This is a genomic window from Paenibacillus rhizophilus (assembly GCF_003854965.1).
Lineage (GTDB): Bacteria > Bacillota > Bacilli > Paenibacillales > Paenibacillaceae > Paenibacillus_AQ > Paenibacillus_AQ rhizophilus.
On the sequence record NZ_RQPI01000002.1, the window covers coordinates 288115 to 345785 of the forward strand.

The 57671-nt window shown below is 53.2% G+C and carries 36 protein-coding genes and 1 tRNA gene (2 of these 37 only partly in view); 11 read left to right on the plus strand and 26 right to left on the minus strand.

Features of this window, described 5'->3' with window-relative positions; all coding sequences use genetic code 11:
• On the plus strand, nt 1-1168 hold the 3' portion of the coding sequence (locus EH198_RS06705; RefSeq protein ID WP_124694772.1) for an AI-2E family transporter. The gene continues 26 nt to the left of window position 1, outside the view; the window shows 1168 of its 1194 coding nt (coding positions 27-1194); its start codon lies off the left edge, out of view; it ends in the stop codon at nt 1166-1168.
• On the opposite strand, the gene EH198_RS06710 is transcribed toward EH198_RS06705, so the two are convergent.
• The 11 genes from EH198_RS06710 to EH198_RS06760 all read right to left on the minus strand — a co-directional run bounded on the left by EH198_RS06710 (nt 1134) and on the right by EH198_RS06760 (nt 14848).
• Nucleotides 1134-2981, minus strand: coding sequence for a peptidoglycan D,D-transpeptidase FtsI family protein (locus EH198_RS06710; protein WP_124694773.1), 1848 nt, complete (start codon nt 2979-2981; stop codon nt 1134-1136). The two genes, EH198_RS06705 and EH198_RS06710, sit on opposite strands and share 35 nt — an antisense overlap.
• A 193-nt stretch (nt 2982-3174) precedes the next feature.
• Nucleotides 3175-5418 (minus strand): methyl-accepting chemotaxis protein, encoded by a 2244-nt coding sequence (locus EH198_RS06715; protein WP_124694774.1) that lies wholly within the window; start codon nt 5416-5418, stop codon nt 3175-3177.
• A 198-nt stretch (nt 5419-5616) separates the two neighbouring features.
• On the minus strand, nt 5617-6942 hold the full coding sequence (locus tag EH198_RS06720) for a peptidase U32 family protein (RefSeq protein WP_124694775.1): 1326 nt from the start codon (nt 6940-6942) through the stop codon (nt 5617-5619).
• Between the two features lie 38 nt (nt 6943-6980).
• Nucleotides 6981-7913, minus strand: coding sequence for a peptidase U32 family protein (locus EH198_RS06725; protein ID WP_124694776.1), 933 nt, complete (start codon nt 7911-7913; stop codon nt 6981-6983).
• Between the two features lie 112 nt (nt 7914-8025).
• Nucleotides 8026-9087 (minus strand): endolytic transglycosylase MltG, encoded by a 1062-nt coding sequence (gene mltG, locus EH198_RS06730; protein ID WP_246014125.1) that lies wholly within the window; start codon nt 9085-9087, stop codon nt 8026-8028.
• Nucleotides 9088-9250: 163 nt separating this feature from the next.
• Complete coding sequence (locus EH198_RS06735; RefSeq protein WP_124694778.1) at nt 9251-9556, minus strand: DUF1292 domain-containing protein; 306 nt, start codon at nt 9554-9556, stop codon at nt 9251-9253.
• Nucleotides 9549-9857 carry a DUF1292 domain-containing protein gene (locus EH198_RS06740; RefSeq protein WP_124694779.1) on the minus strand — a complete coding sequence of 103 codons (309 nt, stop codon included), beginning with the start codon at nt 9855-9857 and terminating at the stop codon, nt 9549-9551. The genes EH198_RS06735 and EH198_RS06740 overlap by 8 nt, the downstream gene beginning before the upstream one ends.
• Before the next feature lie 13 nt (nt 9858-9870).
• Complete coding sequence (gene ruvX, locus EH198_RS06745; protein WP_124694780.1) at nt 9871-10287, minus strand: Holliday junction resolvase RuvX; 417 nt, start codon at nt 10285-10287, stop codon at nt 9871-9873.
• Nucleotides 10284-10559 carry an IreB family regulatory phosphoprotein gene (locus tag EH198_RS06750; RefSeq protein ID WP_124694781.1) on the minus strand — a complete coding sequence of 92 codons (276 nt, stop codon included), beginning with the start codon at nt 10557-10559 and terminating at the stop codon, nt 10284-10286. Before EH198_RS06750 ends, ruvX begins: the two co-directional genes overlap by 4 nt.
• A gap of 400 nt (nt 10560-10959) precedes the next feature.
• A complete protein-coding gene (gene alaS, locus EH198_RS06755) occupies nt 10960-13590 on the minus strand; it encodes an alanine--tRNA ligase (RefSeq protein ID WP_124694782.1) in 2631 nt (876 codons plus the stop codon).
• A gap of 475 nt (nt 13591-14065) precedes the next feature.
• On the minus strand, nt 14066-14848 hold the full coding sequence (locus EH198_RS06760; RefSeq protein WP_124694783.1) for an SDR family NAD(P)-dependent oxidoreductase: 783 nt from the start codon (nt 14846-14848) through the stop codon (nt 14066-14068).
• Nucleotides 14849-15052: 204 nt separating this feature from the next.
• Here EH198_RS06760 and EH198_RS06765 point away from each other — a divergent pair.
• A tRNA-Pro gene (locus tag EH198_RS06765) sits at nt 15053-15129 on the plus strand.
• A gap of 380 nt (nt 15130-15509) precedes the next feature.
• On the opposite strand, the gene EH198_RS06770 is transcribed toward EH198_RS06765, so the two are convergent.
• Nucleotides 15510-16337 (minus strand): AraC family transcriptional regulator, encoded by an 828-nt coding sequence (locus tag EH198_RS06770; RefSeq protein WP_148091487.1) that lies wholly within the window; start codon nt 16335-16337, stop codon nt 15510-15512.
• Nucleotides 16338-16550: 213 nt separating this feature from the next.
• On the opposite strand from EH198_RS06770, the gene EH198_RS06775 reads away from it, so the two are divergent.
• On the plus strand, nt 16551-18746 hold the full coding sequence (locus EH198_RS06775; RefSeq protein WP_124694785.1) for an alpha-galactosidase: 2196 nt from the start codon (nt 16551-16553) through the stop codon (nt 18744-18746).
• A 178-nt stretch (nt 18747-18924) separates the two neighbouring features.
• Here the strand turns inward: EH198_RS06775 and EH198_RS06780 are convergent, their stop codons facing one another.
• The 5 genes from EH198_RS06780 to EH198_RS06800 all read right to left on the minus strand — a co-directional run bounded on the left by EH198_RS06780 (nt 18925) and on the right by EH198_RS06800 (nt 25399).
• The gene (locus EH198_RS06780) at nt 18925-19425 is read right to left on the minus strand and encodes a PTS sugar transporter subunit IIA (protein ID WP_124694786.1); all 501 of its coding nucleotides are present in this window, start codon (nt 19423-19425) and stop codon (nt 18925-18927) included.
• 31 nt (nt 19426-19456) lie between these two features.
• Nucleotides 19457-21169, minus strand: coding sequence for a glycoside hydrolase family 13 protein (locus EH198_RS06785; RefSeq protein WP_124694787.1), 1713 nt, complete (start codon nt 21167-21169; stop codon nt 19457-19459).
• A gap of 54 nt (nt 21170-21223) precedes the next feature.
• Complete coding sequence (locus EH198_RS06790; protein WP_124694788.1) at nt 21224-22726, minus strand: glycoside hydrolase family 32 protein; 1503 nt, start codon at nt 22724-22726, stop codon at nt 21224-21226.
• Nucleotides 22727-22785: 59 nt separating this feature from the next.
• On the minus strand, nt 22786-24234 hold the full coding sequence (locus EH198_RS06795) for a sucrose-specific PTS transporter subunit IIBC (RefSeq protein ID WP_124694789.1): 1449 nt from the start codon (nt 24232-24234) through the stop codon (nt 22786-22788).
• A gap of 175 nt (nt 24235-24409) precedes the next feature.
• On the minus strand, nt 24410-25399 hold the full coding sequence (locus tag EH198_RS06800; RefSeq protein WP_124694790.1) for a LacI family DNA-binding transcriptional regulator: 990 nt from the start codon (nt 25397-25399) through the stop codon (nt 24410-24412).
• A gap of 262 nt (nt 25400-25661) precedes the next feature.
• On the opposite strand from EH198_RS06800, the gene dpsA reads away from it, so the two are divergent.
• Entirely contained in the window at nt 25662-26561 is a 900-nt protein-coding gene (gene dpsA / locus EH198_RS06805; RefSeq protein WP_246014126.1) for a dipicolinate synthase subunit DpsA, read from the plus strand.
• Nucleotides 26562-26589: 28 nt separating this feature from the next.
• Here dpsA and EH198_RS06810 read toward each other — a convergent pair whose 3' ends face one another.
• The 8 genes from EH198_RS06810 to EH198_RS06845 all read right to left on the minus strand — a co-directional run bounded on the left by EH198_RS06810 (nt 26590) and on the right by EH198_RS06845 (nt 46499).
• Complete coding sequence (locus EH198_RS06810; RefSeq protein WP_124694792.1) at nt 26590-27315, minus strand: 4'-phosphopantetheinyl transferase family protein; 726 nt, start codon at nt 27313-27315, stop codon at nt 26590-26592.
• A 108-nt stretch (nt 27316-27423) separates the two neighbouring features.
• A complete protein-coding gene (locus tag EH198_RS06815) occupies nt 27424-28614 on the minus strand; it encodes an Acg family FMN-binding oxidoreductase (RefSeq protein ID WP_124694793.1) in 1191 nt (396 codons plus the stop codon).
• A 12-nt stretch (nt 28615-28626) separates the two neighbouring features.
• Nucleotides 28627-37740, minus strand: a complete 9114-nt coding sequence (locus EH198_RS06820; protein ID WP_124694794.1) for a type I polyketide synthase — start codon at nt 37738-37740, stop codon at nt 28627-28629.
• Nucleotides 37737-38915 (minus strand): MFS transporter, encoded by a 1179-nt coding sequence (locus tag EH198_RS06825; RefSeq protein WP_124694795.1) that lies wholly within the window; start codon nt 38913-38915, stop codon nt 37737-37739. Before EH198_RS06825 ends, EH198_RS06820 begins: the two co-directional genes overlap by 4 nt.
• Before the next feature lie 23 nt (nt 38916-38938).
• Complete coding sequence (locus EH198_RS06830) at nt 38939-45022, minus strand: non-ribosomal peptide synthetase (RefSeq protein ID WP_246014127.1); 6084 nt, start codon at nt 45020-45022, stop codon at nt 38939-38941.
• A 374-nt stretch (nt 45023-45396) separates the two neighbouring features.
• A complete protein-coding gene (gene ytfJ / locus EH198_RS06835) occupies nt 45397-45759 on the minus strand; it encodes a GerW family sporulation protein (protein WP_185702781.1) in 363 nt (120 codons plus the stop codon).
• A 103-nt stretch (nt 45760-45862) separates the two neighbouring features.
• A complete protein-coding gene (locus EH198_RS06840) occupies nt 45863-46204 on the minus strand; it encodes a hypothetical protein (protein WP_124694797.1) in 342 nt (113 codons plus the stop codon).
• Nucleotides 46205-46271: 67 nt separating this feature from the next.
• Nucleotides 46272-46499, minus strand: a complete 228-nt coding sequence (locus tag EH198_RS06845; RefSeq protein WP_124694798.1) for a hypothetical protein — start codon at nt 46497-46499, stop codon at nt 46272-46274.
• 168 nt (nt 46500-46667) lie between these two features.
• Here EH198_RS06845 and EH198_RS06850 point away from each other — a divergent pair, with 168 nt between their 5' ends.
• From EH198_RS06850 to EH198_RS06860, 3 genes are read left to right on the plus strand one after another with little or no spacing between them, the layout of a single operon-like run.
• Nucleotides 46668-51404 (plus strand): cation-translocating P-type ATPase, encoded by a 4737-nt coding sequence (locus tag EH198_RS06850; protein ID WP_124694799.1) that lies wholly within the window; start codon nt 46668-46670, stop codon nt 51402-51404.
• Between the two features lie 44 nt (nt 51405-51448).
• On the plus strand, nt 51449-51748 hold the full coding sequence (locus EH198_RS06855; RefSeq protein ID WP_124694800.1) for a DUF5132 domain-containing protein: 300 nt from the start codon (nt 51449-51451) through the stop codon (nt 51746-51748).
• On the plus strand, nt 51729-51953 hold the full coding sequence (locus tag EH198_RS06860) for a hypothetical protein (RefSeq protein WP_124694801.1): 225 nt from the start codon (nt 51729-51731) through the stop codon (nt 51951-51953). The genes EH198_RS06855 and EH198_RS06860 overlap by 20 nt, the downstream gene beginning before the upstream one ends.
• Before the next feature lie 146 nt (nt 51954-52099).
• Here the strand turns inward: EH198_RS06860 and EH198_RS06865 are convergent, their stop codons facing one another.
• Nucleotides 52100-52903 (minus strand): AraC family transcriptional regulator, encoded by an 804-nt coding sequence (locus EH198_RS06865; protein WP_124694802.1) that lies wholly within the window; start codon nt 52901-52903, stop codon nt 52100-52102.
• Nucleotides 52904-53122: 219 nt separating this feature from the next.
• Between EH198_RS06865 and EH198_RS06870 the strand changes: the two genes are divergently transcribed.
• The 4 genes in view from EH198_RS06870 to EH198_RS06885 are tightly spaced (at most 41 nt apart) and all read left to right on the plus strand, a layout consistent with a single transcriptional unit that may run on beyond the window.
• Entirely contained in the window at nt 53123-54643 is a 1521-nt protein-coding gene (locus tag EH198_RS06870; protein WP_124694803.1) for an ABC transporter substrate-binding protein, read from the plus strand.
• A gap of 40 nt (nt 54644-54683) precedes the next feature.
• Nucleotides 54684-55646 (plus strand): carbohydrate ABC transporter permease, encoded by a 963-nt coding sequence (locus EH198_RS06875; protein WP_221621491.1) that lies wholly within the window; start codon nt 54684-54686, stop codon nt 55644-55646.
• Nucleotides 55646-56470, plus strand: coding sequence for a carbohydrate ABC transporter permease (locus EH198_RS06880; protein WP_124694804.1), 825 nt, complete (start codon nt 55646-55648; stop codon nt 56468-56470). The genes EH198_RS06875 and EH198_RS06880 overlap by 1 nt, the downstream gene beginning before the upstream one ends.
• 41 nt (nt 56471-56511) lie before the next feature.
• Nucleotides 56512-57671, plus strand: the 5' portion of a protein-coding gene (locus tag EH198_RS06885) for a sulfatase family protein (protein WP_124694805.1). 301 nt of this gene lie beyond the right edge of the window; 1160 of the gene's 1461 nt are visible here — the first part of the coding sequence; it begins with the start codon at nt 56512-56514; the stop codon falls past the right edge of the window.

Sequence of the window (57671 nt, forward strand, 5' to 3'; positions counted from 1 at the left end):
GCGTACCTTTTTCGATATCGGACTGCTCGTGCTTACCGTCTATCTAGTCATGTTCGCCTTCAGCAAGCTGTACCAAATGGCCGCTCCCGTGTTCCTCTCTTTCTTCGTGTTTATGCTGATCGAGCCGCTGGCGCGCTTCTTGAACCGCAAGGGGCTGCCAAAGTCATTTGCCTCGGCTATCTCCGTGCTGCTGTTCCTAATCTTGATTCTGGGGACGCTGTTCGGCGCGGGACTGCTGATCGCATCGCAGGCAATGCAATTTCAAGGAAACCTACAACATTATACATATGTAGTTCAGCAGCATTTTATGGAGCTGACGACCTGGCTTCAGCAGAAAATAGCGAATCTTCCACCCAATATGACCGAAAAGCTGAACGGCTATTTCAAAACCGCCACCGATCTGCTGTCGGATTGGCTCCTTGTCTTCATTAATTATTTGATCCGTCTTCTAGGCTCGTTCTCTTCGTTTATGGCTAATTTCGGGGTCGCCATCATCCTCGCATTCTTTCTCAGTATGGAGATCAAGGATTGGCGGCAGATTGCGCATGACAAAATGCCGAAGACGTTCAAGACAGCTTACCATTTCCTGCAGGGCAACGTCTTTAAAGCCATCGGCTCCTATTTAAAAGCTCAGCTGATCCTGATTTCAATTACGTTCGTTATTGTACTGGTCGGCCTGTTCATCCTGCAGACCGGAAATGAAATCACGATGGCGCTTGTCTGCGCGGTGTTCGACGTACTGCCGCTGCTGGGGGTATCGACGATTCTTATCCCCTGGATTGTCTATTTGTTCATCGTAGGCAGCACGCCGCTCGCAATCGGCCTTCTCGTCCTCCTGGCTGTCGTGCTGCTCGTCCGCCAGCTGCTGGAGCCGAAAATCACCGGCAATTCCATCGGCGTCTCTTCGGCGTTTCTGATGCTGTCCTTTGTTATCCTGTCGACTTCCGCCTTTGGCGTTGCAGGGCTGATTCTCTCGCCCATTCTGCTGATTCTGCTAAAGGAGCTGCTGCAGCAAGGCTATCTCCAGAAGTGGATCTCGTTGCCGCAGGAGGAATTTATCGTTTCTCCGTTCGCATATGACGACGGAAATGAGAATGCGGAAGACGAGCCTGCCGCGAATAGCGATGCGGAGATCAGACACCGGAAGGCTCCGCCAGAAGGTCCATGACCTCGCCGAACAGCCGGGTGGCGGTGTGAGGACTCCCCGGAGCCGCGTTCTTCACCAGCACCGCCACCGCATACTCAGGCTGCTCCGCCGGACCGAAGCCAATGAACCATTGATTGTTGCGCGGGGCTCCCTTGACCAGAGTCTGCGCCGTGCCGGACTTGCCGGCAAGCGCCCAGCGCGCGCCGCGCAGCGACCGTCCGGTGCCTTCCGTCACCACCCGGCGCATCCAGGACCGCAGGTGCTTAGCGGTTAGTGCCGAGATGCGTCCTTCCGCGGCGGGAGCCAAATGCGGGGGCAGATCCATCAGCTTCTGCCCATTGGCGAAATCGACCTCGCGCAGGATTCGCGGGGCGCGAACCTCGCCGCCATGCAGCAGCGTGACGACAAGGTTTGCCGCCTGCAGCGGGGTCACCGTGGAGTCGCGCTGGCCGATGGCCGTCTGCACCCTTGCTCCCCCGTCATCGGGGAGCAAAGTTCGAAAGACGGCCCCCCGTTGTTCGCCTGAGAGCGGCTGGAGCAGCGGCAGGCCGAGAACCTGCTCCTGCCGCCAGCCGATGTCCCGGCCAAGGCCGAGCGCCAGCGCAGCCGACTGGAGCTGGCCTGCGGTCAGCCGCTCTGCGAGCGAAGCGAACACGTTGTTGCAGGACTGGGCGAAGCCCTGCTCCAGGGTCAGCGCTCCATGTCCGGCTTCCTTATGGCAGGACAATCCGTATCTGCCGTAGGCTCCATGGCAGTGGAACGTCTCGTCGGGCGAAGTCAGCCCGGCTTCCAGCGCCGCGGCGGCGGTAACGATTTTGAAGATCGAGCCGGGCGCCGCCGCCTGAAGCGCGCGGTTATTCCATTCTCCTCCCTGCGGCGATACGTTTCCGGGATCGTAGAACGGCAGCGATACCATCGCCGTTACATCGCCCGTCCCGGCTTCCAGCACGACGACCGCTCCTTCCTTCACGCCGTTTCCGGCGGCCAGCCTTTCAATCTTGTCCTGAAGCTTCAGATCGACGGTTGTGTGCAGCGACAGCGGATAATAGGGATTGGACGGCGTCCGCACCGTCAATTCGCTGCCCGGCAGACGTTTCCCTTCCGCGTCGACTCTGGCATAGACTTCGGTATGTCCGACACCCCGCAGCAGCGGCTCCAACGTCTTCTCCAGTCCTGTTGTCCCTTCCATCGTTACGCGCAGACCGGAATCGTCATTTCCGGGGGATGCCGTTCTGCCGCCCTGCCCGCGGCTCTCCTTCTTCGGCCGGGCTTCGGACAAATGGCCGAGCCACTGCCGCCCGGTAAGGCTTCCGCCCGGTCTGCTCGCGAACGGCAGAACCCGGACGCCGTCAATCTGAAGACCGCTGATTTCAGCAGCCTGATCCGGCGTAAGCGCAAGCGGGCCGCCGCCGGATTTCGCGGGCCACAGGAAAGGCTGGACAAGCTTCTCTCTTTTTTCCTGAAGCTGTTTAAAGGGCACGCCGAGAATCGCAGCCAGACGGCGGAGAGAACGAAGAGAATCCGCATTCCTGAAGCCATCCGCTCCGCGCTGTTCTTCCTCCTGCGGATAAAAAGCCGCCGTCCAGACCGTTACTCCGGCCAGCGGCAGGCCATGTCGGTCGTACAGCCGTCCCCGCCCGGTATCAAGCACAACCTCCCGTTCGCTCTGAATCTTGGACATTTTGGCGAGAGGATAGTGCCCTCCCGGAACCCGGCGCCCGCTGATCACGAACTGAATCCAGGCAAGCCGCAGCGCAAGCAGAGCGAAGACCGAGGCAAGAAGAAACAGGGCAATATAGATTCGCTTGTTTTTTTGATGGCGTTTACTAAGCATCGGACTGCCTCCGGAGCGTAATTTTTCCCTATTATGTCCAGCGTCCGACATAACAATGCCCCCTACCTGCTTGTTTTCGCTTTAACATACGAAAGAGACCTCCGCATCGATTGATGCGAAGGTCCGTTATTCTTCATGTCACTTGCGGCAAACACTCCGGGCAGCTGCCTTATTAGGCTTGCCTGCTCTGCAGTTATACCTTGAACAGCGACAGCTTTTCCTTCAAATGACCGGAAACGCTTTCCAGGTTGGCCGACAGCATGACCAGCTGGTCGCTCACATTCTGCTGCTCGCTGCTGAGCGACGCCACCTCCTCCGAGGTTGCCGACGACTGCTCTGCAACAGCGCTTACATTTCCCATCGCTTCCGACAATACCGTCTGCGAAGCTTTAAGACTGTCGATTGAAGCCGTTACCGATTGCAGGCTGGCAATGAAGCCATCCATCTGTTCACGGACCGATACAAAAATTTCACTGGTGTTCTTGACCGAATTCATCTGCTCCGCAAACAGAGGCGTCACCTCTGACAGCACATCCACCGTTTCATTCATTTCTGTCATGATCTTGTCGGTTATGTCCGCAACCAGCGCGATCGAGTTCTTCGATTGATCGGCAAGCGCCCGTATTTCGCCCGCCACCACCATAAAGCCGCGGCCGGCCGCGCCTGCGCGCGCCGCTTCGATCGTCGCATTCAGCGAGAGAATGTTCGTCTGCTGGGTAATATTTTTCATCACGTCAAGCACTTTCAGGACGGAGAGGGCCGTTTTCTTCAGATTGTCCACTTTATTCACGAGCGCCTTGGTCATTTCACCCGTACGGCCTGTCTGCTTCAGCAGCTCCTCAAGCTGCTTCACCCCTTTACCGCTGGATTCACCGACAATATGCGCCCTGTCATCCATTTCACGGTTGGAGAGAATGACCGCCTCCATTTGGACCGACAAGGCTTCGGTCAATGCATTGCCTTTCTCCGCTTCAAGCGCAAGACTGCCCGCTCCCTCGGCAATCTCTTCGGTTGCGGTCGCAATGTCCTTGGCGGAAACCGCCGTCTTGCGGGAAGCTTCCCCGAGCTCGCCCGCCGTCTCCAGCACATCGCGGGCCGTTTCCGTCGTCTGGGAGACCAGCTGTGTAATTCGTTCCATCATCAGATTAAAGGAAGCCGACAGCTGGCCGATCTCATCCGAGGACGTATACGGCGTGCGAACCGTCAAATCTCCCTTGGCGCCTTCGCCCATCAGATCCTTAAGCCGCGCGAGCGGACGGGCAATCATCCGCACCATCCATATGCCAAGCAGCAGCGCCAGCAGGGCGGCTGCCCCGGCGGCGATATATGTGGTGAAGAGAATCGGCTTCGCGTCCTTTACGAGCGCATCGGTCGGAACGATGCCCGTAAGCTTCCAGTCGGCTTTTGCGAGCGGGCTGAACACGGCCAGCAGGTCTCGGCCCTTCGCGTCCCGGGTTTCGATGCTGCTATTATTGGCTTTGCTGTCTTTGATAAAAGCATAAGCCGACACTTTACCGTCCTCTTCTTTTACCGAAGAAGCGATAACAGTGCCTGCGGGTGAAACCAGCTGGATTTGTGATCCGTTCCCCAGATTTACGCTGCGGAAGGCGCTTTCAAGTGCATCTTGTTTAATTTCAATCACAACGATGTAACCCGACGTGTCCCCCATATTCTGGAGCTTTCGCACGACGGCGATATTGGTGCTGTTCTTGACAACTTCATTCACCGGAAACCAGTAAAACTTCGAACTGAAGGAGTCGCCCGCATACGTTGGTTTATAGGCTTCGGTATTGGCGACAATCTGCTTGTACCAGTCCTTGTCACGCATATCCTCCGCAATCAGCTTGGAGTTACCGCTTGTCATGACTTGCTCTTTAGTATTATCCGGGATCAGCGAAAAGCTGATGATATTCGAATCCGCGGTCGTCTGATTGGTCAGCTTATCGCCGATGTTATCCATCGCCACAAATTGATCATAGAATGATTTGGCGTTCTTCAGAATGGAGATCTGCGCCTGAACCTCCGGATCAAAGAACAGCTGCAAAGCGAGGGTCTCGTACTGGTTCAAAATAATATCAAGCTTCTCAGCATTTTGAATAATCGTCTGGCGGTTCGCTTCGGACACATTATCCTTGATGGTGTTCTTGGCCTTCGTATAAGACATTAATCCCAGGAACATAACCACAACGATAATGGACGATAAAAAAATCAGAAACAGCTTGACCCCGACCGACTTGGCGGGATTGACCATTCTGAATTGCCCTGCAGATTGGGTAAGCAACCGCTTCCATATCTGGTGTGCCGCTGTGCCTGTAAAGCTGCCGCCCGTCTCCTCCCTTGTCGTCAGGTTCTTGCCTGACCGGCCTTCATCCCGCTGACCTTTCGCTAACCTTTCTTTACGTTGACCTTTTTTTCTCTCTCTTTCAGCCTCTCCCATTCCTAATCACCTGCCTGATGAATTTGCATTACATTATGTAAGCGTTATCTTCTATATCGGCAAACTGGTAGATATTTCTTATACCTTTCCACATTTTTTTATGTCTATAGACCTACTCAACTTTCAAATTGTAATATTCTCAAAAAAAGAGCGAGTTCCCGCAGTCCGGAAACCCGCCCGTTCTAAGCCTAAGCTTTGTTATTTCTTCTTCCGCATCATATCAAAATAAGCCACCGGCTGCTCGACCTTCATCCGGATGCGCTGCAGCGGATGGCGCGCAGCGTCCAGAATAACGCCTTCCTCATCCCGCAATTCGCCCACAATCTGCTTGAAAGGGCTGCGGTCCGGTCCGAAGAATTCGACTTCCTGGCCCGGTTTGAAATGATTGCGCTGCTGAATCAGCGCCGTCTTCGTCTCCGCGTCATAGTCCAGCACAAGGCCGGCAAAATCAAACGGAGCGGCCTTTTCTTCCGGCTCGTATATATGATCCTCATGATCCGGCGTGTCATAGAAAAATCCCGTGTTCAGCGGACGGTTGGCGGCTTTGTTCAGTTCATCCATCCATTCCGGCTTCAGCTCGTAATGCTCGGGATCGGCCATATACGCGTCGATTGCCTTTCGGTAAGCATTGACCACGGTGGCTACATAGTGGATCGACTTCATCCGCCCTTCGATTTTGAAGCTGTCGATCCCCGCCTCGATCAGATCGGGAATGCTCCCCAGCATACACAGATCCTTAGCGCCCATCGAAAACGGATTGTCCTCCGGCTGATGCAGCGGAAGCTGCGTTACGTCCGGAACAAGGCGCTGCGGCGGCTGTCCGGCGCTTTGTTCTTCGGAGACCCAGACCTCGCCTTCGCGCGCATCCTCGAACAAATCGTACTTCCATCGGCACGACTGGCAGCAGCCCCCCCGGTTCGAGTCGCGGTCCGTAAAGTGGTTGGACAGCACACAGCGGCCGGAATACGAGGAACACATCGCTCCATGAATAAAAGCCTCAATTTCGATGTCGACATGTCGCTTGATCTCCGCTATCTCCTGAAGGCTTGTTTCGCGGCCCAATACGACGCGCGGCAGCCCCTCTTCCTTCCAGAAGGATACGGCCTGCCAGTTCAGCGTCGACTGCTGGGTGCTGAGGTGCACCTCAAGACCCGGGACAGTCCGCAGGGCAATGTCCACAATCGCAGGGTCCGCCACAATAATTGCGGCGATGCCGACCTCATGCAAATTGCGCAGGTACTCCTCGATCCCGGCGATATCCTCATTATGAGCGTAAATATTCGTCGCCACAAATACTTTAGCGCCGTATTTCTTGGCGAATTCCACACCCTCGCGCATTTCCTCGAAGCTGAAGTTATCCGCATTCGAGCGCAGGCCGTATTTCTGTCCGCCAATATATACCGCATCCGCGCCGTAATGCACGGCGAATTTCAATTTTTCCAAATTGCCCGCCGGAGCCAGGAGCTCCGGTTTGTCCAAGCGGTAACGCTTGCCTTTGTATTGCGGCTTGGCCACAGTGTTCATACCTTTTCTCCTCTCCTTTTTTCCAAAAAATTAGATGTTTAATAAACCTGCTCCTTGTAAAAGAAGCCGAAGGTCAGCTCCCGCTCCGGGTCCTGAAGCGCCCGGACTTCATCCAGCCACTCCTCCCTGAAGGCATAACCCGCAGGGTCAACCGCATAGGCGTCGATCGCCCGGCGGTAAGCCTTGACTGCCGCAACGTTGTAAGCCGTCGGCTTCAGCAGCCCTTCTATTTTGAAGCTGTGTACTCCGGCCTCCATCAACACATGCAAATCTTCCATAATGCAAATATCGTCCGAGCTCATAATATGGGTGCCGTTTCTGTCCTCGTAAATCGGAAATTTCTCGTCAGGCCGTTCCGCCTCGATCAGGAACAGGCCGCGTTCCTTCCCAAGGCTCCCGCCAGTGATCGGACGTCCCTGATGAGCCATATAGCTCTCCACAAGCTTCCGCTTGGAGTGATAAATATTGGTCATGCCGTGCACCTGGACCTGAGCCTCCACTTCAAGCTTCGGCGCCATTTCCGTGATCTCGTCCATATTCAGCTCCCGGGCCAGAACAACGCGGGAAGCGCCTTTGCTCCCCCAGTAATTGGCCGTCGCGAAATTCGTCGACGTCATCTCCGCGTTCCAATGAAGCTTAAGGCCGGGCGCCTCGCGCCGGGCCGCGGCCAGCACGGCTGGATCGCCGAACTCGGCCGCATCCACGCCGATCTCCGCGATGGCCTTGATATAAGCCGGAAGCTCGTCCAGCAGCCGGTTCGGCATCAGTCCCCCGAGCCCGGCATATACTTTGCGGCCTCGTGCACGGGCCATCTCCACGGCTGCCGCCGTGTCTTCCAGGCTGAAATGTCCCGCCAGCCGCATACCGAACCGATCGTCGCCGATGAGCAGCGCGTCGGCTCCGGCATCCAGCAGCGCGGCCGCTTCCGTAAGGGAAGCGGCCGTCGCCAGCAGCTCCGGTTTGCTCTTCATCATGTACCCCCCTGTCATGCCGTCCTGGCAGTAATGCCCCCGGACAGCACCCTTATTGTAGCCTTATTATTTGCTCATAATTGCCATATATCGGCGGGAAACGATATCCTCCTTATGAGGACGTCTCCTTCGCTCCTTCTTGGCTTTTTTTAACATTAACCAAATGTTCCTTGTACGTCTTAGCGAATAAATGGGTGTGCGTCCCATCCTTTTTCGTTACATAGAAATAATAATCCGAAGCCTCCGGCTCAAGGGCCGCTTTAATGGAGGCCAGTCCGGGGTTGCAGATCGGTCCCGGCGGCAGGCCCGTATTACGATACGTATTGTATGGACTCTTGACTTCAAGGTCTTTGTACAGCAATCTTTCTTTCTGCCGGTCGAGTAAATACTGGACTGTGGCGTCAATCTCCAGTTTTTGTCCCTTCTTCAGCCTGTTGTATATGACGCCGGCCACAATTGGGCGCTCGCTGTCCACAACGACTTCACGCTCCACCAGCGAAGCGACGGTCATCAATTCATGCAGAGTCATTCCTCGGTCTTTAAGCTTGGTCTGCCAATCAGGAATGCCGTCCAGCTTCTTTTGCAGCTCCTCCATCAATTTCTCGACAATTTGCTGGGGCGTGCTCTCCTTCACCAGCTCATACGTTTCCGGAAACAGATAGCCCTCCAGCCGGTGACGCAAATCCTGGTCCTGCGGGACGCCTAGAATCTCCGTCTCCTTAAGGCCCTCCCCCTTGTCCATCAGCGACAAAAAGACGGAAGCTTCCTTGCCCCACGCCTGAGCCAGCCTGTCCGCAATCTGCTCCGCCGTGTACCCTTCCGGGATGGTAAAGACGACCGTTTCCTTCTTCACTACGTCTCCCGCGTTGAGCCGGGCAATCAGATTGTCATACGTTGCGCCGGGCGCGGCGCTGTAGGTTCCCGCCTTGAACTTCGAGCCTTCGTTCGTCCACTTCAAATAGCCTTTAAATAAAAGAGCGCTGCGGATAATGCCGTTCTTCTCCAACAGGTCGGCGATTTCCAAGCTTCCCATTCCTTTTTGTACAGTAAAGTTTACGGCAGGGCCTGACGGCTCCACCGGCTTCATGCCGTTCCATACGTACCAGACTCCTCCTCCCGCCGCAATGATCAACAGCAGCAGGACAATCAACAGATTGCGGATGGCGGATTTCAATCGTTCTCCTCGCTTTCCGACTATAAATATAAAATTGTATTCATTTAAATTCAATAGATATTTTGAAAAATAATCATGCAAAAGGAGCGCGGAATGCTCCGCCCTCCCCTGCATGTGGCTCCGGCAGCCGGCCCAAGGGCCGAAAGCGGCAAGCCGTATATGCTTACACTTCGTCGTCCTGAAAAGTCAGCTCGTCGTAAAGCTCCGAGACATCTTCCCATTCGTCGTCGTCTTCAATACTTTCAAGCTCCGGCAGGCCATCCGGGGAAACGAGCACCCGCAGGATTTCCTGTTCCTCATCCTTGTCCGACTCTTTCAGCACCGCATATCCGCGGCCCTGCACTTCAAATTCGGCGATAATCTCGTATACGGAAGCTTTGCCGTTCTCGTCTTCCAGTTCTACGGTCACTCCATAGGCGTCCTTCAGCCTGGAGGTCCATATGACCTGGCCGGCAGAAAACTCAGTCATTCTCCGCTCCCCCGTCCAGCTCGTCGACCAGAGTGTTGAAGGTCTCTTCGACAATCGCCCACTCCTCGTCATCCTCGATCATGAACAGCTGCAGATCGTCTCCGTCTTCTTCATAGCGGAATGCGTATACCTCGTCGGCTTCTTCGTCCTCGGAATCGAGCGGAACCACCATCATATATTTGGAATCGGAGCCGTCAACCTCGAACTTCATGATAACCTCGAATTCCTCTTCGTTGCCTTCGTCATCGGGAATATAAATAATTTCCGGTTCCTCATCCATGCCGATCTGCTCGTTTGCCATGTGTGCGCACCCCTCACCTTTTACTGTTAGCATCCAAATAATTTTGCAAAATCAGAACCGCGGCCATTTTATCCACAATTCCTTTGCGCTTCTTACGGCTGACATCGCCTTCAATCAGCACCCGCTCCGCGGATACCGTCGTCAGGCGCTCATCCCAAAGGTGTACGGGCAAATCCAGCGTCTCCCGCAGCACATTTGCAAATTCAATGCAAATCTCGCCGCGAGGACCCACTGTGCCGTTCATATTCTTGGGCAGGCCGACCACAACCTCGGATACTTCGTACTCCTCGATCAGGTGACGAATTCGCTCCAGCTCGCTTCCGTCCCGGCGGCGTTCGATGGTTTCCAGTCCCTGAGCGGTCCATCCAAAAGCATCGCTTACGGCTGCGCCGATCCGGCGATCCCCGTAATCCAGACCGAGCTTCCTCATTTGACCTTATCCGCCGGCTGATTGGCAAGGTAGAACCGGACCAGCTCTTCAATCAGCTCGTCACGTTCTTTCCTCCGGACCAAACTTCTCGCATTGTTGTGGCGCGGGATATAAGCCGGATCACCGGAAAGAAGGTAACCTACAATCTGGTTGATCGGATTATAATCCTTCTCCAACAGGGCGTTGTGAACGGTAAGCAGGATCTCGCGGGGAGATGCCTCTTTTTCGTCGCCCTTCACATTGAATTTGACCGTTTTGTCCATGGAGTCCATCTGTGACACCTTCCTCCTGCGCAGCCGATTTTAAAGCGGCACTCGCAAAGTTGCTGTATTACTGATTTATATCTGTCCCCATAATAACATATTCACGGCCAAACAAGAAAATCCTGCCGTAATATAGCGTTTTTTTGGGATTTTGCCTTTAAACCCGCAATAATAACAAAGGGCTGTGAGCAGAAGACATGAAAAAGCGCAAAACTTGTCCCGCAGGGCCGTGAGCCCCGTCATCCCGCAGGCCCGACGCCTCCGGTGAAAGGGCGAACCATTCGCCTGCAAGTCTCCAGGCCGCTTGTTCCGGGAACCCCGCGTGCAGCTTCGACACAGGTTAGGCACGCTCAAGCTTGTCCTTTCGCCGCTCCCTGCAGGATGCGGCGAAGGACGGTGCAGCCGCTCTCTAGCCCTGAGCGGCTACCAGTTCTTCCGCCTTTGCCAGCGCGGCGGCCAGCTTGGAGGCGTCCTTGCCGCCGGCCTGCGCCATATCCGGACGGCCGCCTCCGCCTCCGCCGCATACCGCGGCGACTTCCTTCACCAGCTTGCCGGCATGGTAGCCCTGCTTCACCAGCGACTGCGGTACCGCGACGACAAAGTTCACCTTGTCGTCCATGGCGGCGCCCAGCGCGATGACCGCTGTCGGCAGCTTTGCCTTCAGCTCGTCGGCCATCGACCGCAGCGCGTCCATGCTGCCCGCCTGCACGGCAGCCGTCAGCACCTGAACGCCGCTGCCGACTGTCTTCACGCTGCCCGTCAGTTCGGCTGCAGCCGCGGCGCTGAGCTTGGATTGCAGCGACTCATTCTCGCGCGTAAGCTCGCGAACTTGGCCGCTTAAGCCCTCGATACGCTTCGGCACATCCGGAAGCGAGGATTTCAGCAGCGCGGCGGCCTGCTTCAGCACGTCGAGCTGGCTCTCCGTGTGCTGGTAAGCGTAACGGCCGGTCACCGCTTCGATCCGGCGCACGCCGGAGCCGATACCGCTCTCGCTGACCAGCTTGAAAATGCCGATCTGCGACGTGTTGCCCACATGGCAGCCGCCGCACAGCTCAAGGCTGTAGTCGCCGACCTGCACCACACGGACGATATCGCCGTATTTCTCGCCGAATAACGCCATCGCTCCCATCGCTTTGGCTTCGTCGATCGGTTTGTTCTCGATTACGACGTCCAGTCCGCGCCAGATCTGCTCATTGACCTTATGCTCGATTTCGGTCAGCTCTTCCGGTGTAATCGCGCCGAAATGCGAGAAGTCGAAGCGCAGGCGCTGCCCTTCCACAAGCGATCCCGCCTGATTGACGTGTCCGCCAAGCACCTCCTTCAGCGCTTTGTGCAGCAGATGGGTTGCCGTGTGGTTCTTCACGACATCCTCGCGTTCCGAACGGTTCACTTCAGCGCGGACCGTATCGCCAACTTTCAACTCACCGGATTCCACCGTCACCAGATGAACATGCTGGCCGCGCGGCGCTTTGAAGAGCCCATTCACCTTGGCTGTAACCGCACCGCCCGTCAGCACGCCATGGTCGCTTACTTGACCGCCGCTTTCGGCGTAGAACGGAGTCGACTCCAGAATAACCTGCGCTTCCGCGCCCTTGCCGGCGGTGTCCACCAGCTCGTCGCCGACCAGAATTGCTGCGATTTTCGATTCGGTTACGAGGTCATTATATCCAACAAATTCACTTTTAATCGTCAGCTCGGACAGCGCACCTCCCTGTACCTTCATGCTGCCGCTGTCGTGGCGGGCCGCTCTCGCCCGGTCGCGCTGCTCCTGCATCGCCGCGTCGAACCCTTCGCGGTCGACCTTCAGCCCTTGCTCGGCGGCGTAGTCTTCCGTCAGGTCGAACGGGAAGCCGTACGTGTCATACAGCTTGAACGCGTCCGCTCCGCTGATCACATCCAGGCCGTTCGCTTTCGCCTGGTCGCTGATTTCGCCCAGAATCGCCAGTCCGTCGGACAGCGTTTCATGGAAGCGTTCTTCTTCCGTACGGATGATTTTGGCGATATATTCACGGTTCTCAACCACAGTCGGATAATAAACGCCCATAATCTCGCCCACAACGCTTGTCAGCTCGTACATGAACGGCCGATCGAGGCCCAGCGTCTTCCCGTAGCGCACCGCGCGGCGAAGCAGGCGGCGGATAATATACCCGCGTCCTTCATTGGAAGGAAGCACACCGTCGCCGACCGCGAAAGTCACGGTACGGATATGGTCGGCAATAACTTTCAGCGCGATATCCTGCTCCAGGTTGTCCTTGTAATTCACGCCGGCAAGCTTGGCCGTTGACTGAATAATCGGCTGGAACAGATCGGTGTCGAAGTTCGAATCCACGTCTTGAAGGATCGAGGCGAAACGCTCCAGACCCGCGCCGGTATCGATGTTCTTGTTCGGAAGCGGCGTGTAGCTGCCGTCCTTGTTATGATTGAACTGCGAGAACACCAGATTCCATACTTCCAGGTAGCGTTCATTCTCGCCGCCCGGGTACATTTCCGGGTCCGACATGTCGTTGCCGTAGGCTTCGCCGCGGTCGTAGAAGATTTCCGTGCAAGGCCCGCACGGCCCTTCGCCGATATCCCAGAAGTTGTCCTCCAGCTTAATGATGCGCTCTGCGGGCAGTCCGATTTTTTCATTCCAGAACTTGAACGCTTCTTCATCCTCGGGATAGACGGTAACCGCCAAACGGTCCGGATCGAAGCCGATCCACTCCTTGCCCGTCAGGAACTCCCAGGCCCAGGTAATCGCTTCTTCCTTAAAGTAGTCGCCGATGGAGAAGTTGCCCAGCATTTCAAAAAACGTATGGTGCCGGCGCGTCTTGCCGACGTTCTCGATGTCGTTCGTGCGGATACACTTCTGCGAGTTGGTGAGGCGCGGATTCTCCGGCTTCACACGGCCGTCAAAATAAGCTTTAAGCGGCGCCATCCCTGCGTTAATCCACAGAAGAGATGGGTCGTTGTGGGGAACAAGAGACGCACTGGGCTCGATTTTATGGCCTTTTCCCGCAAAAAATTCCAGCCATTTGGAACGGATTTCACTAGCTTTCATCTAAATACAGCTCCCGTCGATTGAAGTTTAAGAGGAAACATAAATATCAGGTCAAGGATAAGCATTCCGCTTGTCCTTACCGAGATTTTGAAAAGGAAAATAAAAACGCCCCTGAATAAATTCAGGGACGATTAATATCGCGGTACCACCCTGGTTATCGCCCATTAGCGTCCCGGCATCTTGTAAGATGCTTCAGACACGCTGCAGTCGAGCGATCGCCTTGTTACGGCCGTTAACGGGACCATCCGGCGGGTTTGTACCCGCACTCCGAAATCAGCTTTCCGCCGGCCCGTCTTCCGGATTCTCGCAGCCGCTTGCGTTACCCGCAAGGGAATCCGTTCTCTGGTGAAGCCTTGTTTCCGGCGTACTTCATTTCATCTGCGTATTCATAGCTATGAGGTTAATCGCATTTTAACATTTCAAGTATATCCATGGCCCTCGTTCCTGTCAATCTGCATGCTTTATCCGGTCCCGGTTACAGCACCGCTGAAGAGCCCCCGTCGATATTGACGGACGTTCCGGTTACGTAGGACGCCGCATCGGATACCAGGAACGCGATCACATTGGCCGCTTCTTGGGCATCGCCGATTCTTCCCAGCGGAATGCCGTGGCTGGGAGCGGCCGAGAACTCCTCCCAGCTCAAATCCGGCGCGGCCTGTTTCCACTTCCGCTCGATTTGGTCGCTTCGGATAAGGCCGATGCATACCGCGTTGACGCGAATGCCCGCTCCGGCCAAATCCTTGCTCATCGCTTTGGTCAGCGCGAGCCCTGCGGCGCGGCTAACCGACGTTGGCAGGGAAGCAGCGGACGGAGCCTTGCCTTTTACCGCCGTGACATTAACGATCGCGCCGCCGCCCGCCCCGCGCATATACGGGATCGCCGCCCGCGCGCAGTGGACAGCGCCCAGCAGCTTCAGGTCAAGGTCGACGTCCCAGCCTTTAGCGTCCACTTCCTCGAACGGCTTGGCGGCAGAGGTTCCGGCATTGTTGATCAGAATATCGACGCCTCCAAAATGCGCTCCAGCCGTCTCGACCGCCCGCCGGGCGCCCTCCTCCGACGAGATATCGGCCTGAATGACCAGCGGCTCCATTCCCGTCTCTTCATATATACGACGCGCGGCTGCCTGAAGCGGCTCCGGCGTACGGGCGATGATCGCCACCTCCGCGCCTTCGCTCGCCAGAACGATGGCCGTGGCCAGTCCGATTCCTTTGCTTCCGCCGGTCACAATTGCCTTTTTCCCTTTCAACCCCAGTTCCATGTTAACTCCCCCTTAAACGGCGGACGATACCGCCCTGTTAAAAATTCTCATATGGACATTATACATACTGACAGCCAGTAAACCTACTGCGGAAGATGTTCATATTTTCAACTCTTTTTTTCCAAAAACACTCCTTTACAAGAATTGCAATCAGGCGTATAATCTCTAATTGTTCGGGCGCAACATCACCGATAAATCCGTTAACGAGACGTGGCTCAGCTTGGTAGAGCGCTTGCTTCGGGAGCAAGAGGTCGCAGGTTCAAATCCTGTCGTCTCGACCATACGTAAATGCTAAAACCCTTGATAGATAAGGGTTTTTTTTGTTTGGATTTTATAGGTTATCTATTAACTAATTAGATGCATATGAAGTATGGTGTCAACCTGGTGTCCTTTAGTACGATAAAGCATTTTAACCAATGTATGTTTATGCATCTGCTCACTACGGGTTTTAGCCCTTTCGCTTCCCAATAGGAAGTTGGAAGGGCGTTATTCGTGTTCCGGGACATTTCCCAATGGAATCAGCATGAAAGAATTGTAATTGAAGCAATCGAGTCATGCGGACTCTTGATCATTAACGTAGTGATCCGTGATCTTGCTTTTTATCTTTGAAGCTACTACAAAACAGGCTGCCGAATATTCAATCGGCTGCCTGTTACTATTTTCATTGGCCACTCCGGATCAACCGCCGAATTTGATACAGATCGCCTTCCTTTCGGAATTCGCCTGGGGCTATTCCCGTATACTTGCGGAACACTTTTCCGAAATAGTTGGCATTCGAGAAACCGGATAACTCCGCCACCTGCCCCAATGTAATACCAGCATGCTCCAGGAGCAAAACCGCCGCTCTTTCCAGCCGGATACGGGTTAAATATCGCCCGGGAGAGAGGCCAAGCTTACGTTCAAACTCGCGGGTGAGATGAAATTTCGAACAGCCGGATGCCTCTGCCATCTCCGGAAGGCCAATGCTACGATGCAGATTACTGTCGATGAAGGTCTTGCAGCGTTCCACTACCGGCGGCAGCGGAAAGCTGCTGGCTAAGCTTACAAGATGACTGGCCAGCGACATCGCCAGTGAATATGCCGCTCGTGAGCATTGATACATGTCGCGATAGCTGTCCTCAATCGCCTCCCGGTAAGTGGCCCACAGCAGATGCTCCACTTCCGACTGCGGCTCAATCCGAAAAATACAGCCGTGTATGTCCAGCCATTCTTGAAGGAGGTGTAGCGTTAAATGTGACAGTTCGAAATACAGTACTTCCCATCTGGGAGAATCGGCTGGCAGGCGATAGATATGGTCGCCGGGTATATTCGCCAGGAAAGCGTCTCCCGGCTCCAGAGAATGCTTTCGTCCCCCCGTTTCAATCTCTCCACGCCCATCCAGTGTATATTGGAGCACACAATGATCTCCAGTTCGGTTCCGCCCATCCCATATATAATCATGTGAAGTAATCAGTTCATGCCCGGTACCCTTCAGCATGATGTAAGGCATTGGAGTTATAAAGTGAAAAGATACCGAAGTCTGCTTTCCGTTTATGTCTTTGCCACCGTCATTCACCGCAATATTTCACCCTTCTCTGCTTCTGAAGTTACTCTTGTTTCGGCTTCTTCATACCTTTACGCTAGTAACAAATGGTTTATTCTTATGAATCAATCATTTCAGCCTCCCACTAAATTATAATAGTAAAGGAGCACTATTTCACTTATGGGTATTCACTACGACGAAAAAAACCAGGTGTTTCACCTGCAGACACCTGGTTCAAGCTACTGCATGCAGATTGTTCGGGACGGCTACCTGGGGCATTTGTATTGGGGACGGCGAATCGCCATCTATCGGGATTCTGTGCCCTTCGACCATATCGATCGGGGTTTCTCTCCAAATCCTGATCCTTCCGACCGAAAGTTCTCCTTGGACAACCTTCCGCAGGAGTACCCGGGCTACGGCAACGGCGATTTTGGCATCCCAGCCTATCAGATCAGCCAGCCGAACGGATCTGAAATCAGCGACCTCCGTTACCGGACGCATCGGATATATGCCGGCAAGCCAAAGCTTCCAGGACTTCCTGCCATTTATATCGAGCGGGAGAGCGAAGCGGATACACTGGAGCTTGTGCTTGAGGATGCGCTAACCGGCCTGCGGACTACCTTAATCTATACGGTCTTTAACGAATATGATGCCATTGCCCGATCCGTTCGTTTTGACCATACCGGCTCCGAAAATCTTGTCCTTCTGCGCGCGCTCAGCGCCAGTATCGATTTCAGGGACGACGTGTACGATATGCTAACCTTTTACGGGGCGCACACCAATGAACGAAATATCGCCCGAAGACCCCTCGTTCCGGGCATCCAGGCGGCTGAAAGCCGGCGCGGCGCCAGCAGTCCACAGCAAAATCCATTCCTGGCCCTGCTCCGTCCCGGCACCGATGAAGACAATGGCGAGGTGTACGCACTCAATCTCGTTTATAGCGGAAACTTCATTGCCCAGGCCGAGGTCCAGCAGTACCGGACGACGCGGGTGTCAATTGGCATCAATCCGTTCGGCTTCTCTTGGCAATTGGCTCCCGGAGAAAGCTTTCAGACACCCGAGGCAATCATGGTATACTCTGCACAGGGCCTGGGCGGGATGTCCCGCGTTTTTAACCGGCTATATCGTACCCGGCTCAGCCGCGGCAAATTCCGTGACGCAGAACGGCCGATTCTGATCAACAACTGGGAGGCGACCTACTTCGACTTCAACGCCGACAAGATTGAAGAGATCGCCCGCGAAGGGAAGGACCTCGGCATGGAGCTCTTCGTGCTGGACGACGGATGGTTCGGCAAGCGCGACAATGATCTGAGTTCTCTTGGCGACTGGACCGTTGACCGCAGCAAGCTCCCGGAAGGGATGGACCACCTCGCACGGCGGATCACCGGGATGGGAATGCAGTTCGGTCTCTGGTTTGAGCCGGAGATGGTCTCCCAGGATAGCGAGTTGTACCGCCGTCATCCCGACTGGTGCCTGCACGTGAAGGACCGTCCCCGCACGGTGGGGCGCAACCAGCTCGTTCTCGATCTGTCGCGGCGGGATGTGTGCGACTATATTGTTAGCGCGCTGTCCGACATTCTGTCGTCCGCGCCGATTACGTACGTCAAATGGGATATGAACCGTCATCTAACCGAGATCGGCTCGGCCCTGCTTCCGGCGGAGCGCCAGCGCGAGACGGGGCACCGGTATATCCTCGGCCTGTACCGGGTGCTGGAGGAGCTCACTTCCGCCTTTCCGGATGTGCTGTTCGAGAGCTGTTCCAGCGGAGGAGGGCGCTATGATCCCGGCATGCTCTATTACATGCCACAAACATGGGCGAGCGACAATACGGACGCGATCAGCCGGCTAAAAATCCAATACGGCAACAGCATGGTCTTTCCGACCGTGTCTATGGGCGCTCATGTTTCGGGCGTGCCGAATCATCAGGTCAACCGGATTACTCCTCTTGACACCCGGGGACATGTTGCAATGTCGGGCAACTTTGGCTATGAGCTTGACCTCACCAAGATGTCGCCTGAGGAAAAGGAGATTGTCAAGTCCCAGGTTGCGCTGTATAAAGAAATCCGCCCGCTGATTCAGTTCGGAGAATTTTACCGGATCTTAAGTCCGTTTGAGGGCAATGAGGCGGCCTGGGCTTTTGTCTCCGACGATCAGAGCGAAGCGGTGCTTGCTTTCTTCCGAGTGCTGAGCCAGCCGGGAGAAAGGGTGCCAAATCTTAAATGCAAGGGCTTGAATCCGAAGTACCTGTACCGCCATCACGAAACCGGGAAGGTATACGGCGGTGACGAGCTGATGTACGCCGGATTGACGCTTCCAAGGGTAAAAGGCGATTTTATCAGCCTGTTCTGGCGGTTCAGCAAGGCCGACGAGCTATGAGGACTGCAGTGCAGCCTGAATAAAAGAAAAGGCGGCAGCGAAGCGGGGCCTGAAATCGTGATTTCAGGCCCCGCTGGCAGCGCCCCAACGCGCTTTCACTCCGTTTTATTGCTGAGCGGAATTAATCAGCAAATAAGCGGCAACGGCATGTCGGTTCGCCGAAATTCAGCTCACGCCGTCATTTCAGGTGAACGCGCAGCAACGGGGCACCGCCAGGCTCCGCTGCGTCTGCCAGCGTCTCCACCGATTTCACCATTTCCTGATCGTCCGGAACCAGCACTGGCGTGATCACCGGAAAGCCGGCCTGCTCGATTTCGGTAATATCAAACTCCATGAGCAACTGCCCTGTCTTGATTTTGTCCCCGGTCTTGACACGGGGCATAAACCCTCTTCCCTTCAACGACACCGTGTTAATGCCAACGTGAATCAGCAGCTGCACGCCGCTGGCATGCTCCAGCAGCAAAGCGTGATTGCTGCGATCGAACACATGAGCTACCGTTCCGTCGAACGGCGCGAATACTTTACCTTCCCTAGGCTTAATGGCCATGCCTTTGCCCATAAAGCCGCCAGCAAATGCCGGATCGGGTACCTCCGTAAGCTCAACGATGCTGCCGACAAGCGGAACCCCCACTTCAATCAGAGCCAGCTTTTCCATTTCCTTTTTCTTAAACCATGCCATTTTTCTCTCATCCTCCTGCTGCTAAGAATATTCAGTATGCTGCCGAGTAACCAATCGCCAGGGATTCATACGGAGACAGTATAAGCTTGAATGCTCCTGTCAACCTTTCCCCATCCAACTCCCGTCTGTAATTGCCGATCAGCACTTCTCCTGCACCATTCGCTATACCTTCCGGACAAACCATTTCCGTTTCTTTTTCATAAAAATTGTTGATTACGAGCACCGTCTCTTTGCCCAAACGGCGAACATAGGCGAAAATTGAAGGATGCTCCTCCAAAATCAGCTCATATGCGCCCTCCGTCAGGATGGGCAAGGACTTGCGCAGTTCGATCAGTTTCCGGTAGTAGTGAAACAATGAAGCTGCGTCCTCTACCGCTGCTTCGGCGTTGATTTCCGGATAATTGGGATTCAGTTTCATCCATGGCTGTCCTGAGGTAAATCCCGCAGAAGGTCCGCCAGTCCATTGCATCGGCGTGCGTCCATTATCGCGGCTGCGTTCATAAATGGCCTTCAAGGTTTCCACGGGCTCCCCGCGGTGAACCTCTGTCTGCTCCTGATAAAAATTGAGGGATTCAATGTCCCTATAATCGGCGATGCTCTCGAACCGGACATTGGTCATGCCAAGCTCCTCCCCCTGGTAAATATAGGGTGTGCCTCGCATCATATGCAGCAGGGTGGCCAGCATCTTGGCCGACTGGACGCGGTAAGGTCCGTCATTGCCGAAACGGGAAACGATGCGGGGCTGATCATGGTTATTCCAGTACAGGCTGTTCCAGCCCACGTCGGCCAGCTCATTTTGCCATCTGCTCAAATTGCGCTTCAGTTCAGGCAGATCCAGTGCCTTGCGCTCCCACTTGGGCCGCCCCTTCGGCTTATCCAAGCCCATATGCTCGAACTGGAACACCATGTTCAGTTCTCCCCTTGACTGGTCCGTGTACAGCCGGGCCTGCTCCGGAGAAACCTTCGGACATTCGCCCACGGTGAGAACATCGTAATGGGAAAGCACCTCCCTGTTCATCTCCTGCAAATAGTCATGTACGCTATCCGCGTTGTAGATAAAGACTCTGCTGAGCTCGGCTCCTTCGCCGCGAACGAAGGCCTCATATGGAGCGAGACATTCTTTCTTGGAAATCATGTTGATCACATCCATACGAAATCCGTCCACACCTTTGTCCAGCCAAAAACGCATCATCTCGTAAATTCCTTGGCGAAGCGCCGGATTCTCCCAATTCAGATCTGGCTGCTTCGGCGAGAACATGTGAAGATAATATTCGCCTGTCGTCTCATCGTACGTCCAGGCCGGTCCTCCGAAGGAAGCCTTCCAATCCGTCGGCGGCTTTCCCGGTTCTCCGGGCCGCCATATATAATAATCGCGGTAAGGATTGTTTAGGGACTTTCGCGATTCTACGAACCAGGGATGTTCGTCCGAGGTATGATTGACCACCAAATCCATCAGCAGGCGAATGCCCCGCTTGTGCATTTCGTCAAGCATCTGCTCCCAATCGCCCATTGTGCCGAATTCAGGCATAATGGCGCGGTAGTCACTAATATCATAGCCATTGTCTGCGTTCGGAGATGCGTATACCGGAGAAAGCCATACTACATCAATACCTAGCTCCGCCAAATAATCAAGCTTCGACGTTATTCCGGGAATGTCTCCGATTCCGTCTCCATTTCCGTCCATAAAGCTTCGCGGGTAAATTTGATAAACTACGCTTTTCTTCCACCACTCTTTGTCGGACATGACATAACTCTCCCTTGGATTTGCTTAAAATCGGTTTTCTTCCTCCCAGTTCTTTTACGAACCCGACTGCTCTCTATCACGTATTGCCCCCGATGTAATATCCCACTTACTGGCACGATACGAGACCTCACCGCCTTTAGCGAAGATGGATAATCCCATGCTGTCCGCATCGGGGAATATTCGGGCGGTAAAGACTTCGCGGCCGTCGTCCACAAACACTTCTACAGACGACGTATCCACGAACAACTGCAGCTTGACGGCTGAAGGATTCACCGCACAGCTTCGAACCATACCATATTCCGCCGCGATCGGCCGGCCAGACAGCGTTCGATCCAGCATAAGCCTGGAATCCCGGCTGTCACATACCAATACCGTCCTTTCTCCTTCTCCCGTCCTCAGCCCGACACCAAATTCGAAGGCGTCTACATTATTGAATTCGATCAGCAGCTCATACCGGGAGCCTGAAAAACCGGGCGGACTATACGTCCCATCTGAAATCTTCCCAATCGAGAAGCTTTCCTTTCCTCTGAGTGCCTGAAGCTCACGAGCGGGAAGCTGGTACAATCGGCCGCCCTCCACCCGAAGTTCACGCGGCAGCGTCAGGCAGTGGGCCCAACCGTGATCGTCCGTGGGGTAGGGAACATCCGGCAGACCCATCCAGCCTACCAGAATGCGCCGGCCATCCGGCGTTAGTGTAGTCTGAGGGGCGTAGAAATCAAAACCGCGATCCAGCAAACGAAAGTCTCCATGCCGAAAATCCCTCGTCTCCACATCCAGTGGTTCTCCGATCAAATAGCCCGCCGGATAAATATTACCGGGCTCGTCGAGCCTCGCTCCCTGCGGGCAAAAGCAGAGAATTCCCTGGCCGGCCAATTCAAAATAATCTGGACATTCCCACATATAGCCGAAATCGGGCAAGCCGGTGCGTAACTCGCCAAGCAGTTCCCACTTATGAAGATCGATCGAGCGGTACAGCACGGCACAGCCGGTAAGGTTGGAGCGCTGCGCGCCGATCACGGCATAGAAGAAACCGTCCTGATGCCACACCTTGGGATCACGATAATGGTCGGTATAACCGGACGGCGGTCCGCCAATAACCGGGGATTGAAACTTGTGTATACTGCCGTCTTTCTCCATTTGAGCCATACACTGATAAGGCAGACGCTCCCAATTATCATCACGTGTATTGCCGGTGTACATGAGGTACAATCGCCCATCGTGCTCAATTGCGCTGCCCGAGTACACCCCGTGGCTGTCAAAATTGCGGTCTGGTCTTAGCGCCACCCCCCGGTTCGTCCAATGGACGAGATCTGGAGAGCTGGTATGATACCAATATTTGAGTCCATGTACAGGACCGAGAGGAAACCATTGATAGAACAAATGATACTCTCCCTGAAAAAAAGCAAATCCATTCGGATCGTTCAGCAGCCCTGTCTTAGGCTGAATATGATAGCCCTGACGCCAGGGGCACCGGGCGACTCTGGCGGCCAAACCGGAGATTTCTTCCGGATCGGTTTCTTCCAATCTTCTGTATCTCTCTTCTTTTATCCACTCCACTCCAGAGCAACCTCCTTACTGCAAAAATGTCCAAGCCCTTGGTATGTTTAGGTTGATGTTCAAGCCGCAGCTTCGTTTGATGTCTCTCCTGCGGCTGACGCATTTTGCCGCTTGCCCCAGAACAGGGTAATGACAAACGTTACCAGAAAGCTGATCCCCATCCCGATGCAGAAGCCGACGATCGACTGCGGACGGATAGCAATAATCCCGGGTACTGCCGCCGGTCCCATTGAAATGGACAGCACATGCGCATAGGCGACATAGGCGGAGGCCAGACCGGAGCCAATCATCGCCGCAATAAACGGATAGCGAAGCTTGAGGTTGATCCCGAACATTGCAGGTTCGGTAATACCGAGCAGCGCGGAGATGCCGGCAGCCGAAGCGATGCTCTTTGTCTTGCTGTTGCGGGTAATGAGAAGGACGGCCAGCGTAGCCGCACCCTGCGCGATGTTCGCCATAGAGGCAATCGGGAGCAAGAAGGATCCGCCCGTCTTCGCCACATCCGCCAGCAGTTGAGTGTCCACAGCGAGGAAGCTGTGATGCATTCCCGTAATGGCAATCGTTGAATAGAAGAAACCGAAGATGCCACCTCCGATGAAACCGGTCGTATTGTACAGCCAAAAGAGTCCATCCGTCACCCCGTTGCCCGCAGCGCGGAGGACCGGGCCAACGAAAGCAAAGGTCAAGAGGCCGGTAATTAGGACGGACAGCAGGGGAGTTAGCAGATTATCAAGATAAGATGGAATAACCTTGCGCAAATTTTTCTCGATTACGGATAAAATGTAGGACACGGCTAGCACCGGCAACACTGTTCCCTGATAGGCGACCTTTTCGATAGAAAAACCGAACAGATGCCAGGTGGGCACAGTCCCGTCCACAAGCGCCTGGCCGTAGCCGTAACCATTGAGCAGGTCGGGATGGACCATAATCATGGCGAGCGCCGCACCCAGATAAGGATTCCCCCCGAACTTGCGGGTGGCCGAGAACCCGATCAGGATCGGAAGGAAGACAAAAGGAGCATTCGCGAATAAGTTAATAATGCTCGCCCAATCGGCAATGCCTGGGTACATCTCAACCAATGACTTGGGACCGAACAGATTACTGGCAGTAAGCACATTATTAATCCCCATTAATAGACCCCCGGCCACAATCGCCGGAATAATTGGAACGAAAATATCAGAAAGTGCTTTCACAAACCGTTGAAGCGGATTCATTTTTGCTGCGCCTGCCGTCTTAACATCACCGGTGGACATGTCTCCAAGACCCGTGAGTTTGGCAAATTCGCCGTAGACGGTATTTACAATCCCGGCTCCAAGTATAATTTGATATTGCCCTCCTGTGGAAAAAGTCCCCTTGACAACATCCATCTGATCAAGCGCTTTTTGATCGAGCTGTGACTCGTCTTCAAGAACGAGCCGCAAACGCGTGGCGCAATGCGCAGCTGCCGTTACGTTTTCCTTGCCTCCGATAGCATCCAGGATGTCAGCCGCAACTTGTTTGTAATCCATATTTTCTCCTCCATATCTTTCGGAACCGGTTCCACTCCAGTCAAAAAAATTTTTCACCTGGATACCGAGACCAGCAGCCGGAAAATAAGGTATCAGCATATTTTTCGGAACCGGTTCCAATTATATTGTTTTAAAAACCGGCCGTTTGGAACCGGTTTCTTTGAATTGATTATAATCAGAGTACAAACGGAATGTCAAGGCTTTCACGCTCAATAATTTTATACTGGGAATGCATGACTCTTTCCACCGGCTGACCGTTCACCAGCTTCATCATGCAGGAAGCCGCCATTCGGCCTGTTTCCTGATAAAAGAATTTAACGGTCGTCAGCCCGGGATGCATGATCCCGGCAATTTCATAATCTCCAAACCCCGCAACGGAAAAATCGTCAGGAACCCGAAATCCCAGATTATGCGCTGCTTTCATAACCCCTAGCGCGATATTATCCGTGGCACACACCCAAGCAGTCGGGCGGTTCTGCCTTATGATTTCTTCAGCCTTTATCTGCGCTTCCTCAATGCCGAATCCGGTTTCATAACAGATTGCATTAGCGTCCTTGTATTCACTTACCGCTTTTATAAATCCTATCTTCCGTCCTACACCGACTGCCTGGTCCCTTTCCGATACGCCCAAAAAGGCGATGCGACGATGCCCCTTATTTAGTACAAGTCGGCAAAGATCATATGCGGAACGCTCATCGTCGTGAATAAGGCTGTAAATCCCGGAATACTGTTGACCCACGAGCAAAATCGGCACTTGTAATTCTCGGAACGCAGCCGTATGCTCAGGGCCGATCTCAGTAGCGAGCAGAATGATCCCCGCTACCTTCTGTCTGGCAAGACTGTACAAATTCTCAACCTCGCGCCGGGGGTCACGGTTGCTGTTCAAAATCAGCATTTCGTAGTCCTGAGTACGGAGTTGTTCGTCGATGCCCATGAGTGTTCGGGAAGAAGCGTACGAATCCAGTCTTGGAACTACAGTTCCGATGATATTCGGACGTTTGGTCTTTAAACTTTGAGCAAAGGAATTGGGTATATAGCTTGTTTCACGTATAATTTTCTCAATTTTTATTCGGGTATCGCTGCCTACCGAGCCCCCGTTCAAATAACGAGAAACCGTACTCTTTGCCACTCCCGATAACCGGGCGATGTCAGAAATTGTAACCATCCGAATTCACCTCCATTATCCGAGAAACGTCGCTAATTTCATTTTTACTATAAACCAAACTGTTTGCGACGGCAAGACAGTCCTAATACTTCCAATTATTTACATCTATACTGCCATAAGGACAGAGAAACCGGCAAGCATAATTTACATAAAGTGTAATCGTTTAACTAGTTCGGCAAATGGGGATAACAACGGATAGGTAAAGGAAAACAAAATTCTGATGTCGAATCTCTTAGTAAAAGTAGCTGAGAGGACTGAGCATGTGGAGCCGTTAATCGGTAAAAAGGTTGTTCTGATTGGCGGAGATAAACGCCAACTCGAAGTTATTCGAGTGCTTCTTGAGCTGAGAGCAGACGTTCGAATCATTGGCTTTGATAATCTGTTGCCGCTGGACGGAACAGTTATAACTAGTCTAAGCGTCGAATCTTTAAGCCAGGCGGACGCAGTGATTCTCCCCATATCCGGAACCGATGAATATGGAAAAGCAGAGTCTGTTTTCTCGTCAGAGGAGCTGTTTCTAACCGAAGATCTGTTGGCCTCGATTCCCAAACATGCCAAAGTATTTACTGGCATAGCCAATCGTTATCTTAGAGACTTATGCAAGATCCATGGTTTAGAATTAATAGAGCTATTTGAACGCGATGACGTAGCCATCTACAATTCTATTCCTACGGCCGAAGGTGCTGTGATGTTGGCAATCCAGCATACGGATATTACGATTCATGGCTCCACCTGCATGGTATTGGGCCTGGGTAGAATCGGGATGACACTTGCAAGAACGCTCAAGGTGCTGGGAGCCGGCGTAAAAGCAGGAGTCAACAAGCCTGAAGTTTATGCAAGAGCCTGGGAAATGGGCTTCAACGCTTTCTATACAACGGATTTAAAATGTCAGGTGAATGACGTCCATATTATTTTTAACACAATTCCTTCATTGGTTATCACTCAGGACATCATTGCCTGTATTTCAAAAGAAACTCTTATTATCGATCTGGCTTCCCGTCCGGGTGGAACAGACTTTCGCTTTGCCGAGGAGCATGGAATTAAGGCGTTATTGGCACTAGGTCTGCCAGGAATTGTGGCTCCTAAAACAGCAGGACACATCCTCGGCAAAACGATCACGAAACTGCTTTTGCAGGAAAAACAGCGGTTGGAATATGAGTAATCGATCTTCGCGGGATATTGGACAAATCTTACAAATTAGTGCTTTTCACAGGAATTCCGCTTATCCGCTCATAAACCTCGCTACAATCAACCCTTTTAACAGCAGCGGCAAAGCCTTCCTCCGTGGAACACACGGACAGCTTGTAGGAAGGATCAACATCATATTGCCGAAAAAAGAACGCATGCGCGGAATGCGTCTGGGAAATGGAAATGGTGCCGGATTCCCTGTCCTTATGGATCGCAAATGAATCAAGAGGAAGCGTGAGTCCTGCACCGGTAGCTTTGAGATAGCTTTCTTTCAGTGTCCATAAATCATAGAAATACCCCAGTTGACGGGACTTGCTCTCCGTAATCAAATGGCGGTACTCCGCCGGCGCGAAAAAACGTTCGGCAATGTCGAGCTCGATCGGCCGAATTTCCTCAATATCAACCCCGATCCATTGTCCTTGTTCGGCAACGGCCGCAACGATCCAGTTCCCGGAGTGGGATAGATTAAATGCAAAGCTTGGATCTCCCTCAAAAACAGGCTTGCCATAGGGGTTGGTAATGAACGAAATCTCCTCGTTTTTCAGCTTGTATTTGTCCATAATCAGAACGCGGATGAGCAAATCAGCCCAAAGAATCCTCAATGCATCTTTTTTGCTTGCCATGCGCTGGATACGTGTATTTTTCTCTGACGACACATATCCGCACAATTCCATATTTTTCTGAAAACCGTCTTCATGTGGTAGCGGCAGCGCATAGACTTCAACCATTGATTACAATCCACTCCTTCAATAAACATAAAAAAATGAACAGTGAACAGAGGAGTGTCTACCCCTGCTCACTGCCGCGTTTACCTGTACGTTATACTGCAATCTTTCTTATTCCGATATCAAATCCACAGCGTTCCGCCTCATGCTGAGCGGAGTCTCCTGGGTCGACCTCCCCAAGCGGATCAGAAACTGGATCGTTTCTCCCCCCGCCGCATATTCCCTGTGGATTCTGCTGTAAGGCTCCCTCATTTCCGGATATTCCTCCAATACTTGGCTAAGCGGCTGCATCACGAGTCCTTCCTCATGCGCGGTAAGTATGAGCCTGCTGTACAACATTCCCGCCTTAACCTGGCTGGTCCTGCTGTTATCCTTGCTAAGGATCAAGGCATACGCCGGAGTATGGTCTGCTGCGGTTTGCGCCGCTTGGACTGCAAGCTTGGTAGATGCTTCCTCATTGTTAAGGAATGGAATGATCGTGATTAATCCTTGCAGCAGATGCTTTTTTAATCCCGTGGTCCCTTGTCCTTCGAACGAAAATCCAAAACGGTATTTATTTTTCTGATACTCATTGGAACGGAAGATCCGGGCCGACTCGTCATTCATCCGCCGCAGCCCGGTTTCGATGTCCGTACCCTCCACACCGTAGGCTCCAAACTTCTCGATATCCGCTTTATCGTTCAGGATAGATAAGATCAATTCTTGGTCCGTGTTGGTTTTGTTCAGCTTCCGGATTTGAGCTGGCGTGATTTCATCCGGCTGATAGGCCATTCTGTTCGTATCCGGCAAGAACATGAATTCATAGAGCGGATTAGATTGCAGGTTTGCCTTGGACAGCGTAATCTTCGCCACCGGCTTCCGTTCCATACTCTCGCTTAAATGTTGTTCATCGTACTCCCCATCCGGAAACAGGACGATCTCGGGGGGATACCCCAGCTGCTCGCCGGCTACCCGCATATATTCCAAAAAGGTGCCTTGTGAAACCAACGTTTGCCTGGCTAAAGGGTCCGATTCCAGCGCGAGCCGTTCGTTGTCCGTGTAAAGGTAGAACGCCAGCGGGTTCTGTCGATCTAACTGAATCTTCCATGGCTGCAGGTTGTGGCTGTTCGCGGCCAATAATCCATGAGCTATGAGCTGCAATCGCGGGTCCTCGAACTGTTCGGCATAATCCCGTTTCCAAGGATCGAGATACTTGGCTTTCTTCTGCGCACCGCTGGCTGTGAACAAGGTCACGGCCAGCACGGCGAGCAGAACAACGATAGATAGGATAACGATCTTCGTTATTTTGTAACCCTTGCTCATGCCCCTCTCCCTTTATACCTCTATTTTTCTGAGCCCTGTCTTATTGGCCGGTTCTTCCTCTTGTTCATATGAAACCTTATAGGTTTCATTAGCGAACGGATAGGTCGGCAAGAGAACCTTTTTCTCATGGGGATCAAAAAGTCCGGACGGATCAAATGGAACTCCAAGAACATACAGCTTGCCCATCCCCTGCAAAAGATTCTCCACGGCGTCGAATTCCAGCGAGAGGTTTAGGGTATGGATTGTATCGCGATGACTGACCGGCAGATTAACAGAGCGAAGATCGCTTCCGTAATAAATCAAAGCTTCGCCCGCACCCAAGGCTTCCATAAAATCTTGTTCCTCCAATTTATCCCGGGTAGCGTTCCTGACGAAAGGCCAGAGCTCGCGGTTGTGGCTGCGATAGATTACGCCTGAAGGAGTTACCACCGGGCATTTTAAAAATTCCTGGGCATCGGTTGTTGTATCAATGGGCTCCCCATTTCCGTCCTGAATGAATAATGCGGCTTGCCGCAGCGAAACTTGGCCCGTGAGAACGAGCGCCGCGAGTATGCCTGTTCCCTCGGCAAAGATTCCGGCAGGACGAATCCCTAAATCGAGCAGCAGCTTTGATGCAGCATATTGAAGAGCAAAGGACTCAAGCTTCTCCCCGCCATCCTTTATTTCTTGTTTCGCCTTCCGGTAGGCAGAGCCAAAGCCAGGGAACCGGGAGCAGAGCACATCCAGTTCGCTGCCGCTCACGGTTATTTTACCGTCCAGCATGAGATGGACCGCTGCAGTTCGGCTTGGATTCGAACGCCCTCTGCTAATTTCCGCAAAAGACTCGCCATTTTCAACCGCAGAAAGAACGCTGGTCAAATGCTCTTTCGATTTAATGACGGCCGCAGCTTTGACGGACATTTCTTTCTGTGAAAGATTCATTGTGCAGCATACTGAAGCTACGCTAACCTCCGCTTGCTTCTCCAGATGCGCTCTGAGGTTTCCGGCGACTGCTCTGATGCCTTGTTCATTTCTGCCCGTAAGCAGCAGCAGATGCGGCCCGTTGTCGGCCGGGGAAGGCGTATCCGAAATTTGCGGCGCTTGTTCCAAAATAACATGGGCGTTGGTTCCTCCAAATCCGAAGGCATTGACGCTTGCTCTGAGCGGAGCGCTTCCTTCCGCCTTCCAGGGTCTTGGATGTTTATCGACCACATAGAACGGGGAATGCTCAAAATCAATATTCGGATTCGGCTGGTCATAATTCAGCGTATGCGGCAGGGTTTGATGCTTGAGCGCAAGGGCCACCTTAATCAGACTGGTTACCCCGGCGGCCGAAAGCATGTGCCCAACGGAGGATTTGACCGAACCGATTCCGCAAAACTGCGTCTTGTCCGTAAAGGAGCTGAACGCCTGGGTCATCCCCTCAACTTCAATGGGGTCCCCCAGCGGCGTGGCTGTGCCGTGCGTTTCGACATAAGAAATGGTTTCGGGATGAATTCCCGACCGCCGGAACGCTTCTCTGATAACTTCGGCTTGGCCTTGCGGTCTTGGTGCCGTAATTCCCTGGGAGCGGCCGTCGTTGTTAATGGCCGAGCCTTTGATCACCGCGTGGATGCAATCGCCGTCTCTCAGCGCGGCTTCAAGCGGCTTCAGCAGTATGGCTCCCGCCCCTTCACCCAGCACCATTCCGTTAGCTCTTTGGTCAAACGGATAGCAGACCCCTGTCGGCGACAGCGCGGTTACCCGGCTTAGGGAGACAAACGGCGTTGGGCTTAGGTTCAGGTTCACCCCGCCCGCAATGGCCATTTCCGATTCCCCGGTGCGCAGACTTTCGCAGGCCATGTGAATCGCTACCAGGGAAGAGGAGCAGGCGGAATTTACGATCAGACTGGGTCCCGTCAAATTCAAGCAGTGGCTTACCCGCGCCGCCACCTCATTCAGGCCATTTCCGGCGACCGTATCCGGAACGAGCCGGGCCGGCTCCAGCACGCCGGAAATGCCAGCGAGAATTTCTTGCCGTTCTTCAGGGTTCATCCGGTTGAAGGCGGGGCTGTCCGCCAGACGGTTTTTAATCAGCATATAGGAACGGTAATTGGCGAAATGCTCCATGTAGGTGTTCTGCTCGCAGCCTGCGAACACGCCGATTTTGCGGGTGCGGTATTTCCCCCCGTATCCTGCTTGCTGCAAGGCCTCCCAGGCAATCTGCAGGAAGATCCTCTGCTGTGGATCGGTGGCCTCCGCTTCTTTAGGCGACATCCCAAAGAACAAAGGATCAAAGTCATACGGAGCATCAATAAAGCCTCCACGGCTCATGTAGGTCGTATGAAGCACATTTGCATCGGTGTTCACATGCTCATGATTAGACCATCTTCCGGGAGCAACGGGGCGGATGGCGCTTCTGCCGTTATGCAGCAGCTCCCAATATTCCTCCTGATTGTTTGCTCCGGGTATGCGCAGACCGATCCCGATAATGGCGATATCCTGAAGTTTTTCATCCTTCCTGCTCTCTTCTGGTTTCTTATTCTCTTCGTGAGCAGTCATTTTCACAGGGTCCGCTGTTAGCAGTTCTTCGATATGTGCGGATAATTCTTCCGGTGTCTGGTATTCAAAAATAAGCGTCGGGTACAGTTCGGTATTAAATATGCCGCCGAGCTTGGAAACAACCTGGACCGCCCCAAGCGAATCGAGTCCAAGTTCCATGAAGTTCTTGCCCGCATCCAGATGGCTGACAGGAACTTGAAGCTGCTCGGCAATCGTCCGGTACACAATATCCCGAACTTCTTTCGCAGTACGATAAACCGGCGAACGGGCGCCGGAATTGGCGGCTGCGGGCTGCCGCTCTGCTTTAAGCGCGGTCGAGCGTTCCTTTTTCTCCTCGCTTTTTACCAGGTCCAGGATATGAATAACATCCAATCGGTCGGTTCCCAAGGCTCTCAGGAATGCATCGGCGGCTTTCGAATGAACAAGCGGCTTCAGCCCTTGTGCTCTAAGCGTCAGCTCAAGAAGATCTCCAAACTCCGTTTCCGCCCCCGTATCCGACCAGAGCGAGAAGTTGATCGACAAGGAACGCCCCGGAGCCAGCTCTTTGGTCCGATAGGAACTGTAGCCATTCAAGAAAGCGTTGGCCGCGGCATAATCGCCAAGACCCGAGGCCCATGCTTTGCGGGTGGCCGAAACGGAAGATAGGGCCGCGAAGAATCGCAGGGGCTCCGTACGGGTTACGAGATCCGTAATAATGGTCCCCTTCCATTTGGGAGCCAGGACGTTGTCAATATCGCTTACACTTCGGCTTAACAGCTTATGAGGCGTGTACTCCAGTTGCCCTGCGGCATGAATTACTCCATGCAGAGGGCCGTAGGCGGCGTTAATCTTGCGCAGCAGATCCTCCATTTGGACCTGATCCGTAACATCGACGGCCGCATACATAACCTGAGCTCCCAGCTCTTCCAGTTTCGGCAGGAGAAGATGATCGGGCGGAAGCTGTTTTCTGCCCGTAAGAACCACATTTATCCTTGCTTGCCGAGCAAGCGCCAGAGCAATTTGGCTTCCCACCAGCCCTGTGCCTCCGGTGATCAGGTAGGTTTCCCCATCGTGAAGTTCAATGCTTTTTCCGACTGCCGGCACGGGCATTTTCTCCAAGGTGCGGACATAACGGACTCCGCCGCGTATAGCTGAAATCGACTCCTCATCCGCCTCCTGTTGCATTGCGGTCGTCAATGTTTTGGCAAAATCCCCGCCTGCCGGGTATTCCTCCTTGTTCAAATCGATCACCGACACCCGGATTCCGTCATTTTCGGAATCAATGACCTGACCCAGTGTGGCGGCCGCCGCCTGATTCGGATTGCCCCCGCCTGCATCGTCAGGGAGTGAATAAGCTTTATTCGTAACTATTACAAGATGCACGTTGCTCAGCCCGTGACGGACCAAACCTTGCCCCAAGTGAAGCAGACTGTAGAAATTTTCATTCATGCTATTGTCATTTAGCAGATTTTCAGTCTGAAGCTCTTCCTGCAGATAATTGGATAAATGAATAACAGCCGATAGCTTGCCTGGGATCTGTTCCAGTAAATCCGTATAATCCTCCGCATGGTCCGGCCGTATAGTAAAGCTGCGCTTGCCATCGTAGTGGAACTTATCGCCGGAGGCTACAAAGAAGACCGGATTTCGTTCAGCGTCCATTGAGCGCTCCAGTTCCCCGCCGATCTCCTGGTTGCCGCCCCATACGAGCACAGCCCCTTCATTTATAAGGGTGTTGTCGGCGAGGGCTTCAGGCTTCCACTGCCATTCATGGAACAAACCGCTGCCATTCGCCCCAGCTTCCGAGCCTGCTCCAAAATCCGGCTTGAACGTCATGTGCTCAAAAGGATAAGCCGGCAGCGCCGCTTTCCGGTAGATATGATCGGGCTCCATCGCCGTCCAATTGATGCTGGCTCCCAGCGAAAATAATTGCCCAAGCGTACCGAGCCAGGTCTCCCAGTTATCTTTCTTGCGGCTAAGGGTATGGAGCACCTGCGGTTTACTTGGGTGCTGCAAGCCTCCGGCCATTCCGGCGAGGATCGCGTCCGGTCCGCATTCGACCAGAACCGAAACCTCCTGGGCTATCGCGTACGTTATGCTTTGCTCAAACATTACAGCATCCAGAATATGCTGCATCCAATACTGCGCCGTCAAAGGCTCCTTAATGATTTCGCCACTCACATTGGAGATGACCGGAATTTGCGGAGCGTGGAACTCCGTAGCTTCCAGTTCTTTCTTGAACGCATCCAGCATCGGCTGCATCAGCGGCGTGTGAAAGGCTTGGGAAACGTTTAGTCTCTTAGCTCCGATTCCCTGTGTCTGCAGCGCGGTCACAAATGCTTCCACCGCCTCCACCGTTCCGGACACAACCTGATGCGTGACGTTGTATCCGGCGACCCACAAGGAATCTTCAAAGGACTGCATCAAGGCATCAAGCTTGCTGCTTGATGTAAATACGGCGGCCATGGCCCCCGCAGCCGGCAGCTCACTCATTAATTTGCCTCTTGCGGCTACCAATCTTGCCGCATCCGCAAGGCTGACGACTCCAGCGAGACAAGCGGCAGCCCATTCCCCGATGCTGTGACCGAGCAGGTAAGCGGGCCGGATGCCCAAATCCAGCAGCAGCCTGCCAAAGGCATAGTCCATCGTGAAGACGGCCGGTTGGGTGATGTTCGTCTGTGCAAGAACTTGGTTATCGGCCTCTGCGCCGTAGAGCAAATCGGTCAGCTTCAGCTGCAGATACGGATAAAAGGCTTCGGAGCAATCGTCCACAACTTTACGGAAAGCGGGAAGTTGATCGTATAAAACTCTGCCCATCCCCGCGTATTGCGAACCTTGTCCGGTAAACATCAACGCAATCTTCGGCGGGATTAAGGCTGGGGCCGATTCCGGTGAACTGAGTTTTAATTTGCCGATAAGGTCCTGGGCCGATTCCGCTACAGCATGGAAACGGTGCGGCAGCGCCGTACGCGCAACATTTTCCGTATAGCAAATATCCCCGAGCGAATACTCTCCGGATTGTTCGAGAAAGGCCGCCAGATCCGCCTTCTTTTGCTCCAGTGCGGAATGGGTATGAGCCGACAGCCCGATAACATGCTTCGGCCGCTCCGGATACGCTTCCCTGCTAATCGTGTGTCCTTGCGGCGCCTCTTCAACAACCATATGGCTGTTGGTACCGCCAAAGCCGAAAGAGTTAATGGCCGCACGTCTGGCCGCTCCATCTGCTACTTTCCATTCGCTGGCTTCCGAGAGCAGATAGAAAGGGGTCTGCTCAAATTTCAGCATCGGATTCGGCTGAACGACATTCACCTGCGGCGGCATAGTTTTGTTTCTAAGGGCCATGACGATTTTAATAAAGCTGGCGATTCCCGCCGCCCCTAAAAGGTGCCCGATATTGGATTTTACCGAACCAATGGCAATCGACTGCCTTGCAAGCCCCCAGCGCTTGAATGCTTTATCCAGCGCCCGTACTTCACTGGGGTCGCCGATTTTCGTGCCCGTTCCATGAGCTTCCACATACTGAATGTCCGCCGGATTCAGCCCGCTGCGCACATAGAGGGACTCGATCAACGCTCTCTGCCCGTCAGGATTGGGAGCCATTACACCAATGGAATGGCCGTCATTGTTGATTTCACTGGCCCTCAGAACCGCCAGGACGGAATCTCCGTCTCTTTGCGCTTGTTCAAGGGACTTCAGCATCACCAGCCCGCCCCCTTCTCCGGGTACGAAACCATCCGCATCGGCATCAAAGACGCTGCTGCGCCCGCTGGCGGATAAAGCGCCGGCATTGCTGAAATATTGATAGGAGGTAGGCGTCAGCAGGAGGGAAACTCCTCCGGCTATAGCGGACTCGCATTCTCCTCTGCGAATGGAATCGGCTGCCAGGTGCAGCGTAACCAGCGACGATGAGCAGGCCGTATCCACTGCCATGCTCGGACCTTTGAAATTGAATTCCTGGGAGGTCCGAGCCGGAATCATATTGACGATATTATCGACCAGCAGATTGGAGTGATCGCCTGTGTGACCCAGCTTCCACCTCCACTCTTCCAGTATGTGATCCTGCTGTTCTCGGCTGAGCACGGCGAAGCTGTCGAAGCTCTGCAGCTTCATCCGGTTCAAGGTATTCAGATGGTATTCGAAATAGGAATTTCCTCCCGCGCCGACAAATAATCCAACCTTTTTGCCGCTCATTTGCTGCCGGGAATACCCCGCCCGTTCGATCAGTTCGTAAGTCAGTTCCAGGACCATCCGCTGCTGCGGGTCCATTACGGCCGCTTCTTCATCGGAGATTCCAAACAGGCTGGCGTCAAAGCCGTAAGGATTGTCAAGAAAGCCCCCTGTACGGCAGTAGGTCTTGCCGAATTCCGGGCTAGGACTGTAATAGTCATCAATATTCCAATGGTTGCCAGGCACTTCGCCGATAGACTGCTCTCCTTGCACAAGCTTGTGCCAAAACTCCTCCGGACTTGAAGCTCCCGGAAAGCGGCAGGCCATCGCGATCACGGCAATATCCCCGCTGCCGGACTTCCCGCCATTTGAAGCGGGCTGCCCCTTCCGGCCTTCGGACGGGCTGCCGTTGGAGTTAACCCAGGCGGCAAGGTACTCATCCATTTCACGCACAGTGCGGCATTTGATTAACAGATCATGCGTTAACTCAATATGCAGTTCATCTTCAAGCGCCCCCAGAACTTGCATCGCTTTTAGCGAGGTGCCTCCCAAAGACAAGAAGGGCTCATCGTACGTTATGGTTTCGACCGGTCTATTAAGAACAGTCGCCCATATCTTCCGAATGTTCTCCGCAAATGCTCCGGAAACGGCTTCGCCGCCCGGCTTATTCTCTGGTACGAGCGGTTTGGCTTCAGCGGTAAAATAAGAGGCCGGATACGTCTTATCCTGAAATTCGCCCTTCTTGAATGATCCGACGAGATTGAAACGCTGCACTTTGCCGCTTGTCGTCTTGGGAATGGAGCGGATGAAGGAGACATAGTCGACAGGAATACCCATCGTCTCGTTGATATGGCGGAGGATTCGGGAATAGACCGGCTTCACATCCTTCTCTTGCAGCCGCTGGGTAGAGAACAGCCCTACCTTTTCTTTTCCCTCTTCCTCATCATGCCAACCGCAAACGGCAATTTTTCCGGGTTCAACCTCGTCCAGTTCTTCGATGACCGCTTCAATATCATGGGCGAAAAAGTTCTGTCCATTGACGAAGACAATGTCCTTGATCCGTCCGCTGACCGTTAAACGCCCGTTCAAAATAAAGCCGGTATCGCCGGTCTTTAACCAGCCATCCTTAAAGGATTTGGCCGTCGCCTCAGGGTTGTTGATGTAGCCGGAAGTAACATTCCGGCCGCGAATCTGAATTTCACCCACCGTTCCCTCGGGAACGACAACTCCCGTTTCATCCTCAACAATCCGAATTTCCATGCCGTTGACAGGATAGCCTTCATCGGCCATTAAAGTGGCCCGTTTGTCGTCCTCGTCAATGACCTCGGCGCGTGATTCACCCGCCAGCAATTCGCGATTCAGCGTGTGAACCAGAGGCTCTTCCCCGGTGACGGGAAAGCTAACGGCCAGGCAGGCCTCAGCCATCCCGTAGACCGGATACATGGCATTTTTTTTGAATCCGCTTTTTGCAAACTTATCCGTGAATTTCCGCATTGTCTTGACCGAAATGGGCTCCGCGCCGTTAAAGAGCAATCTTAGCGAGCTTAAATCCCAGGAGCCCAGCTGCTCCTCCTTCACTCTGCTGTGAACGAGACGAAGTCCGAAATTGGGGCAGCCGGAGAAGGTGATCTTGTGCTTGTCGATCATATCGAGCCACAAAGTCGGCCGCTTGACGAATTTCATGGGCGTCATATTGAATTGATTGATGCCGCAGACCAAGGTGGAGAGGTGAAAGCCGATCAGCCCCATATCGTGGTGATACGGCATCCAGCCGAGGGAACGGTCTTCATCCGACATCCCCATGCTGAATATTATGGCTTCTAAATTGGTTAACAGGTTGTCGTGGGTCAGAATGGTTCCCTTTGGTATATTGGTGCTTCCGGAGCTGAATTGGATCAGCGCGGGCGAATGGGCGTCAGCCAACATAAGAATTCCGTCCTGCTGCGCCTGATCCAGGCTTGAGGATTCGAGAATCTGCAATCCACTGATGCCGAGTGTGGTTTCCATTTCTTCACGGGCCTCCAGCAGACTGCGGTCGGACAGAATCCGGGGACGCTCCAGAACCTCCCATATCGCCAGCAGCTTGCTAAGCGAGGTGTTGATTACCTTGGAGGAAGCCGGGTAGGATGCCGGAACAGGGATAACGCCTCCAAGGATGCAGGCCCAGAAGGTAAGAATGAAATCCTTGCTGTCTTCCAGCAAAATCAGCGCATACTGGCCCGGCTTAAACCCTTGTTCCTGCAGGCCCCCCAGGCGGCGGGTAGCTCCGTCCAGCAGCGCCTGATACGAAAGGAAGAACTCCGAGTTATCATTTTGGATAAAAGTGATGCCTCTTTCCGGATTCCCTGTCACTTGAACAAGGGCATTCGCCAGATTGCCGAGTTTGGTATATTTGCCGGTTATGCTCTTTCCTTTAAGAATAGAAAGGTCCTTTTCTTTGTTCTTCCTTTTAAGTCTGCTCACAACATTTCCTCCTTGGCTAATCGTACTTTTGAACCTTTTCTTGTCACAAACATGTGGGTCAGAAACAAGCCAAACAGCAGCAGACTTGCCGTAAAAATATGCTGGTGCCCCCAAACGTCCATCACGACAGAGGAGAAGAACGGCCCCGCCGCCGAACCAAAGCCGTAAAAGGTGGTAAACCACGCATTTCCCGAAGACCGCTCGCTTTCAGACAAATCTTGAACCGCAAGAGCCATCGAGAGAGGATACAGCGGCCCGATCATAAACCCGGCGGCGAAGGAAAACAGCATTTTCAGAGATAAATCCGAAACGGACACGATGCCGATCACAGCCAAAGTGGAAAAAAGCACACATAAAGCCAGGCACTTCCTCCGCCCCATCCGGTCAGCCAGATAGGTTAATGGAAGCAGGCCGATGATGCTGCCGACCACAAAGATACTTAAGGCATACCCTGTCCGGGAAACCGCGACATGCTCCCTTATTAAATAGAGGGGATACAAAGAAACGACAATCGTTTCACTGAACCCGTACACGAAGGCGCCGAAGAGCGCCGGCGTAATTTTGGAAATGACCTTGTCCCTAGCGCGCCCGGGAATGACCAATACACCGGTTAGCTTAAAATAAATAATTCCCGCGGCAAGCGTGAGGCATAGGCCGCTGAAAGCAAACGGCAGCCATGGTGCATAGCCGTACACCTGCGGCGCAAGCGCCGCACTGACAATCAGCCCCAAGGCAAAGCATAAGCTGTAAATACCGTTGATCATCCCCAAACTCTTCGCATTTGAAAGGTTGTGCAGCGCCGTCTGCATCCCCACCATATTGCAGCTAATGCCAATCCCCATCACAGACATCAGAGCCAGCCAGATTCCATTCGAGGTGAACAGCGGGAAAAGCGACGCGCAAACTGCGGTTAGCAGCAGACCTATAGATATGACCTTTTTCACGTTGCTTCCTCTCATCGTTCTGTCCACAAAAACGGAACCAAGCGCCATAAAGAAAAAATAAGAGGAAGAAACGACGCCAATCCAAATTTCATCTCCATGGTTGGTGGTCATGTGGGTGGTAGAGAGCGGGTTAATGACGCCCATGGAAGTCCCCACCAGTAGGGCAATGCTGTAAATGATCCCTTTGCCCCGGCCAAAGAGTTCATGAAGTTTGCCCGATTGTTGCTCCATTTTCGCTTAAGCCCCTTTTACAATCATGGTTGTTTGCGCATGACAGCCTGCAGCATTTGCATCTGCTGTGCTCCGAACCAGTTCATATCTTGCTTGCCATAGATTTGCAGAGCTTCCCCGGTAATATAATCCGAACGGGATGAAGCCAGGAACACCGCCGAGTCGGCAACTCCCGTTGGAGGGATGGCCCTTCCCCTAAACGCTGCGGGGGCCATATCGGTATCCACGAGCGCCGGGCAAAGCGCGTTCACCTGAATATTGCTGTTCTTCAGCTCTTCCGACAAAGACCGGGTCAGTCCGAGAACTCCATGCTTGGATGCCGCATAGGCGCTCATCATCGGATAACCGATAAATGAAGAGTCCGATCCGATATTGATGATCTTGCCCTGTTTCTGTTTCATCAGATGCGGGATTACCGCATAGCAAAAGTGATACGTCCCCAGCAGATTCACCTGGATAATCTTGCTCCACACCTCGGGGCTCATATCCGCCGCCGCGGCCATTCCGGTGATTCCGGCACTGTTGACAAGAATATCAATATGTCCGAAGCGTTCTACGGCCTGATCCACAGCTTTATAGACAGTTGAAATATCGCTAACGTCCGCCGATATCGCCAGGACCTCCGCACCTAACTTACGGATCTCTTCGGCCGTTTCCTGGAGCTGCCGAGCAGATCTGGATATTAGAACAATATCGGCTCCCTCCCGGGCCAGCGACTCAGCGATGCTCCGTCCGATGCCTTTGCTGCCGCCGGTAACAATAGCCACTTTATTGGAAAGCTGTCCTTCTCTTAGGCTAAAATGCGGTGCCGGCAATTCAATCGACGAGAGCAGCTTTAGCATATTTTCGGTGTAATGTTCCGCCAGGCGATTGATCGTTTCGGCAGCATGAAGATTGGACGAATACTCGATTTCGACGGCCAGCTTGCCCTCCTCGATGGAGAAGAAGAATTCAATGACGGATATTCTTTTTTGCTCCGGCAGTGCGAAACGGCGGTCCAGCCCCTCCTTCGAGAATTCGAAGCCCGGCAGCTTCGGCATATCCCGGTTTCCGAGATAGTTGGCCCTGATCGGAGTCAATTTGACGTCCGGGTACATATAGATCGGCAAATTCTCGGAAACGAGATCATAGCTCATCCCTCCAAGCGGAACATCCTCCAGACTCTGACGAATGCTGCGGACAAGTTCCTGCCAACCGTTGTTCTCCTCCACAAGAATGCCCATTGGAAAATTGACGGCAAAGTTGCCCGGCGTCTGCATAAAGCTCTGCGCGCTTCCCAGTTCTCTCCCATGCACCCGGTGACTGACAATGATTTTGGAGCGCTGAAAGAGATTGCCCAGCATCCGGTAAAGCGGAGCCAGTAGAATCGGATATACATTGCTGCCAAAGTGCTTTTTGGCCTTACCTAATATCGACGAAGTACTTTCCTTGTCAAATTCAAAGCGTATAATCCTTGCGGACTGCTCATCGTTTGGCCCCTTGATAAAATCGGTGGGGAGCTTGCATACGGATTCCGGCGGAAACTGAGAAGACCAGTAATCCACATAGGTTTTGGCATGGATTCTTTTTTCATCCTGCACAGCCCGTATGAAATCGGCATACAATTTGGGCTTCGAAAGCTGTACTTTTTGCTCTTCCGACCCGAGCCCGGCATAAATCTGCCAAATTTCCCGGACCAACAGCTGATTGGTAATCACATCCGAAATCAGATGATGGCCAACCGCTGCAATATCGTACGACGACTCCGAAATCTGAACGACGACAATTCTCCATAAAGGCCACCGGTCAACCTGTAATCCCTTTATCGCTTCTGTCAGGGTTGCTTGAATCGCTTCGTTTCTTTGGGCTTCCTCCATATGGGTACCGTCGTAGAAATCTACATTGCTGTCCATTTCTTCAGAAAGGAAACGCTGCTCCCATCCGGAGTCCTTCTGCACCAAGACGCTTCTCAGCACATCATGACGCCCGTTTAATAAAGCGGCGGCTTTCTTGAACCGCTGCAAATCCAGCGGCTGGTTGTAGACAAATCGGGTATAGCCAGCCCAGCAATACGGGGATTCAAAATAATTCATCAGCCAGCTTTGAGCCGGCGCCAGCGGAAGTGTGTCCTCCTGTTTGATCTCTTTGAACTGAGGATTATCCGAAGGCGCTGTCGGATAGCCTGATCCGCCGAACCGGTCTCGCAGCGCTTTTCGGTCCAGCTTGCCGTTCGGATTCTTCGGCAGCCGCGGCAGCCACTCCAAACGATGTGGAATCATGTAGTAGGGGAGCTTCCGGCCAATGAAATCCTTGATTTCTTTTTCATCGGTCATCTTGCCGGATAGGCAGGCCAGCAGTGTTTGCTGTCCGGGAACAGGTTCGACCACAATGACGGCGGCTTCGTCGATATTGTCATGGGCATCCAAGACCGACTCAATCTCACCCAATTCCACCCGGAAGCCGCGAAGCTTCACCTGATTATCGATGCGTCCATGATATTCGTAGCTGCCGTCTGCTCTTTTCACCGTTAAATCCCCTGTACGGTAAATGAATTTCCCCGGAATATCCGGGAACGGATTGGGATGGAAGGCTGCACGGGTTTTCTCCGGATCATGCAAATATCCTTTCGCCAGTTGGATGCCGCCAATCCATAGCTCGCCCATTTCACCCTCGGGCACTTCACGCATCTGCCCATCCAGATTTTTAATAAACACGCCGTTGATAGGCTTTCCAATAGGAATGCTGAGCTCACCGTTCGCCCCTGGTCTTTCGGAAATGATGTGGTAAGTGACATCGATGGAAGCCTCGGTGGGACCATAGAGATTGGCGAGTCCGGTGGACCTCCCGTACCGGTCCATCCACTTCTGAACAGAAGAGAGAGGAAGACCTTCTCCGCTGAAAATGAGCCAGCGCAGCTCGGGAAACGCATATCCCTCGTCCTCAAGCGAATTTACAAATTCACCGAACAATGAAGGCACAAAATGCATGACATTGATTCGGGTATCGCTCATCCACCGGGCCAGGTTCCACGGATTCTTGACTATCTCCTGCTTGGCCGGGCATACGGTCCCACCATACATCAACGGCCAAAGCAGCTCCCAAACCGAGATGTCGAAGCAGCAGGAAGTCTTTTGCGCCACCCGTTCACCGGGCTGCAGCCGGAAAGTCTCTTGATGCCATTTCAGCCGGTTCATATAGCCTCGGTGATTAAGTACAACTCCCTTCGGATTTCCGGTTGATCCTGATGTATATAGAACTACCATGACATCATGGGGCGAACTGTCGACGTCAGGATCGCGATCGGAGTAATTCCGCCATTGCGCCGAATCCAGATGGACTTGCGGTTTGTTCTTTTCAGCATTTTCATCCAGAGAAATTAATGACTTGATAGACGGGCTCTCCTGAACGATGAGTTCCGCCTGCTCTTTCAGCAGCTGTTCCGTCAATAGAAATTGAAGCTGAGCATGCCGGGTAATATACTTAATCCGTTCAGGCGGATAAACCGGATCAAGAGGAACATAGGCGGCCCCCGCCTTGAGAATTCCTAAAATTCCGATCAGCATAAGATGACCGGGAAGCGTCATGATCCCGACCAGAGTCTGGGATTTCACCCCCTGTGAGCGAAGATAATGCGCCAATCGGTTGGATAATTCATCCAGCTCACGGTAAGTGACGCTTCGTGCTCCGTCCAGGACAGCGACGGCATCCGGGGTAAGCTTGCATTGTTCGGAGATTTTCAAATAAGGGATGTTCGTTGCCGCCGTTTGGTCCTCCAAAGACGACCCCGTGCTTCCGCCTATCATTTTGGAAATCATTTCATTCAGCGTCCGGCACTCGAACAAAGCTGCCTTATCGATTTTCCCGAATACGCCACCCAGCCGCGCGATGAGCCGGATACGCTGCAGGGAATCCAGACCCAGCTCTGCTTCCAAATCACGGGACATATCTTCGGCCCCAAGCTTCCTTGCACAGATTTCTTCGACGATGGCCCGAAGCTTCTCTTCTGTCTCTCCAACTTCCCGGGCAGCGTTCGCTTCCTGCACCACGAAGAGAGATTCGGCGGTCTTCACTTCAAATGCGGCGAGCCGGTTAATATTTTCGATGAATCTTCCCATATGCTTGTCGATGTAGCTGTCGTCAAAAAAGGTGCTGTCATAGTTCGATGTAATCATCAGTCTGCCTTGAAAGATTTCAACCAGATTGTCGATCGTCCCGGGATTGGTTCCCGTATAAGCTTCATAATCATGGACTTCATACTGTCCGTATCTCTTGTCAATGGATGTGTTTCCTACAAATGAGAGGTAAAGGTTTGATTTCAAAGTCGAGCGGATCATCGAAGCTGCTGCTTCCGGCATGCTGCCATTTTGCAGGCGGATCGCGTCTTTGGCGTAGTGTGCGGCTCTGGAGGTCTGCGCTCTGTCCATTCCTAAAGATAACTTGCTGTTGATGACTTCCCTGGTTCTGCCGACCAGCGACTCCCAACCTTCGCCGGCATCGTCGCAAGAAAAGGTAAGTGCCAGATTCTGCGCAAACGCGCTTAGAACGTCCGTTGCATCCAGATTGGGGTACAGCTTTCCGCTTGTCGGCAGATTGAGAATAATTTGGCTTTGCTCTTCCCCTTGCTGTTTTATCGTCTTTAAATACGCGCTGACCAGAAGAACAAACAAGGAGGTGCGCCATGCTTTGGTGCGCTTGATCAGGAGAGACGTTGTCTGCTCGTCGATCCAATATTTCCGGGTATGGATTACAGCCCCCTGCGTGCGTTCAGGTGACAATCTGCCGGAGGATTTAAAGGGGTTGAAAAAATAGGTTCCCCTCCCCTGCTTCCGTACGTAATCGTCCAAGGCTTGAATTTCCTCCGGAGCTTCCCACTGATTAAGCTTTGTAACGATATCGTTATACTCTGTAGCGCGGAGGGGAGGTCCCAGCCGGGGGTTTATCTTGTGCGATCTCGCGCCATAAATCTCCAGCAATTCCTTCACGATCTGCTGGTTGCCCAGACCGTCCGAGATGAGATGGTTGATGTCCAAAATGAGCTCGTACTCATCAGCGGCGGTACGTATTACGGAGAAGGAGTGCAGCGGCCACTGTGTAATGTCAAATTTATGATTCAGCGAGTCTTCGAATTTCCGGGCGATGGCTTGCTGCTGAGCCTTTTGGTCCAGATGCCTGATATCCTCAACGGAAATTTCCGGCGGGGTGATATCCTTCAGCAATTTCAGGCGGTAGCCCTTCAGACTGCTTGCCCCCTGATCAATGGTAAACACGCCGCGGAGGATGGGATGGCGGTAAATAAGCTCTCTCCAGGACTCCCTCAGACTTCCCAAATTCAGTTCGCCCCTGACCTTCACTCCCGTGCTGATCGAGAGATTGGCTACGGACAAATACGTGACTAAAAATAAATACTGGGTATGTAAGATTTCAAGAAATTCGGGGTGATTTTCAGAAATTTGCGCCAAAACAGGAGTATCCGTGTTTATGACCAGTTGGGGGGCAGTGCCAACATTCTTCCGCCAATCGGCAAACAACTCCACAATATCCCCTATCGTCTGCAAGGTGAGCAGTGAAGCAAAGGAATATTTGCAGGTAAAGTCGTCTACCTGTTCCGCAGGAATGAGTTTCAGCATACCGTTCATGAGCGAAATCATTTTGATGGAATCCAGACCCAAATCACTTTCCAGGTCCATATCCACATGCAAATCCTCTATGTTATGGCCGGTAATTTCCGAGATCAATTCGCAGACTTCCACTTTCAACTGTTCATTCGCTTCTCCGGCTATGTATGCCGCATCGGCAGTAACCGCAATTTCAGGAGAATCCAGAGCTTGATTCTGGGAGGCTTCCCACTCCTCAAAAATTCCCAACAATTCCCGGACAGTGGATATAACCAGCAATGACCCCACCGGATGGGCGTCTTGAAAATCATCCAGCTGCTCCTCCGGAATCAGCTTTATCATTTCATTCATCAACGAGATCATCTTAATGGAATCCAGACCAAGATCCTCTTCCAGAAACATTTCCGCTTCAATGTCTTCAATCCTGTGGCCCGTTACATTGGAAACCGTCTGAAGAATCCTTTGCTTGGTTATGCCGCTTTCTTTTGATGAATCAATATACATTTTGCTCATTAAGCTATCCCCCTTAATTAGTTAGACTCGCTTAAGTCAACACCAGGTGCACCCTCAGTAATTAATTCATGAAAGATCAGGCTAAAGAGAAAGATAAACTTCGTATTATTGATCTTATATTATGTATGTACCTTGGGTTGGGATTTCTTGTCAATGATAATTAACCTTATATTTCAATTTATACAAAATTTCACATTGCATTAACATAGTTATGCAGTAAATCCATAATAAACTGTAGGTATTAATTCCAAAAATTGGGTTTGTTGGCGCTCATTGCGGTTTTGAAATCACTTTCGAGGATTTTGAAATCGTAGTTTATTGAGCCTTCGGGGTCAAACTCCTGTTTATAAATTGAAAAGGCACCCGCCCGCCGGTTACCTGTCCAACAAGTTTTTCAACTTTTCGAGCAGCTGCGGACTCAGATCAATAATGCGGCTGTATATATCTTTCGGGGATTCAAGCGATACCGTCTGGACTCCGGAAGGGCCGATAATGAGAAACGCGACGGGAGTCAAGGACATGCCTCCGCCTATCCCTCCGCCAAACGGCAGCACCGAAGAGACCGAGCTTGAAAACTCCGTACCCCCGGTCACAAACCCAAGGCTTGCTCGGCAAATGGGGATCACAACGGTGCCATCCGGCGTCTGGATCGGTTTCCCGATGACGGTTTCTGCATCGTTAATGCCTTTCAGATTATGCAATGCAGTTTCCACCAATTGTTGAATTTGCTCGGACATGGAGGCACCTCCTCTCTGCTTCAGTGCTAACCAGTCTTGACAATGTATCCTCCCTTCAAACGGTGAAAAAGAAAAAGGCGGGGGCTCTCCCCCGCCTTTCCTGTTACTGAATTGCCTCATTAACAGGCTCAACAACCTTGTTAACCAGCGGGTTCTTGCTTATCATACTGCCCGCCTGTCCGCCGACGACTCGGCCCACCCGGTCACCCAATACGCCGCCAAGCACCGCTCCAACCACGGTACCTACGCCGGGCAGCACTGTACTGCCGAGCACCGCTCCGTACTCCACTCCGGCCATTACGCCGACAGCTCCGGTTACGTTCTCCACCGTTTGAGCCGTATATTCCTTCTTGCCCATCTGCCCTTGCTGCAAGCTCTTGGTGTCCTGAAACTGAGACATGCCTGCTGAAAGAAGACCTGCCCATAATGATCCGCCCTGGAACATAGGAAAACCCTCCAATCTTCTAAATAACCGCATTTTGCGGTCTTATCAGATTGTGCCCCGTTTTGCATTATCGTTGTCGTTCCGCTTGATCGGGAATTATTTCCTCGTCGTGAGTTGTTAGAGACTGCAGCTTGCTTCTTCCCGCTGCACCTGCATCTCTTGCCATTTCAGTTAAATCAAGCACGGTCTCCGTCCCCTTGACCGCCCATCTTCTCACGGTCTTTCTAGCCTCCGGAGACAGTGTCAATAGTAAAGCCGCCGCGCCCAATATTAAACCCATACGTGATTTGATCATGTGAGTCCCCCATAAAATGGATTGATTTAAGCTGATTAGATTATCCCTTAAAGCCCTAAGTTTTATGCATTCCGTTCCAGTAATTCCGGTGCATAACCAAGTTCAATATGCGAATACTACTTTGTGCCTAAATAAACTGGAGTATTTCCCTTTCAAAGGAGCAATTTCATGTCGACTACCGCTCATCGCAGCCGGTTTATCCGCTTTTTGCCGGGGCGTATTCGCCTGGAATTTGCGAGTCTGCTGCACAATAAGCAAACTGAACTGTCTCTACGTCAAGATCTGGCGCTCCTGCCAGGTGTCACTAGAGCCGAAGCATCCGCGATAACCGGACGAATTCTCGTTGTATATGACGAACGGCAAACTTCCGAGCATCAGCTGCTGAATCAATTGGAGCTCCTGGAGAACAAATACACAGGCAACGTTCAGGAAGAAACAAAAGCCCAAGCATGCAAGGATACGCCTGTACATGCACCCTCCGAGGGGGAGGCGTGCGCCGAAGCGGCCGTCTCTTTGGAAACGCCGGGACCGACGCCGCAACCTTCTGAACAGGCTAATTCCTTTCAGGATTCGAGGACTGTGCCTGAAACGCCGAGAACGATGTCAGCTCCGGTCGATCCGCGCTCCGCTTCGCCGCCGGGAGTCCCCCTTCCGCTTGCAATTGCAATGGGCGGACTGCTGGTGCTTGGAACGAAGCAATTGATATTCGGCAAGTCGGCATTGGCGGCCGGCCCGATTCCCTTCTACATGTCCGGGGCGGTCGCAGCCGTCACCGGATACCCTTTTCTGCGCAGGGGCTTTGCCCGACTGTCCGAGCAGGGTAAGTTAAATCCCGATTTGATTCTGGGCACCGCTGCGCTGGGACTTGCGCTGGTCCGGGAAAATCTCGTCGTATTGGGCGCCTTAAGCATTCTGCAATACGTAAACTGGAAACGCAGCCGGATCGGGCTGGGCGATGCGGCTGCTGAGCCGCTGTCTCCCGACATTCAAGCCTACAGCGAGCGTGCCGGCCGCTGGGGGGTAGCCGCCTCTGCAGCAACCTGGCTGTTCACCCGCAGCCCTCTGCGGGCGATTGCGGTCTTGCTTGCCGCCAATCCACGGCCGGCGACGGTTCCGGTGAAGACGGCGTGGCAGCAGGCGGAGCTTTACTCCAATGAAGCACAGCAGAGTCTTCCTCAAGGGGCCTCGATTGCGCATTTATCCCAAACCGGCACGCTGCTTCTTGAGAACACCTCCCTGCTTGTGAAGACGAATATTCAGGAGACGGAATGTGTATCACATGAGGAAGACACGGAGAAGCTCATTTGCCTGGCAGCAGGTTTGATGAAAAAAACCGATCATCCGTGGAAAGAGGAAATTCTGCGGAAGGCAGAGCTATCCTGCCGGACGTTACGCTCAGCCTTCCATGTTGCCGAGGAGGAGGACGGAATCCGCGGCCTCATCAGCAATACGTCTTATTGCATCGGCAACCTCGCTTACTGCAAACGGAACGGTGTATCTTTCGAGCGGTATTACCTTGAAGCGAAACGGATCGAAAGCAAAGGCTGTGAGGTGCTGTACCTGGCGAAGCAAATCGGCGGGAATTGGATTAGCCAAGGGCTGATCTATCGGGGACAGCAGCTCGATACCGAGCGGAGGGAACTCCTCTCCCGAGCGGGGCAGCAGGGCATTCAGGTTGCCGTTCTGGAGGATAGCTCCGGCATGGGCCGGGAAGCGATGGCCCGGCTCGGCCTGCAGACGGATTGGCTGGACACTCCTGTCAGCGAAGCGGCCGAACGCCTCGCCATGCTTCATGAACAGGGAAACCGCGTGCTCCTTGTAAGCGAGTCTCCAGGTGAGTATGGCCGCTATTTAATGGAAGCCGGCGTGCCAGGAGTCACGTTCGATCAGCTGGAGCGGGTACTGGACACCAAACAATCCGCCCAAAAGATAGAGAGTACAATAAATGAGCACCTCCAAATTACGAAGAAATGGAATGTACTCGGATCGCTGCTTGCCGCTTTTGGCGTCCTTAGCGCTCCGATTGCCAATTTGGCCAGCGACGCCCTCTCGCTGATTTTTCTTTCCCGCTCGCAAAAGCTGGCCCGGCAGCTATTTCCCGCTGACGCAGCTTGCCCCGACCGGGCCCGAAATGAGGTTGCCGCGACGGCAGAAGCCGCCATTTGGCACGGTTTGCCCTGGGAATCTGTTACGCAGCAGCTTCAGGTTAACGTCCAGTACGGCTTGACGGCGGCTCAAGTGAGCGAATCGCGCGGCCGGAACGGAATGAATCGGCTGGCCGAAAAGGAGCATACCCCCTGGATCGTCTCCTATGCCGGCCAGTTTAAAGAATTTACAACGCTGATCTTGCTGGGCACCTCGGTGCTCGCCCTGTTTACAGGCGGACTGTTCGACGGTCTCGCCATGGGTGCCGTGCTGCTCGCCAACGCGGCGATCGGCACGTTCCAGGAGCGAAAAGCCGAGCGGATTGTTGAAAGCTTGAATCAGTTTCAGCCTCCGGACAGCAAGGTCATCCGCGACGGTGATGAACAAATCATAAGCGCCATCGACCTTGTGCCGGGCGACATCGTATGCCTCGAGCCGGGCGACCGGGTGCCTGCCGATATTCGTCTGATTCGCGCATGGAACCTGGAGGTCAACGAATCGGCGTTAACCGGTGAGTCGGTCCCCGTCGCGAAGAAGGAGACCGAGGCCGAAGGCGATTGTCCGCTGCCGGAGCGCAACTGCATGCTGTATATGGGAACCGATATTTCCCGGGGGAAAGCCTTGGGTGTCGTCGTCCAAACGGGTATGAATACGGAATTCGGCCACCTGATGTCGCTGCTCAAAACGAATGAGAAAACGACAACGCCGCTTCAGGAAAAGGTTACGTCCATCAGTAAAAAATTTATCAAATGGGCATTTATCGCCGGAAGTATCGTATTTGCTTCCGGGCTTCTCCGAGGCGTTCCGTTTACTCAGTTGGTGAGCACCTCGATCACGTTGATCGCCTCGGCGATTCCCGAGGGGCTCCCCGTTACCATCACAATCGCACTGAGTGCGGGCATCTACCGCATGTCCAAGAAAAATGCGCTCGTCCGCAAGCTGTCGGCTTTGGAAACACTGGGCCATGCGACCATCATCTGTACCGACAAAACCGGCACACTGACGAAAAATGAAATGACGGTCAAGCAAGTCACCACCGTCGGCCGCGAATGGGAGGTATCCGGAAACGGATACGCCCCGGAGGGCGGTTTCCGGGAGAAAAGCCGGGGAGACAACGGCTCCGGCTTGCCGGATTCTACGGCGTATGAGAGTTCCGTCACTCAGCCGGAGCTGCAGCGAATCCTCCAGATTGCCTGCTTGTGCAATAACAGCAAATTGTTGAAGCAAGCAGACCAATGGTCGATGCAGGGAGATCCGACAGAGGGAGCGCTGCTGACGATGGCCTATAAAGGCGGGTTCAATCCGGAGCAATTGGCCCATTGGCATCGCGGCGCGGAGGTGCCTTTTGACTCAGGCACGGGAAAAATGAGCGTGGTGTGCAAGGACACCTCGTCCGGGCATGCTTGTTACATTTTCTCCAAGGGCTCCGTAGAATCGATTCTCCGCCGCTGCGGCAAGTACCAGCAGAACGGCGAAGTGCATCCTTTCACCGAACAGCTACGAGCGGACATTCTGAAGCAAAGCGAACGGCTAGCTTCCGGAGCTCTGCGCGTGCTCGGCTTTGCGTACCGCGCGCTGCAAGCGGACGAGCATGAACAGCAGGCCGACCTCGACGAGCGGGATATGATCTACGTCGGCATGGCCGGCATGATTGACCCGCCGAAGGCCGATGTCCGGAATAGCATCGAAGAGGCGCTTTCCCTCGGCGTTAAGCCAGTGATGATTACCGGGGATCATCCGATCACGGCGATTACCATCGCCGAGCAAATCGGAATTACTAACAGCAACCGGCCAGGTCAAGTACTGACAGGTCATGAACTTGACCGGATGAGCGACGAGGAACTCGATCAGTCTGTCGACCGGGTGTCCATCTTTGCCCGAATGACACCGGAGCATAAGCTGCGCATCGTCGGTATGCTGCGCAAAAAAGGGCATATCGTCGCCATGACCGGCGATGGCGTGAATGACAGTCCCGCGATCAAGCGGGCGGACGTCGGGATCGCGATGGGGCGAGCCGGAACGGAGGTCAGCAAAGCAACCGCCGATATCGTGCTGAAAGAAGACCACTTCGGCTCCATCGTAGATGGGGTCAAGGAGGGCCGAACAATTATCGGCAATATCCGCAAAGCGCTGGGCTGTCTGCTCACCGGCAATCTTGCGGAAATTCTCGTCACGAGTGTTGCGGTTATCGCCGGCATGCCGATTCCGCTCGTGCCCATACAAATTTTGCTCATGAATATGCTGACGGATGCACTGCCGGCCATGATTCTGGCCGTCAACCCAGGCAATAAAGCCAAGCAGACGAAACGGACGGCGATTGTGGACAAGCCGCTGTATCGCAAGGTAATCACCCGCGGAGCGCTGCTTGGCGCCGGGTCGCTCGGCCTGTTTAGTCTGGCGCTGGCCTCCGGGCAACCCGTGGCTGTGGCTCAAAGCGTCGCTTTCGCGACGCTGGTGGCAGGCCAGCTGATCCAAACGTTCTCCTGGCGCCAGGAAGGCTCCGAGCAAACGGTGGGCGATTGGAGCAAGGACCGCTTCCTCGTCGGCGCATTGAGCATCTCCTGGCTCGCTCTGATGGGCGCGCTGTATGTGCCTCCGCTCAACCAGTTTTTCCATACTGCGCCAATCCCTCTGCATCTCTGGGGACCAATCCTGCTCGTCGCTGGCTCGATTTCTTGGCTCTCCAAGCCGATTCTGTCCTTACTCGAAAGGAAGGACGAGGCAACGGGCACGGCAGCCCTCTCCTATTCCGCGGCTTAGCTGCGGGATAGGCTTTTCATATGAACTTAAGGAGGTTACCGAACATGCTGGAAAGAAATCCAGACAAACTTATCGTGGGCACTGCGCTCGCTTTTGCCGCCTCAACGCTTTGGCCGATTGTGAAAAACACCTTGAAGCCGCTCGCAGAAACCGGGATTCAAGGTGCAACAGGTTTGACAGGCCGTATCCAATACGCCCTCCAGATCGCTCGCGATGAAATCGAAGACATTGTCGCCGAAGCCCAATTCGAACGGATGAGAAAGCAGCTCGATAAGGAAATCTCCACCGAATCCCCTTCATCCGAAGAGACTGGAGACTCACTGCATGCAAAATCAAACGATTGATCATCATCTTCGGGAAGCGCTGGCGCATTTGGAGCAAGCCATCAATCAAAGCATACATACCGTGATGGAAAATCAATCCTCCAGCAAGGAAATCGGCGGAAAGTGGGAGCAATTTCTAGGACAGTTTTACGGTATGGTTAAGGACAAGGGTAAAAAGTCACGGGTCAATCTGCTCAGCTGGATCTCTTTCTCCAGAATCCGCTGATTTCTGGTGATCGCTTCTCCCCGCCCAAATGAATTTTATGCGTTCACTCGGCGGCCTAATGGATTTGGCTAGAGTCGGCACGCCCCAACAGGCATTGCCGGCTATACGCCGGTCGGACCTCTGCCCGGGATGCCTATGGCCCCACTCTACACAAACCCTCCCGATTGCTCCATCAAACGGCCGTTCACGGCGAACTCGGAAGGAGAATATGAAGTCTGTTTCTTGAATATTCGAAAAAAATAGGAGGTATCGTAATACCCCAGATAACTGGAAATGCTGGATATACTCATATCGGAGTTCAACAGCAGATTACAGGCTTCGATGATCCGAAGCTGGTGTAAGTATCGGATGGGAGAATGTCCGGTCACCTCGCGGTAGATGGAAATCGTATAATTCGGTGAACGCCGGATTAGACTTGCTAGTTCATTAATCTGTACCTGCTCCCGGTAGTGTTCCAGCAAGTACTGCTGGATTTTCTGGGCATACTTCATCTTCATCGGTGAAACCTCCGGCTGCTCAAATTCACGGGCCAGCATACCGAGCAGCTCTTGAAGCACACCGAGAGAGATAAATGAACTGTAGCTTTTTGCTTCGCGGCTTTCCAGAAATAGCTGCTCGAACTTCCTTCTGACGGTTTCAAAATTGCGCGGTTTGAAGAGCGTCGGACCATTCCCGCGAAGAAAAGGGATAGCTTCGGCGACATCGGCGCCGCAATGAAATAGAATCGTATATTTTTGATGCAGGCCGCTTTCGTCATTTTCCCCCGCACGACGGACGCCTTTGGGCAATACGAGCAAATCCCCGCGTTCCGCAATAATAGGCTGACCATTCACGGTATATTTCACCTTTCCCAGGGTTACAAGGACAAGCACGTTTATCCGGATTTCTTCCATAAGTGTGCGCCAATGGGGAATCTCTTTATCAAAATGTACGGAATGCAGCACCAGCATAGGTTATCCTCCCACAATTAATACACAAACACTACTGTAATAACATACACGTTCAGAGAACAATATTGCCTTTTATTATAAGGGATTCCTGTCTTAATAGCGAAAAAGATAATAGAATCGTACAAATGTCTGTAAGAACGTACGTGGACTCTTTTTCATAACTCCTCCTATAATGGATCAAGTAATACTTATTTTCCGATAGAAAAAGGAGGGTTTACTTTGAAAGTATTTATGCGTTTGCTTGTCTTGTTGCTTGTTGTACTGTTTGTGCTGCCGCTGTCGGCTTGCACATCAACAAACGGCAGCAGCGGTGCGGGCGATGAGGCTAAAGCCGGGGAAGCCAACATAGCAAAAAAGAATCCGGGCAGTACTGCTGACTCACCTATTACGCTGAGAGTTATGGACTGGAGCGACAGTGTGAAGACGATCCGTGAGGAGTTTCACAAGCAGTTTATGGCGAAATACCCGAATATCAAAATTGAGTATACCCAATTGACGGTGGACCAGTTCAAAAACACGATTCTAACGGCAATCCAGTCGGGCAGAGCGCCGGACCTGTTCCCGATTCCGTCAAACGTCAAACTGGCGACGGCGGTGGCCGAAGGCTGGTTTCAGCCGCTGAATCCGTATCTCGGCGAAGACTTCCTGAACCAATTCGCTGACGGTACGTTTCAAAATGGCATCACTTCATTTGACGGACAGCTGTACGCGATTCCCGAAACGGCGTCTCTCCCCTCCAGTCTTGTGTTCTACAACAAAACGCTGCTGAAGGAAGCGGGCTACGATGACAAGAATCTGCCCCGGACCTACACAGAGTTTCGGGCAGCCGCCAAGAAGATCACGGAGAACGGCAAGGGCAAGTATTACGGCATAGTCGAGGGCGGCAAGCAGACGGGCCGCTGGTTGATGATTGTTCGCGACTGGTCCTCCCTGGCTGGCGCCGGTCTGAATTCAACCTCCCCCATCAATCTGGCGGATGGACGGACAACGTATAATTCCGAACCCGTAACCGGGGTTTACTCTCTGTTTAAAGGGCTCGCGGACGACAAAAGTTTTCATCCGCAGACTATGAGCATTTCGGCTCCGGAAGCAAGGGCTTTGTTTGGCCAAGGACAAGCAGGATTTATCGTGCAGGGCGCCTGGAGCATCGGAGTATGGAACAAGGATAATCCGAATCTTGATTATGGCGTAATGGCGCCGCCCGTTCCCGATACCGGGCGCAAGGGATCGATTGAGCTGGCAGGCAGCCTGCCTTGGATGGGAATATCCGCAGATTCCAAGAATCCCGAGGCCGCAGCGCTGTATCTTAAGGAACTGTACACGGGAGATTATTTCCAGAAAGCCCGCGTATCTTCGGGCGATGCCTTCTCGCTGATTAAAGGCATTAACGAGCAATACGCCACGGTTCCGCAGCTCAAGGCCTATTATGAACTGGCTCATGAATATGGCCGCACCGTTCCCAACCCGGCCATACGCAATCCAAAATCACCCGGTGTATTTGAATATTATAAGGATGTTCACCCTGATCTTGGAGAACTCCTGGCCGGTACGGTAGCCGGCGCGGTAACGGATTACACCGGGCAGCTCGGAAATTATTCAGAACAGGTCGGCAAGGCTTGGACTACCGCGATAGACAATGCCAAGAAGGCGGGTGTTCAGGTAGACGAAGACGACTTCGTGTTTCCGAATTGGAAGCCGATGGCGGATTATACGCCCGAAGATTACGCGGCGCTAAAATAGGCATCTGCGGCCGAGTCAATCATTGATTAGGAGGGAATAGATGGAAAAGGCAATGGTTGGCACCATCAATCAGCGCGCCGTAAGCGGAACAAAGGCCAAGAGAAACCGCAAAGCCTTATGGTGCTGGCTGTTCGTCGCACCGAACCTGATATTTTATCTGCTGTTTCAAGGCTGGCCGATCGTTATTAACTGGTACTATTCCATGCTGGACTGGTCGGGTATCAGCTCGAACGCAACATTTGTCAAGCTGGATAATTATACGCGGCTGATTGCGGACCCGTATTTTTGGAAAGCGTACAGGAACAGCTTTATTTTTATGCTTCAGGCTGTTCCTCCGCTGCTCGTCTTGTCGCTTGTCCTAGCGGCCACGCTGAACAATCCGCTTCTGCGTTTCGCCAAACTGTACAGAACGTTGTTCTTCATTCCGGTTATCGCCACAACGTCGATAGTCGGCATGATCATGATATTTATCTGGGGAGCGGACGGCCCGCTGAATTACGCGCTGTCGAAGCTGAATCTCCCGGGAGGCGGGATCAATTGGTTAAGCGATGGACGCACAGCGATGTATGCGGTCATTGTCACTTATATCTGGAAGAATTTGGGGATGAACATGATTTACTGGCTGGCCGGTCTTCAGAGCATCCCCCGGGAGCTGTATGAAGCTGCCCGGAGTGACGGGGCTGGACACTTCCGTACTTTCTATCATATTACACTGCCGCTGATTATGCCGATTGCCCTGGTTATTCTGCTCCTTAACACGGCCGGGGCGCTTAAGGTATTCGACCTCATTAAAACGATGACGGACGGCGGACCCTTTTTCGCGACCGATGTCGTGTCAACCTATATTTACCGCTATGCGTTTTCAAGTGAAATGGGAGTCCCCAGTATGGGTTATGCGTCCGCCGCGGGGATATTCTTCGCCTTTACAATTGTAATTCTTGCCGTGTTACAGGGCTTGATACGCAAAGCGGTGCTGCGGACATGGGGAGGAGATAACTCGTAATGAGCAGAATAGGAGCCATATCCGTGCATATTGTATTGATTCTCATCGGGTTCGTCTGGATTTATCCGTTTCTTTGCATGCTTTCTGCTTCGTTCAAAGATACGGAAGAATTTTTCGCGGGCAGTCTCTCGCTAATTCCAGCGCATTTCAACCTTGCCAATTTCACCCGGGCCTGGTATGCCGGAAACTTCAATCAGTATTTTCTAAATACATTCATCGTCACGGCCACGGTAATCATCATTGTGCTTGCGATTACGGCGACTTGCGGCTATGCGCTCGGCAGGTATGCGTTTCCCGGCAGGCGCTGGCTATTGCTGGTGTTCGGATTAAGTATATTCGTGCCGCTGGAGTTTTCTGTCATTCCGATTTTTCAGTTGATCAAAAGCCTCGGTCTGCTTGACTCACGGCTTGGAATCATATTAGCCGAAGCAGGCGGCGGGCATGTGCTGTTCGTGCTGTTGTTCGCCAGCTTTTTCCGGCAGGTGCCCAAAGAGCTGGAGGAGGCTTCGATCATTGACGGCTGCGGCTTTTTCCGCACATTTATCCGAGTAATCCTCCCGCTTTCAAAGCCGATTATCGGGAGTGTAACCATCATGCAGTTTATCTGGACATGGAATTCGTTTCTGCTCCCGCTGGTGCTTACGCTGAGCAATCCCGCACTGCGTACGCTTGCCGTAGGCATGTACGCGCTGCGCGGGGAGAACATCATCGATTGGACCGGCCTCGCTGCCGGAGGCACGATTGCGCTTGCTCCGATCATTCTATTGTTCCTGTTTCTGCAGCGTTATTTCGTCGACGGGATGGCCGGTTCGATCAAAGGCTGACCGCGCACAAGCAAAATTTATATCATAAGGAGATGGACGAATTGAAAGTACTGCTGCTTGATCTGGATTCGACAACGCCCAGCCATCTGGGATGCTACGGCTATCATCGCAATACCTCGCCCAATATCGATAGCATTGCGGCTGAAGGCGTAACTTTTACTAATTATTATACTACTGACGCACCGTGTCTTCCCTCGCGGACCGCGCTCATGACCGGTATGTTCGGAATACATAACGGCGTTGTCGGCCACGGCGGCACGGCGGCCGATTTGCATCATGAAGGAGTGGATCGGGAGTTTCGCAGCCGGCTTGGTTCCGAGAGCTTCCCCTCGATTTTCCGGGAGGCGGGGCTGAGAACGGCGCTAATCAGTCCATTTGGGGAAAGGCATACGGCCTGGCCGTTCTACGCCGGATTTAATGAAATCTATAATACGGGCCGCTGCGGGATGGAATCGGCTGAGGAGGTAACTCCGGCCGTCCTTGACTGGCTGGACCGCAACGCCGGACAGGACGACTGGATGCTGTATGTGAACTACTGGGACCCGCATACCCCGTACCGCGCACCCGCCAGCTTCGGCAATCCGTTCGCCGAAGAACCGCTTCCGGCCTGGCTGACGGATGATGTACTTCAGGAGCACCGGAACAAAGTGGGCCCGCACAGCGCGAGCGAGATTAATATGTATGACAACCGCACCTTGGATAAGTATCCGCGATATCCTGGCGAAATTGCCGACAACGCCGGATTGCGGCGGATGATCGACGGATACGACTGCGGAATCCGCTATATGGACGGGCATATCGGAGCCATTTTCCAAAGTCTGGAGCAGCAGGGAATTATGGATGAAGTGGCGATCATTATTACAGCCGACCATGGTGAGAATATGGGAGAACTTGGCATATACGGCGAACACGGCACAGCCGATCAAGGCACCTGCCGCATCCCGATGATCATCCGGTGGCCCGGCTCCCTTAAAGGCCATGTGAATAGAGGGCTGCATTACCATCTGGATCTTCCGCCCACGATCGCCGATCTGCTTGGCCTAAAGCCCGCTCCGAGCTGGGACGGGCAGAGCTACGCGCCCGCGCTTCTGGCCGAAGAGGAGAGCGGCCGCGACTACCTCGTCGTCTCCCAGTGCGCCCATGTCTGCCAGCGGAGTGTCCGGTTCGGCGACTGGCTGTATATCCGCACTTATCATGACGG

What these genes read in the sequence shown, in the direction of transcription:
- EH198_RS06750 (WP_124694781.1), bottom strand. Translation starts at nt 10,559, where the DNA reads ATGGACTCCATGGACAAAACGGTCAAATTCAATGTGAAGGGCGACGAA.
- EH198_RS06720 (WP_124694775.1), bottom strand. Translation starts at nt 6,942, where the DNA reads ATGAACACTGTGGCCAAGCCGCAATACAAAGGCAAGCGTTACCGCTTG.
- EH198_RS06710 (WP_124694773.1), bottom strand. Translation starts at nt 2,981, where the DNA reads ATGCTTAGTAAACGCCATCAAAAAAACAAGCGAATCTATATTGCCCTG.
- EH198_RS06815 (WP_124694793.1), bottom strand. Translation starts at nt 28,614, where the DNA reads ATGAGCAAGGGTTACAAAATAACGAAGATCGTTATCCTATCTATCGTT.
- EH198_RS06830 (WP_246014127.1), bottom strand. Translation starts at nt 45,022, where the DNA reads ATGAGCAAAATGTATATTGATTCATCAAAAGAAAGCGGCATAACCAAG.
- EH198_RS06795 (WP_124694789.1), bottom strand. Translation starts at nt 24,234, where the DNA reads ATGGATTACAAACAAGTTGCGGCTGACATCCTGGATGCTATCGGAGGC.
- EH198_RS06850 (WP_124694799.1), top strand. Translation starts at nt 46,668, where the DNA reads ATGTCGACTACCGCTCATCGCAGCCGGTTTATCCGCTTTTTGCCGGGG.
- alaS (WP_124694782.1), bottom strand. Translation starts at nt 13,590, where the DNA reads ATGAAAGCTAGTGAAATCCGTTCCAAATGGCTGGAATTTTTTGCGGGA.
- EH198_RS06825 (WP_124694795.1), bottom strand. Translation starts at nt 38,915, where the DNA reads ATGGAGCAACAATCGGGCAAACTTCATGAACTCTTTGGCCGGGGCAAA.
- EH198_RS06740 (WP_124694779.1), bottom strand. Translation starts at nt 9,857, where the DNA reads ATGGCAAACGAGCAGATCGGCATGGATGAGGAACCGGAAATTATTTAT.
- EH198_RS06840 (WP_124694797.1), bottom strand. Translation starts at nt 46,204, where the DNA reads ATGTTCCAGGGCGGATCATTATGGGCAGGTCTTCTTTCAGCAGGCATG.
- EH198_RS06760 (WP_124694783.1), bottom strand. Translation starts at nt 14,848, where the DNA reads ATGGAACTGGGGTTGAAAGGGAAAAAGGCAATTGTGACCGGCGGAAGC.
- EH198_RS06785 (WP_124694787.1), bottom strand. Translation starts at nt 21,169, where the DNA reads ATGTCCGACAAAGAGTGGTGGAAGAAAAGCGTAGTTTATCAAATTTAC.
- ruvX (WP_124694780.1), bottom strand. Translation starts at nt 10,287, where the DNA reads ATGAGGAAGCTCGGTCTGGATTACGGGGATCGCCGGATCGGCGCAGCC.
- ytfJ (WP_185702781.1), bottom strand. Translation starts at nt 45,759, where the DNA reads ATGTCCGAGCAAATTCAACAATTGGTGGAAACTGCATTGCATAATCTG.
- EH198_RS06875 (WP_221621491.1), top strand. Translation starts at nt 54,684, where the DNA reads ATGGAAAAGGCAATGGTTGGCACCATCAATCAGCGCGCCGTAAGCGGA.
- EH198_RS06845 (WP_124694798.1), bottom strand. Translation starts at nt 46,499, where the DNA reads ATGATCAAATCACGTATGGGTTTAATATTGGGCGCGGCGGCTTTACTA.
- EH198_RS06810 (WP_124694792.1), bottom strand. Translation starts at nt 27,315, where the DNA reads ATGGTTGAAGTCTATGCGCTGCCGCTACCACATGAAGACGGTTTTCAG.
- EH198_RS06725 (WP_124694776.1), bottom strand. Translation starts at nt 7,913, where the DNA reads ATGAAGAGCAAACCGGAGCTGCTGGCGACGGCCGCTTCCCTTACGGAA.
- EH198_RS06715 (WP_124694774.1), bottom strand. Translation starts at nt 5,418, where the DNA reads ATGGGAGAGGCTGAAAGAGAGAGAAAAAAAGGTCAACGTAAAGAAAGG.
- EH198_RS06775 (WP_124694785.1), top strand. Translation starts at nt 16,551, where the DNA reads ATGGGTATTCACTACGACGAAAAAAACCAGGTGTTTCACCTGCAGACA.
- EH198_RS06735 (WP_124694778.1), bottom strand. Translation starts at nt 9,556, where the DNA reads ATGACTGAGTTTTCTGCCGGCCAGGTCATATGGACCTCCAGGCTGAAG.
- EH198_RS06880 (WP_124694804.1), top strand. Translation starts at nt 55,646, where the DNA reads ATGAGCAGAATAGGAGCCATATCCGTGCATATTGTATTGATTCTCATC.
- EH198_RS06855 (WP_124694800.1), top strand. Translation starts at nt 51,449, where the DNA reads ATGCTGGAAAGAAATCCAGACAAACTTATCGTGGGCACTGCGCTCGCT.
- EH198_RS06865 (WP_124694802.1), bottom strand. Translation starts at nt 52,903, where the DNA reads ATGCTGGTGCTGCATTCCGTACATTTTGATAAAGAGATTCCCCATTGG.
- EH198_RS06780 (WP_124694786.1), bottom strand. Translation starts at nt 19,425, where the DNA reads ATGGCATGGTTTAAGAAAAAGGAAATGGAAAAGCTGGCTCTGATTGAA.
- EH198_RS06800 (WP_124694790.1), bottom strand. Translation starts at nt 25,399, where the DNA reads ATGGTTACAATTTCTGACATCGCCCGGTTATCGGGAGTGGCAAAGAGT.
- EH198_RS06860 (WP_124694801.1), top strand. Translation starts at nt 51,729, where the DNA reads ATGCAAAATCAAACGATTGATCATCATCTTCGGGAAGCGCTGGCGCAT.
- EH198_RS06770 (WP_148091487.1), bottom strand. Translation starts at nt 16,337, where the DNA reads ATGCCTTACATCATGCTGAAGGGTACCGGGCATGAACTGATTACTTCA.